We start from the raw sequence: 48,588 nt of genomic DNA, 5'->3' as shown, positions 1-48,588 counted from the left end.
TGAAAGGCATCTGCTAGCCGTTGTAATTCCTGCCGCAGGCGCAAGGCTAAGTTGTCTGTCTGATAAGTGAGTTGCGCAAAACTCAAATGAATCACCGGACTTGTGCGCTGCCAGTCAATTTGATCTTCAATCCAAAGTCCTCTGAATAATTCCTGATTGCCCAGAAATATCTCTTTCATCGTGCTGATCAGCAGCGACTTACCAAAGCGACGCGGACGGGATAGAAAGTAGTATTTCCCCTGATCTATCAAGCGGAAAATATGCGGCGTTTTGTCGATATACACATAACCGCCTCTGCGCAGTTCGCCAAAATCCTGTATGCCGATAGGATATTTCTGAATCATAGCTTAAAAATAAGGTTTTCGGCTGATTTGCCCCAAAAAATTGCGATTTGAGTGCCAAGCGGCTAATTTAACGCCGCAAAATTTATTCATTCTTTGTTATCAGTAGATATGAAGCAACTTCTCTATGCCTTTCTGCTCACGTTAGTGGCAGCTATGGGTACTCGTGTGCAAGCGCAGGAGCTATCCTATTACCTGCCCGATTCGGTCAAATACAATCCTGCCATACCAACACCTGAATCTGTTTTGGGATACAAATTTGGTGCATGGCATATGACCCACGATCAGATGGTTTATTATTTCCGTGCGCTGGCAGCAGCATCCGACCGCGTAAAAGTGGATGAGTTTGGGCACACCTATGAAGGTCGTCCGCAGTTGTTGGTCATTATTTCCTCTGCCAAAAATCAGAGTAACATGGAAAATCTGCGGCAGCAACACCTCCAACTCAGCGATCCTGCTAAATCGGCATCGCTGAATTTGGAAAGTATGCCTGTCGTGACATGGATGGCGGCGACTATTCACGGCAACGAGCAGAGCGGGGTAGGTGCGATGGTACTGACTGCTTACCACTTGGCGGCGGCGCAAAGCGCCCGTGTGGAAGAAATGTTGGACAAGATGATTGTAGTGATGGAACCCTGTCAAAATCCAGACGGTATGAACCGTTTTTCCACTTGGGTGAATATGCACAAAAGCATTGGTACAACATCATCAGACCCCGCTGCGCGTGAATTCAACGAAAACTGGCCGGGAGCACGTACCAATCACTATTGGTTTGATCTGAACCGTGACTGGTTGCCTGCGCAGCACGTAGAAAGCCGCAATCGTCTGGTAAAATATCATGAATGGAAGCCCAATGTGGTAGCCGATCAGCACGAGATGGGCACTAATGCAACTTACTTTTTCATGCCCGGCGAACCTTCGCGTACTAATCCACTAACTCCACCTGTTAATCAGGAGCTTACTGTAAAGTTTAGCCGCTATCATGCCTCTTTTTTAGATCGCATTCAGTCGGCTTATTATTCCAAGGAGGGATTTGACGACTTCTACTATGGCAAAGGCTCTACTTATCCCGATGGCAACGGTGCTGTAGGGATTCTGTTTGAGCAGGCAAGTTCACGCGGTCATGCACAGGAGAGTGAAAACGGCATTTTAACCTATCCTTTTACGATTCGCAACCAATTGGCTACCTGCCTTTCTACTTTGCAGGCATCCTACGACCTGCGTCTGGATCTACTGAAAATGCAGCGCGATTTCTATCAGTCTGCCGTGCGCGATGCCAATGCCTCGCCTGTAAAAGGCTATGTATTTGGCGATACTTTTGACAAAGGACGCAACTATCATTTTGTGGAATTGCTGCGCCGTCATCAGATAGAAGTTTACGAACTGAAAAACAGCACACAAGCCGGTGGATTGACCTTCCTGCCTGCGACGAGCTACGTAGTACCTACCTCGCAGCCACAATACCGCTTAGTGCGCTCTATTTTTGAAAAAACGCTGGGCGAATATTACAAAGACAGCCTTTTCTACGACGTTACTACGTGGACAATGCCGCTGGCTTTTGGTATGCCTTATGCCGAATTGCGCACTCCTATAGGCGCATTGCTGGGCAATAAAATTGAAGGAATGCCGCAAATGCCTAAAGGCGAAATCATTGGCGGGGTAAGCAGCTATGCCTATATTTTCGAGTACGATGAGTACTACGCCCCTAAAGCACTCTACGAAATTTTGAATAGAAATATTTCAGCGCGAGTGGCTGCCCGTCCTTTTGAAATCACACTGGCAGATGGCAGCAAGCGCAAGTTTAACAGTGGCGCAGTTACCGTGATGGCAGGTGCAAACCCGCAGATGACGCACGAAATGCTCAAAGCTATTGCCGAGCAGACAGGAGTAACTGTTTTTGCTGTGAAGACAGGTTTGGCAGAGGCAGGCCCAGATCTGGGTGGGCGCTACTTCCAAAAAGTGCGCAGACCTTCAGTATTAGTTTTTGCCGGACAAGGCACCAGCAGCTACGATGTAGGCGAAATCTGGCATCTGTTTGACAACCGCTTCCGCATCCCTATCAGTGTAGTAGATTTGCGCGATGCCGGACGTGCCAACTTAGACCGCTACAATACTATCATCATGGCAAACGGCAGCTACCCGGAAATAGGACAGGCGCTGCAAAACCGCCTGAAAAGTTGGGTACAAAACGGCGGAACACTCATTGCGATCGAAAATGCGGTTGCATGGGCAGCTCGCAACGGTTTGACAGATGCCTCTTTCAAACCTGAACGCAGAGACTCTGTTCAAATGAATGTGCTTTATGCAGACTTAGAAAGTCTGGCAGGCGCACAGCAAATCGGCGGCAGTATTTTTGAAACCCGCTTAGATCTGACGCATCCGCTGGCTTACGGCTATCGCAACAATTCGCTGAGCCTGTTCAAAAACAACAAACTATTTTTGAAACGCGGCAATAATTCGGCAGTTAGCCCGCTGAACTACACAGCTAACCCATTGCAAAGCGGTTATATTTCCAAACAGAATTACGATCAAATCAAAAATAGCGGTGCTGTTCATGTAAGCGCACAGGGCAGAGGCAGAGTTATCAGTATGACTGAAAGCCCTAACTTCCGCGGATTCTGGTACGGTGGAACCAAGTTGTTTATGAACAGCGTATTCTTCGGCAACCTGATTCGCACTTCGTTTGGTTCTTTTGGCGAAGAAGAAGAGTAAGTTTGTGGCAATCATTTCATTTTCCGATTTATGAAAACAGCAGAAATACACACCAAACATGGTGTAATGAAGATAGCATTCTTCGAGAAGGATGCCCCAGGTACAGTAGCCAACTTTGTCAAGCTCGCTACATCCGGCTTTTACGATGGTTTGATTTTCCACCGCGTCATACCCGGTTTTGTTGTGCAGGGCGGCTGCCCCAACGGCATCGGCAATGGCGGACCGGGCTACAAAATCCCGTGCGAATTAGACGGCGACAACCAGTACCACGATACCGGCGTACTTTCTATGGCACATGCAGGTCGTAATACAGGCGGCTCGCAGTTTTTTATTTGCTACAACCGCGAAAACACCAAGCACTTAGACCGCAAACATACCGTCTTCGGCAAAGTCGTAGAAGGGTTGGAAATTATCCCCAAAATCAAGCAGGGCGATAAGATGGACAAAGTTGTGATTAACGAAGAGGCATAATTTCAGGAACGCTGATAACACGGATACAGGCAGATAACACAGAAAAAAGCGGATTTAATTAATAAAAAAATCTGCGAAAAACTGCGTTGTCTGCATTTATCAGCATTCCAAAATTCGGAATAGGTTGATATTTTCCACCTTCATCCGCGTGCTATTTGCATTTTATATCATTTCTAATCCGGTATAACCGACCGTAAAACCGTAAATATGAAATACATTAAACTACTGCTTTCGCTTGCCATTACCGCTGCGCTGGTTTTGGGGCTGAATAATAAGTTTGGGCAGGTGCCGCCGCTGGGCAAATTCCTGAACCCTTTCGATGGCTTTTGGCAAAATGCACAGAATAAGGATCAGGTGCAGAGTGCGCCTGCTGATGTACGCCTCGACGGGCTGAAAGGCAAGGTGCAGGTAATTTATGACGACCGGTTAGTACCGCATATTTTTGCTGAAAATGATGAAGACCTGTATTTTATGCAGGGTTACATAACAGCGCAGCACCGCCTCTGGCAGATGGAATTTCAGACACATGCCGCTGCAGGGCGCGTATCCGAAATTGTAGGCAAAGCTGCTGTTGATTTTGACCGCACCAACCGCCGCAAAGGAATGATGTTCGGTGCTGAAAGAGCTATTCAGCAGATGGATACTATCCCGCTGGCAAAAATGATGTTAAATAGTTATGCCAACGGCGTAAATGCGTATATCAATAGCCTCAGCCTCAAAGACTTACCGGTAGAATATAAGTTGCTCGACTATCGTCCCGAAGAGTGGACACCTGTTAAAACAGCCCTGTTGCTCAAATACATGGCCAACACATTGGCTTCGGGTGACGATGCAATTGAGAACACCAACGCACTCAAACTGTTGGGGCGCGAAACATTTGACTTGTTGTTCCCCGAATACCATCCCGAGCAAGCGCCAATCGTACCGACCGATGGCAAATGGAACTTTGAGCCGCTAAAAGTCAATACGCCCAATGTTCAGTTTTCCGATAGATTTTACCATGTAATACCGATGCCTAAAACCGAACCCGGTGTAGGCAGCAACAACTGGGCAGTAGCAGGCAGCAAAACCGCATCCGGTAATCCCATCCTTTGCGACGATCCGCACCTGACGCTCAGCCTGCCTTCTATCTGGTACGAAATGCAACTCGTAGCACCCGGAGTAAACGTGTATGGCGTAACGCTGCCTGGCGCACCCAATATTATCATTGGCTTTAATAACGATGTAGCATGGGGCGTAACCAATGCCCAGCGCGATCTGGTGGATTTATATGCCATTCAGTACAAGGACGACTCGCGCAATGAGTATTTTCTGGACGGCAGGTGGGAAAAAACCAGCAAGCGCATTGAAGAAATCAAAGTGCGCGGGGATAAGCCCTACTACGACACGGTGGTTTACACCCACTGGGGGCCCGTTGCCTACGACGAAACATTCCATCAGGACAAACAGCACAGCGACCTCGCGATGCGCTGGATTGCACATGACCCCTCGCTGGAGCTACTGACCTTCTACTACCTCAACCGCGCCAAAAACTATCAGGAATATGTATATGCGCTGACTTTTTACGACTGTCCCGCGCAGAACTTTGCCTTTGCCGCTACCAACGGCGATATAGCCATGTACATTCAGGGCAAATACCCGATTAAGTGGCGCGAGCAGGGCAAATTTATTCTGGACGGAACAACCACAGCATCTGCTTGGCAGGGTTATATTCCTGACGAACAGAACGTACATGTACTAAATCCTAAGCGTGGTTATGTAAGTTCTGCTAATCAGCATCCAACTGATACGCTCTATCCTTACTACGTCCATGCAACCAACTTCGAATACTACCGCAACCGCCGCATCAATCAGTTATTGGATTCCATGACAGGGATTACCCCGCAGATGATGATGGAAATGCAGAACGATAATTACAATCTGAAAGCAGCGGAAAGTTTGCCGTATTTCCTCGCGCAGGTAGATGTAAATGCGCTCAACGCGCAGCAAAAGGCAGCCTATCAGTTACTGCAAAAGTGGGATTTCTATAACCATGCAGACATGGAAGCGCCAAGCTACTACGAAGCGTGGTGGGATAAGTTGTTCCCGCTGATTTGGGATGAGTTGCGCGGTAGTGGTATTCCTTATTCCCGTCCCGATGCTTTTACAACAATCAAGCTCCTGAAAACCAAGCCACAGCATCCATTATTTGATAATAAAGGTACTCCTGATTTAGAAACAGCAAAAGAAATTATTGCCAAAGCATTTTTGCAGGGCATAGACAGCGTGAATAGCTGGAAAAAAGCCAACGACAACAAAATGCCTTTGTGGGCAGACTACAAATCTACTTCGGTGCAGCATTTGGCGCGTTTGGAGCCTTTTAGTGTAAGTAAAGTTCGCAATGGGGGCAACCATAACATCATCAATGCAAGCAGTGAACGCAACGGCCCTTCGTGGCGCATGGTGGTAGAATTGGACAAAAAAGGCGTAAAAGGCTGGGGGGTTTATCCGGGCGGACAGTCAGGCAATCCGGGTAGTCCTTATTATATCAATATGATTGACACCTGGCGCGATGGCAAGCACTACGAACTCTTGTTTATGCAAAGCCCGACACAATCGGTAAAAAATATGCTGTTCCGGCAAACTTTTTCTAACTAAAAATTCGCTGTTACAACTATGTTTTTGATTCGGATAATTACCTTGGCAGTGGTTTGTGCTGTGTTCCACGTGCTCTTGCCCGGCAATGCAGTATATGTAGTGGCAGCAGTTTCGCTGATTTTTGGAGTTATTTTCGGCAAAAAACCCTTTCAGGCATTTTTGATGGGCTTGCTGGGGGTTGGCTTGCTGTGGGGTGGCTATGCGGCTTGGCTCGACCAGATGACTGATTCTATTTTGGGAGCAAAGGTCGCCGCCATATTTTCTCTACCCAATGCCCTAATTTTGGCGGTAGTTACCGGACTGATTGGTGGACTGTTGGGCGGATTTGCTGCCTTATCCGGTGCGCTGATGCGTAAGCTGGTATAAAACAATAAAAATATGCAGGCGCTCAAACAAACCAATTTTCAATTTCCCGTACAAACGGGCTTTTATCGCGGCAAAGTGCGCGATGTGTATTTTTTTGGCGATAGGCTGGCTATTGTGGCTTCCGATCGTATTTCAGCCTTTGATGTGGTGCTGCCGCGTGCTATTCCCTACAAGGGGCAGGTACTCAACCAGATTGCAGCGCACTTTCTGCAAGCCACTGCCGATATTGTGCCCAACTGGTTAGAAGCAATGCCGCATCCGCAGGTGAGCATTGGCAAGCGCTGTGAGCCTTTTCGGGTGGAAATGGTCGTTCGTGGCTATCTGGCCGGTCATGCGTGGCGCGAGTATAAAGCAGGCAGGCGCAGCATCTGCGGCGAACCAATGCCTGAAGGTATGCGCGAAAACGACGCATTCCCGCAGCCGATAGTTACGCCAACAACCAAAGCCGAAGCCGGACACGATCAGGATATTTCCGAAGCCGAAATTCTGGCGCAAGGAATTGTAAGCCCAGAAGATTACGCTATTCTAAAAAAATATACGCTGGCTCTCTACCAACGCGGCGTTAAAATGGCAGCGGCACGCGGGCTGATTCTGGTAGATACCAAGTACGAGTTCGGCAAGTGGAACGGACAGATTTATCTCATTGACGAGGTGCATACGCCCGACTCTTCGCGCTATTTCTATGCAGAGGGCTATGAAGAAAGGCAAGCCAAAGGCGAGCCGCAGCGGCAACTTTCCAAAGAGTTCGTTCGCGAGTGGCTCATGGCAAACGGTTTTCAGGGCAAAGAAGGGCAGCAAATCCCAACGATGGACGATGAGCGCGTTGCAGCCATTTCCGAGCGATACATAGAACTCTACACACAGATTACCGGCAAACCCTTCCAAAAACAGGAATATGCCAATATTCTACACGATATTGAGTCTGCCATTCAAACTTTTTTGGAAGACTGAGTATCTTTACGCAAATCATTGAATTATGCAGCATACCGTAGAAAAATATGATAGATACACACTGCTTGCAGTGCAAGAAGAAAAGTTAGCCACTACGATCTCCCCTTTGCTAAAGGCTGAAATTGTTAGGCTGTTTCAGGAAGACCATGCTACCAATCTGATCATTGATATGTCAGAAATCAAGTACGTGGACTCTTCGGGGCTTAGTGCAATACTGGTAGCTAACCGATTAGCTAACGAGGCAGAGGGAATACTGGTGCTGGTAGGTGTTAACGATCACGTAATGAAACTGATTACTATTTCAAAGTTGGATAATGTGCTAACCATTGTCCCGACTGTGGCCGAAGCCGTAGATGCTATTTTTCTAAGCCAGATAGAGCGCGATTTGGGTGCGGAGGGAGAATAAACAACAAAATTAAGCGTTCGGCGTTTTGCGCAGCTTTAAGTCTGTTGAATGTAGTTTTCAGCAGACTTTTCGTTTTTTTTTAGTTAAATTTTCAAATAGAAAAGGTTTGATTGATGAACTGGTTAGCTACTATAGCTGAAAATCCTTTTTATGAGTTCAGTCTCATCCTTTTACTCGCTGTATTGTTAGGCGCTTTAGGGCAGTTCTTACGACAGCCGTTGGTTGTGGTGTTTATTGTGCTTGGTATAATCGTAGGCCCTTCGGCACTTGATATTGTCAAGTCTAAGGCAAATATTCATTTACTGTCTGACATAGGTATTGCAATCTTGCTCTTTATCGTAGGGTTGAAGTTAGACTTGCGCATTATTAATTCAATCGGCAAAATAGCCCTGATGACAGGACTTGGGCAAGTGATTTTCACTTCCCTGATCGGCTATCTGATCGGCATATTATTAGGTTTTCCACCTTTGCATAGTTTTTACATAGCCGTTGCTCTTACTTTTTCAAGCACAATCATCATCGTCAAACTGCTGTCGGACAAAAAAGAAATAGACTCGCTACACGGACAAATTGCGATCGGTTTCCTGATTGTACAAGATATTGTTATCATTCTGGTAATGATTATTCTTTCTGCTATGCGTAAAGGTGGCGACGTATCCCTAGTGCAAGATCTGGCAGGGACGTTGTTGTCTGGCACTGTACTGGTGGGTATAATAGCACTAATGGCACGTTTTTTTATTCCGCCTTTGAGTTTGTGGGCTGCCAAATCACAAGAGCTTCTAAGTTTATTTGCCGTCGCATGGGCTGTTTCACTTGCTTCTGCAAGCGAAATGATGGGCTTTAGCCGTGAAGTTGGAGCTTTTTTGGCAGGTGTAAGTCTTGCTTCTTCCAAATTCAGAGATGTGATTGGTAGTCGGCTAACCAGTTTACGCGATTTTCTACTGCTCTTTTTCTTTGTTCACTTAGGCGCTACTCTGGATCTCAAACTTATTGGTAGTCAGGCAGATGCAGCATTTATTTTCTCCGTTTTTGTGTTGATAGGAAATCCTATCATTGTCCTTGTGATTATGGGGCTGATGGGCTACAAAAAACGCACATCCTTTCTGGCAGGGCTGACAGTGGCTCAGATTAGCGAGTTCTCGCTCATTTTTGCAGGGCTGGGATTGGCTGTAGGGCACATAAATGAGGAGATAGTAGGGCTAATCACTTTGGTAGGGCTAATTACTATTGGACTTTCTACATACATGATCCTGTATTCTCACAATTTATATAACCGGTTAGCTACTGTACTAACCATCTTCGAAAGAAAGATTCCTTACAGAGAAACAACAGAAATCATTGATGAGCAGGCAGAGTATGACCTGATCATTTTTGGTTACGGGCGCTTCGGCAGCAAACTTATTGATTTGCTTAAGGAGCATCCTTCTGTCCGTTATCTATGTGTGGACTTTGATCCGTTCGTTGTCCGAAGAGGGCAGGAAAGGGGGGATACGATTATCTACGGCGACATTGAAGACCCTGACCTGCTTGCACATATTCCGTTTAGAAGCAGTAAGTGCATTATTAATACTGTTCCGGACGCAGATATTGCACGCCATCTTATTAATACGCTCAGACATGAGAACTATAGTGGCAGCATATTTCAGGTAGCGGTCAATGATCAGCATCGGTCGAAGTTGGAAGGGTGTGGCGCAGATCGGATACTAATGCCTCATAGCATGGCTGCAGCCAATTTCTACAGTGATATTCTCATGGCATTAATCACAGAGGCATCGCAGAAAACCAGTAAAATGGCGTAGTTTGCAAACAACAAACTTGCACATATGTTTTATTAAGTGTTGCAACAGTTAAGAGCGCAGTTTAGAGTTATTCTAAATTAGCTTTTTGTGTGATACACTACGCAAAAAAGCCTCAAAATGAACTTTGTAAGCAACTATTTTTCTATCTGTAGGTGCTACTGAAGTTTGTTATCACTGATTCGGCAATTAACTTTGCAATACAAAAGCAAGCGTGTGAACGCGATTATACATTAATATACTATTCAACTATATAACGATGCTCAGGTTTAAGTTCTCATCTCTATTGGGGTTAGTTGTTTGGTGTGTCTTTGCTTTTTCCGCACCTGCGTTTGCACAGGCAGACGGTGATGGTGATGGAGACGGTGGAGCCGCCGACAGCGCTCCTGCTGCTCCTGCAGCGGGTGGTGTAGCAGGTCTATCTACAGACCAGGCTATTATTGATCAAGGGCAGGACCTCTTTAACGCCAACTGTAGGCAGTGTCATGCGGTACATGAAAAAGTTGTAGGACCGGCAATGGCTAATGTGTACGAACGGCGTACGGTGCCTTGGCTGATTAATTTCATTAAATATCCACAGCGTGTCATTGAAAGCGGCGATGCTTATGCGGTGGCACTCTACAAAGAGTACCAGCAATATATGCCTAACCACGACTTCCTGAAAGATGATGAGATTAAAGCTATTCTTTCATGGATACAGGCAGAAACAATTAAAGGCCCTACAGTTGCTGCAGCGGCTACTGCTGCTGGCGGCGCTGCAACTGGTGGCGCTGCAACTGGTGGTGGTGCCGATAACTCGGGTTTGCTGACCGCTATTATAGCAGGTTTGGCTTTCCTCTTAGTGGTTACCCTTGCAGTACTTGCCCTGATGGCTGCAACCCTGAGCAAATACCTCCGAAAAGAATCCAACCTTTCTGAGGAAGATAGAGAACTGCTCGAGCAACGTACAGATTGGGCAGGTGTCTTCAAGAGCCAAGCCTTTATTGGTATTACAGCATTTGTATTTGTGGCACTTGTACTCAAGGCAACTGTAGAAGGATTGATTACGATCGGTGTACAACAAGGTTATGCGCCTACGCAACCAATTCCATTCTCACACAAGTTACATGCCGGACAGTACGAAATTGACTGTAAGTATTGCCATACAGGTGTAGAGAAAGGTAAATCTGCTAATATTCCTTCGGCTAATATCTGTATGAATTGCCACAATGCAATTAAGACTACTTCGCCGATTATTCAGAAGATCTACGAACACATTGAGAAGGATGAGCCTATCCAGTGGGTACGTGTACACAACCTGCCCGACTTAGCCTACTTTAACCACCAGCAGCACGTAAAAGTTGCAGGATTAGAATGCGAAAACTGCCACGGAAATATCAAAGAAATGGAAGTAGTGCAGCAGGTTTCACTCTTGACAATGGGCTGGTGCATAGACTGTCATCGCAAAACAGAAGTAAATGCGAAAGACAATGCATACTACGACAACTTAGTACAGCTACACGCTAAGTCTTCTAAGACACCTATGCGCGTGGAAGATATTGGTGGTTTGGAGTGCGCAAAGTGTCACTATTAATAATGACGGACAATCTCAAGACGAGTAAAACCATTTTTTCGTAACCCTTGACGACTGAGTAATGGAAGAGACAAAAAAAATATATTGGAAAGGTATTGAAGAGCTTACAAACGATGCAGAGTTTGTAAAGTATGCAGAAAAAGAGTTTCCTCACTACCTGCCCATCAAAGACAGCTATGGCGATAACGAATCTGCAGCACCTAGCCGCCGCGACTTTCTGAAGCTGATGGGCTTCAGCGTAGCCGCTGTATCGCTGGCTGCCTGTGAAGCACCTGTAAAGAAGGCAATTCCATGGTTGAATAAGCCTGAATCTGTTGATCCGAGCATTGCAAACTACTATGCCTCTACATTCATAGATGGCAGCGATTATTGTTCGGTAGTAGTAAAAACCCGCGACGGACGCCCAATATTTATTGAAGGAAATACATTCTCTAACGTATCCAAAGGTGGTATAAGCGCAACTGCTACTGCCTCTATCATGTCTCTGTATGACATCGAGAAGGCAAAAGCACCTTCTAAAGGCGGAAAACAGACCGATTGGGCAACACTTGACAAGGAAGTTACAGATCAGTTGTCGAAAATAGCACAGGCAGGCGGACAGATTTGCATTGTGAGCAACACGATTATGAGTCCTTCTACGCAGAGTGTGATCAATGACTTCATTGCCAAATATCCAACAGCTAAGCATATATCTTATGATCAGGTTTCTGCGCATGGTATTCTGCAAGCTAACGCCCGCCAGTTTGGCAAGGCGATGATACCGTCTTATCACTTTGATAAAGCAGAAACTATCGTAACAATTGGAGCTGACTTTCTTGGTACATGGATTTCGCCTGTAGAATATTCCAAGCAGTTCAATACTACCCGCAAAATAGGCAAGGACAAAAAGGTAATGTCTCGTCTGTATGCTTTTGAGTCAATCATGAGCATTACCGGCGCTTCGGCTGATTATCGCACTCCCATCAAACCGTCGCAGGAAGGACTGGTAGTGGCTAAACTCTATAACCTGATTGCACAGAAGACAGGTAAAGCAACTGTACAGGTAACAGACATAAGGATACCCTATATAGAAGCTGCTGCCGATAAACTTTGGAATACTAAGGGTAAATCGCTGGTCGTAAGTTCATCTAATGATGTGAACGTTCAGTTGATGGTAAATGCTATCAATGAAATGCTGGAAAGCTACGGTGCTACCATTGATACTGCAATTCCTTCTTTCCAGAAAAGGGGTAATGATGCCGAAATGGCAGCCTTCGTAAAAGAGGTAGCAAGCGGCGGAGTACAGGCAGTGATTTTCCTGAACGCAAATCCTGTTTATGATCATCCAATGGGTGCTTCATTGGAAGCCGCATTAAAAGGCAGGAAAGTACAACTAACAGTAGGTATTTCAGATCGCATGAATGAGACTACCTCGCTGTGCGCATATCATGCTCCGGACAGTCATTTCCTTGAGTCGTGGAACGATGCTGAGCCTAAGAAAGGACATTTCAGCCTTTGCCAACCTACGATTGCTCGTATATTCAACACCCGTCAGGCACAGCAGTCGTTGCTTACTTGGGCAGGTTCTGAAACTGATTATTATGCCTATATCCGCAATTTCTGGAAGGCAAACCTATTCAAGTTGCAAAACAAAGAGAGTGAATTTGAGGCTTTTTGGAATCGCTCATTGCATAATGGCGTGTTTGAACTTGCCGAACTAGGTAGTTATACTTCTGTATTTGAGAAGTCAGGCAGCCCATCTTCAATAGATCTGAATGCTGTGGCTGCGCAAATAGCTGCCGACTATAAGGCCGGTAATGCAATCGAGTTGGTTCTTTATCAGAAAGTGGTTGTGGGAACTGGCTCACAGGCAAATAACCCCTACCTACACGAAACCCCTGATCCAATTTCGAAGGCTTGCTGGGGTAATTATATCTCTGTTCCGGTGTCAATGGCAACTCAATTGGGCTTTACACAAAAAGAAGGCAAGACACAGATAGGTAAATTAACTGTCGGTAAAATAGCAGTTGAACTTCCTGTGCTGATCCAGCCGGGGCAGGCAAAAGAAACAGTAGCTCTTGCAATTGGCTTTGGCCGCAAAGATGCAGGCAAGGTAGCTACTGAGGCGGGGGGGGCTAATGCCTATCCGCTGGCATCTATGCTGGGCGATGCTGTGCGTTTTGCCAATATCCAAGATATTAAATTAGAGAAGGTAGAACAGCGCACGCGCTTGCCACAAACCCAAACGCACGAAACTTTCATGGGGCGCCAAAGCATCATCCAAGAGAGCACTTTGGCCGAATATGTGAGAAATCCAAAGGCTGGTCGTTATGAGCCGATGATTGCTACATACAAAGGCATGGAGCGTCCGACGGATATTTCGATATGGGATATTCGCGGCGATGGCTACGGCAAAAAGTCTGCTGAATTGACCGACTACGAAAAAACACTCTGGGAGAACAGAAAAGAAGCAATGGGCGTTTCTTCCGGTGCTGCCGATATTCACGTGTACGCCAACCACCACTGGGGCATGGCGATTGATTTGAATTCTTGCACGGGATGCTCTGCTTGCGTGGTGGCATGTCATATAGAAAATAACGTTCCGATTGTTGGTAAGAAAGAAATTATCAATCGTCGCGAAATGCACTGGATTCGCATTGACCGTTACTACAGTTCAGATGGCGCACCGAAAGACTACGATGCGTTGGAGATTGTTTCCGAAAACCCGGAAGTAGTGTTCCAGCCGATGATGTGCCAGCACTGTAACAACGCACCATGCGAGACAGTATGTCCGGTTGCCGCTACTACACACAGTTCGGAAGGTCTCAACCAAATGACTTACAACCGTTGTGTAGGTACGAAGTATTGCGCTAACAACTGTCCGTATAAAGTACGTCGTTTCAACTGGTTTAAATACTATCAAAATGATGAGTTTGATTACCACATGAACAACGATTTGGGTCGTATGGTATTGAACCCAGATGTTACCGTTCGTTCACGTGGGGTAATGGAGAAATGCTCTCTATGTGTGCAGCGTATTCAGTCCGGTAAATTGAAGGCCCGTAGCGAACAGCGCCGTCCTGTTGATGGAGAAATCACAACAGCATGTGCCTCGGCTTGTCCCGCTGATGCAATCGTGTTCGGCGATTTGAACGATCCTTCATCTCGCATTTCTAAGTTGCTCGATAACGAGATAAGAGAGCGTGCTTACAACGTTCTACACGAGATCGGCACAAAACCAAACGTATATTACCTCACCAAAATCCGCAACAAGGACAAGGCGCAGGCATAATCAAGTTCAGGGAAATTAAAACTTACCGCATATGCAAATTATATCTGAAGTAAGGGAACCCTTGGTAACCGGTGGTAAAACTATTAAAGACGTTACCAATGACATCTCTCGCCACGTAGAAAACCAGCCTACAAATCTGTGGTTCATCTGCATGGCTGTCTCAATTATCTTATTGGGCGTAGGTGGCTATTTTGTCGGCGACTTAGCTTGGAATGGTATCGGTCGCTGGGGGCTGAACAAGACGGTTCAGTGGGCTTGGGATATCACCAACTTCGTATGGTGGGTTGGTATCGGTCACGCAGGTACATTGATTTCAGCAATTCTTTTGTTGTTCCGTCAGAAGTGGCGTACATCTATCAACAGGGCTGCTGAGGCGATGACTATTTTTGCTGTTATTTGTGCAGCATTTTGGCCAGTTATTCACATGGGTCGCCCTTGGGTAGGTGCTTATTGGGTGTTACCACTGCCAAATACCTTTGGTTCGTTGTGGGTAAACTTCAACTCGCCGTTGTTGTGGGATGTATTTGCAATCTCTACCTATTTCTCGGTATCTCTGGTATTCTGGTATGTAGGCCTAATCCCTGATTTTGCTACTATTCGCGATCGTGCTACCTCAGCCGTATCCCGTTTCTTTTACGGACTATTGAGCTTTGGCTGGACAGGTTCTGCTAGAGACTGGATGCACTATGAGGCAGTATCTTTGATTTTGGCAGGTCTTTCTACACCACTTGTACTTTCTGTACACACCATCGTAAGTTTTGACTTTGCAACTTCTGTAATTCCGGGTTGGCACACCACCATTTTCCCTCCTTACTTTGTTGCAGGAGCAATCTTCTCGGGTTTTGCGATGGTACTTACGCTTATGCTGGTTATTCGCAAGGTCTACCGTCTGGAAGACTATATTACATTAGAGCATATTGAAATGATGAACATCATTATCATCGTTACAGGTTCTATTGTAGGTATTGCTTACACCACTGAATTCTTCATAGCATGGTATTCTGGGGTCGAATACGAGCAATATGCATTTATTAACCGCGCAACAGGACCTTACTGGTGGGCATACTGGGCGATGATGACATGTAATGTAATCTCTCCTCAGTTATTCTGGATTAAGAAGATTCGCACCAGTATAGTTTGGACATTCTTCCTTTCCATTATCGTAAATATCGGTATGTGGTTCGAGCGTTTCGTAATTATCGTAACCTCGCTGCATCGCGATTACCTGCCTTCGAGCTGGGTTTACTTCACACCGACTATTCACGACATTATGTCTTACCTGTTTACTTTTGGCTTGTTCTTCTTCCTGTTTTTCTTGTTTGCCAAATTCTTCCCTGTGGTGAACATGGCAGAGGTGAAGTCTGTACTGAAAGAAAGCAATTCAAAAGTTTATCGTGCGCGTCGTACGATAGTAAACGAGCCGCTGCCGCAAGCAGAAGAAAATGTAGTTGAGGCCAAATAAACTTCCGTATCAATCATGGCAATGGAGAAAGATAAACATTATTTAATAGGCGTATTCGCTGATCATGACGATTTGTTGCATGGCATTGAAGATATGCGCGCCAAAGGTGTGAAAATACATGAGGTGTATTCACCATATCCTGTACACGGACTGGAGCACGCGCTTGGTTACAAGCGCTCTTGGATGCCGAAAGCCGCTTTTGGCTTCGGTGCATTGGGCACAACGCTTGCAATCACAATGCAGGTTTATATGATGGCTGTAGACTGGCCCATGATCATTGGTGGTAAAACATATCTTGCAGTACCTGATTTTGTGCCTGTTACCTTCGAAATGACCGTACTGTTAGCTGCTTTTGGTATGGTGGGTACTTTCTTAGTAAGCAGAGACCTTAAACCTTACAAGGTGCCCCGCATATTTGATATTCGCGCAACGGACGATAAGCATATTGTAGCTGTAGATTTGGCTGCAAACTCTCTTTCAGAAGAACAAATCTCAGGCTTGTTCAAAGAAGCGCATGCTGAAGAGGTTTATCGCCGCGATTTTCCTGATGAGGAGAAGTCAACTTCTTTCGTTAGCTATGCAGTGGACTTGTTTACTAACGGTGTAACCCGTTCAAGCCGAATTTCAACCCATCGTTAATTTTAAGCTCGTTTAGAACCATGTTTAAGATTTCACATATTACATTGTTTGCGGCTGTCAGTGCCGTCCTTCTTGGCTGCACAGGTGCAAGCGGTGATGACCCGGGCGTGGAGTATGCACCGCAAATGTATCATTCGGTTGCTTATGAACCGTTGTCCCAGGTAGTAGATGAGAATAGTCCTTATTACAATTCCGCACCTTTCAACGACTATCAGGGCAAGAAGAAAATCAATCTGATGACCCCTGTAGAAGGTGTTGTAGCGCGTCAGAACTATTCAAGCGTAACCAAGTCAGCGATGGCATCACCTGATCAGCAACTCTTAATTTATGAGTTGCACAAGGATAGTATTGATTTGGCGGCACGTATCCTGAAAAATCCGGTGCCATTAGATGATGCCGGCAAAGTAATAGAAGAAGGCAAGCATTTGTATCTCGGCTTTTGCGCGGCCTGCCATGGAATCAATGGCGCAGGCGACGGCAAGGTGGCTGAACAATACAAAGGTATTCCTAACTACGCGGTTGGCCGTTACAAGACTTTGTCAGAGGGACACATTTTTCATGTAATTACACATGGAAAAGGTCGGATGTGGTCGCATAAGAGTCAGCTTTCACCTGAAGAACGCTGGAAAGTAGTTCATTACGTACAAAAATTGCAAAAGGGCGAATCTTAACAGAGCGCTGATGGTTGGACTTTAATTATGATCAATGCAATGAAAGCTGAAACACATCATCATAACATAGAAGAACAATTTGTTTTTTCCGACACAGCCAAGAAGTCTATCTTCACTGTGCTTGGCATAGGTCTTATTATGTTCGTTATAGGGGTAGCGTTGCTGGCTTTTGGCGGAGACTCGCATAGCCACGAGGGTCATGCCTTGGCAAATAGTGGAGAGTTTGTTACAGTAGCTGAAGGGCACGACCATGGACACGCCTACCATTGGACTAATCGTCTGAAAGTAACTTTTTGGCATAATAGTGTATTCTTTATCGGTCTAGCAATTGTTGGTATATTCTTTACTGCGATTCAGTATGCTGCTCATGCAGGCTGGTCTGCTATATTGAAGCGTGTGCCTGAGGCATTTGGAAGTTTCCTGCCTTACGCTGCCGTACTCTTGGTCGCAACATTTGCATGGGGCTATCACGAGATTTTCCACTGGACAGATAAGTCGTTGATGGATCCTAATAGTCCTAATTTCGATTATATCATCGCAGGTAAGGGTGCATATTTGAATATGCCTTTTTTTATCAGCCGTATGCTTATTTTTATCTTGGGCTGGTATATATTTTATCACTTTCTGCGTAAAAATTCGTTAGCCGAAGACATAGAAGGAGGAACACATCGCTTTTGGAAGATGAAAGTGATCTCTACGCTGTTCATCATTTTCTTTGCGATAACTACCTCCATGGCTGCATGGGACTGGGTAATGTCTATTGACACACACTGGTTCAGTACTATGTTTGGCTGGTACACTTTTGCAAGTTGGTTCGTTGCAGGATTAGCAGCTATTACGCTGGCGGTACTTTACCTGAAAGATGCCGGTTATCTGAAAGCAGTTAACGAAAGCCATTTACATGATTTGGGTAAGTTCGTATTTGCATTTAGCGTATTTTGGACGTATATTTGGTTCAGTCAATTCCTGCTCATTTATTATGCAAACATTCCTGAAGAGACGATTTATTTCGTCGAGCGTCTGCGTAGTGAGCAATATGCTAAGTTTATTTTCATCAACCTATTCCTGAATTTCTTCTTTCCGTTTCTCGCATTAATGACTCGAGATGCGAAACGCAAGGCAGTAATTCTGAAAATCGTTTGCTACGCGGTAATCATTGGACACTGGTTAGATTTTTATCTAATGGTTACCCCAGGTACATTGAAGGAGAATGGCGGACTTGGCCCGCTTGAGATTGGTTTGGCACTGATTTACTGCTCAATGTTTGCTTACGTAATTGCTCAGGCACTTACTAAGGCTCCATTAGTAGCAAAGAATCACCCAATGCTACAGGAGAGTTTACATCATAATATTTAAAAAATGTGTGCAGTCGAAAAACTTTTTGTCTGCACACATTGTAGATAGAATAGTATTTAATTTTATTCGATAAAGCAACATGACAGGTCTTATTCTTTTGACAGGAAGTATTCTGGTAGTTGCAGTGTTTATTTTGATCTATCGCATCCTTTCTCTGATAGAAATTGCGAAAGGGATTCAGGCTAAGCGTGCAGGTACTAGTAATACGGTAAACAGCTTATTATTTGTGCTGTTTTTCTTTGTAGGGTTTGGGCTTATTTTCTGGTACTCCGGAAAAGCTAGTGAAAGTTTCCTACCTGAAGCTGCGTCTGAACATGGTAAGGTCACCGACCAACTGTTCTGGATCACAACAGGAATAACATTTGTTGTGTTCTTCCTGACACACGTTATCTTATTTATTTCCCCTTACTTCTTCCGTTATCGCAAAGATCGCAAAGCCTATTGGTGGCCCGATAATACGAAGTTAGAAGTAGCTTGGACAGTAGTTCCTGCTATCGTGCTGACAGTACTTGTATTGACCGGGTGGTCAGCATGGCGCGATATTACTTCACCTGCTCCTGATGATAGTGTGCAAGTAGAGATTGTAGGAAAGCAATTTAACTGGATGGTGCGATACGGCGGCAAAGATGGTAAGATTGGTAAGCACGACTTCCGTAAGATAGATGCTACTAACCAACTCGGCATGGACTTCGCAGCAGATAAGTCTAATTTTGATGACTTTATTCCACGCGAAATTCACATTCCTAAAGGAAAGAGCGTTTTACTAAAAATTCGTGCGCGCGATGTATTGCACAGCGTATTCATGCCACATTTCCGTGTTAAAATGGATGCAGTTCCAGGTATGCCTACCAGTTTCTGGTTTACGCCTACAAAAACGACCGAAGAGATGCGTCGTGAGTTGAACAATCCAAACTTTAATTACGAGTTGGCTTGTACAGAAATTTGTGGTCAAGGTCATTTTGCTATGCGAATGGTCATCGTTGTTTCAGAACCTGAAGAGTTTGAAAAATGGTATGCTGAACAAGAACCTTGGGCTAAGCAAAATGCTGATTATATTGCTACGCTTAACTTGGAAGATACCAAGGAGTTAGCACAACTTCTCAACCAGAAATAATTTTCTACTATTTAATACTTATCTCTTATGGCAACAGTAGATATTGATTTACACAAGCCGGTCGGTGAGAATATACATGATGACCATCATCATGACGATCACCATCATGAGGAGTCGTTTATCACCAAGTATATCTTCACTGAAGATCATAAAATGATTGCCAAGCAATTCCTGCTTACAGGTATTTTCTGGGCAATCATTGGTGGTATTCTCTCTGTTCTTTTCCGTTTGCAATTAGGTTTCCCTGATGCAAACTTGGAGTTCTTGCGCCCTCTACTGGGAGACTGGATTACTACGCAGGGCAAGTTGGATCAAAACTTTTACCTTGCGCTTGTTACCATGCACGGTACGATCATGGTATTCTTTGTGCTGACTGCGGGCTTGAGTGGTACATTTAGCAACTTCCTCATCCCATTGCAGATCGGAGCGCGAGACATGGCTTCAGGATTTATGAACATGCTTTCTTATTGGTTTTTCTTCCTATCAAGCGTGGTCATGTTCATTTCTCTGTTTATTGAAACAGGTCCTGCGAGTGGTGGCTGGGTAGTTTATCCTCCGTTGAGTGCTTTGCCTCAATCAATGCCTGGTTCGGGTTTAGGTATGACCCTCTGGTTGGTAAGTATGAGTTTGTTTATTGTGTCTTCTTTGCTTGGTGGTATTAACTACATTGCTACTGTGATCAATCTGCGTACAGACGGCATGTCTTTCTCTAAGTTGCCTTTGACTATTTGGGCATTCTTCCTGACAGCTGTACTGGGTCTCCTATCATTCCCTGTTCTGTTTGCAGCGGCTTTGTTGCTAATTTTTGATCGCAGTTTTGGAACAAGTTTTTATTTGTCTGAGATCTACATCAATGGTGAGCCTTTACACAATATGGGTGGTAGTCCGGTATTGTACCAGCACTTGTTCTGGTTTCTTGGACATCCTGAGGTGTATATCGTAATGTTGCCCGGATTGGGCATTACGTCTGAGATCATTGCTACAAACTCTCGCAAGCCCATTTTCGGATACCGTGCGATGATCGGATCTTTGTTAGCGATTACCTTCCTAGCATTTATCGTATGGGCGCACCACATGTTCGTTTCAGGTATGAATCCTTTCTTAGGTACTGTATTTATGTTCCTCACATTGATCATTGCAGTTCCGTCTGCTGTGAAAGTATTCAATTATCTGGCTACTTTGTGGCGTGGTAATATTGTATTTACACCTGCAATGTTGTTCTCTATTGGTCTGGTATCCTTCTTTATTTCCGGTGGTGTAACAGGTATTGCTTTGGGTAATAGTGCTATTGATATTCAGTTGCATGACACTTATTTTGTAGTAGCTCACTTCCACCTCGTGATGGGTTCTGCATCATTCTTTGGCATGTTGGCAGGTATCTATCATTGGTTCCCTAAGATGTTTGGACGTATGATGAATGAGAAACTCGGTTATGTACACTTCTGGATCACTTTCATAGGTGTGTATATGGTGTTCTTCCCAATGCACTATCTTGGCATTACCGGTTTTCCTCGTCGCTACTATTCATGGACTAATTTTGATGCTTTCAACACATTCTCTGATCTGAATGCATTCATCAGCACAGCAGCTATTATTACATTGGCTGCTCAGTTGATCTTCTTGTTCAACTTCTTCTACTCGATGTATAAAGGTCGTCTTGCACCTGAGAATCCTTGGAAATCCAATACATTGGAATGGACTACGCCTCGTTTTCCTCAACATGGAAACTGGCCTGGCAAAATTCCAACAGTGTATCGTTGGCCTTACGACTACAGCAAGCCTGGTGCTAAAGAGGACTTCATCCCTCAAACTGTACCATTCTCTGCTACTCCTGAGTCAAACTTACCTCATGAGAATGAAAGCATTGAATTAGAGAAAGAATTTGCAAAGTAAGTTTATTTGCGAAATAAATAAGAACCACTCCGCACACATGGAGTGGTTTTTTATTGTACAGATCACAAGACTTGTAGCCAGGTTTAATTTAGTATTTGCATGATTATCAGCGGAATAGATCATATCTCACTGCATGTCGCGGATGTGAATGTTAGTAGCGGTTTTTACAAAGAGATTATTGGATTGGCAGAGATTGAACGGCCGTCTTTTGATTTTCAAGGGGCTTGGTTTGACCTGGGAAAGGGGCAAACCCTACATCTGATAGAGGGCAGGCAAGAAAATCCATTGTGGGGCAGCAGAGCCACGCATATTGCATTTGCTGTATCAGATATTATCCAAACTGCCGATTATATGAAAGCGCAGCATATTAGCCACACGCCTGTAAAGCCACGACCGGATGGAGTGCTTCAGTTTTTTGTTACAGATCCGGATGGTTATTGGCTTGAGTTCTGCGAAATACCTAAAAAGGGATAATCAGAGATAAAATTTTGAATATTAGCGCAATATATCTAAATTTGCGCTTGTTTTCAAAACTCGGAGTCGGAAGCATTCCATTGTTCATAAAGTCATGAAAAAAGACATCCACCCAAACTATCGCGAGGTTGTGTTTTTGGATACCCAAAGCAACTTCAAATTCCTTACCCGTTCTACTGTTGAAACAAAAGACACGATTGAGTGGGAAGACGGTAAAATTTATCCTTTGGTAAAGATTGAGGTTAGTTCATATTCTCATCCATTTTATACAGGCAGTGCAAAATCATACATTGGCACTGCAGGGCGTGTTGAGAAGTTCCTCAAAAAGTACAACAAAAAGTAGTGCTGTTTTGCGTACAGCACCAAGTCCTTTCGGGAAATTTTTCTGAAAGGACTTTTTTGTTTTATATGAATTGGATGATGGGTCAATCATCTCAGAGGGGTTTAATATCGGTAGTGCAATCATTGCCCTCTTCTTCCATTACTCCAATGAGAGCTTCGTAAATTACCTGCACAGCCCCTACGGAGCAGAAAGAGGAGGGCAGAGTTGGTTTCAATAGGCAATCCTTACGGGATAAAAACTGCATAGTATATGATTCATTTTAGTATTAACTCGAAGCTATACGAGATGGCAGCTGTTGAGCGCAGCATAGCAGCTACCGAACAGTATTTATTAACCGATAAACTAATTGCGCGCGCTACCTTTTCGTCAGGAATATCTCCTGTCAGGATGAAGTGTATATGAATTTCGGTAAACACCGCAGGCGTGCAATTTTCAGCTCGTTTAGCATTGATTATCAGACGAATATCTTGTAAGTTATATCCTTGTTTTTTCAAAATATTAATCACGTCTATTGAAGAGCAACCGCCCAGTGCTGCTAATACCATTTGCATAGGACGCATACCTGCATCGTGGCCACCAATAGAGGGGGCAGCGTCTATTTCTACTATTTTCCCTGACTCATTCGTAGCCTGCATATGGAAGGCATTATCTATGCGCTGAATTTCAATAATCATTTGTTGTTTCGTGTTTGATTTCACAAATTACGCGAAAATAATAGGATGGCCATGCAAAGAATTCCGATTTACCAGATAGATGCATTTACTAATAAGATATTTGGAGGTAATCCTGCGGCGGTTTGTCCATTAGAACAATGGCTGCCTGAGTCCGTAATGCAATCGATTGCTGCGGAGAATAATTTGGCGGAAACCGCTTTTTTTGTCCCACGTGGGCGAGAGTTCGAGATTCGCTGGTTTACCCCCGAAGTAGAAGTGGACCTGTGTGGGCATGCTACGCTGGCTGCCGCTCATGTGATCCTTTATGAGTTAGAATGCCCTAATAATTATGTGCACTTTCATTCACAAAGTGGTTTGCTAAAGGTATATCGGAAGTCTAATTATTTAGAATTGGATTTTCCAAGTCGTCTGCCGCAGCCTGCTGAGTATCCTCCCGGGCTGATTGCGGGTTTGGGCGCTGCCCCGCAACATATCCTACGCTCCCGCGACTACTTATGTGTCTATGATACTGAGGAAGAGGTTGCTGCGCTGACACCACAATTCAATGAGTTGGCCAAATTAGATGTGTTGGGTATTATTGTTACTGCGCCCGGTAAAAACGTGGACTTTGTTTCGCGTTTCTTTGCGCCGCGCACAGGGGTCAGTGAAGATGCTGTGACAGGTTCGTCGCATAGCACGCTGATTCCATATTGGGCGGAACGACTGGGAAAGAGTAAAATGTTTGCGCGTCAGATTTCTAAACGGGGCGGAGAGTTATTCTGCGAGTTGCATGGCGATCGCGTGCGCATCGGCGGACACGCAGTATGCTACTTGAAGGGGGAAATTACAGTGCCTGTATAGCAGCCTGCATCTGACAACTCTCGATTTTCGTAACAATAGCAAAACTCAAAAAGAAGACATCCATGAAAAGCAAAAATATCTATGCAGCAATTGCAGCATTGTTGCTGCTGATTGCGGCCTGTAGTAGCCCGATGAAGGTGTATGTACGCAAAGACGACACAGTTGATTTTGCGAGTTATAAGACTTTTGCATTTTTACAGCGGCCGCCCGGCGAGCGGGTGTATGGAAGTTTACTTGCTGAAAATGAAATGATTTACGGCATTCAGGAAGAGTTGGAAGCACGCGGACTGAAAGCGGATACAACTGCGCCTGACTTGCTGGTATCTTTTAAGTCTAATGCGCAGGTTTCGCAGAAACAAGTAAGTACAATGCCGCCCGCATGGGGGATGATGCCTATGTGGGGTTTTTACGATCCCTTTTTCTGGGGGCCGGGCATAATGAATCCATGGAATCAACGACAGACGCAAATAATTACCGAGTCGAAAGGTACGATAGAGTTATTCCTATTTGAACGCACGTCTAAGAAGCCTGTATGGCAGGGGGCTGCCGTTGGCAATGCGGACAATCCGTATGAAAACGTGCGGCTGTCCCTGCAAAAACTATTTAGAAACTTTCCGCTCAAACGACAACGGCCCTATCCGAGATACGACCTGTAGCCAAACTATTAATTTTGAGGAAAAGTGTCGCAAAAGACCACTTTTTTATTTTTTTATGCTGAAATTTGAATGCAATTTCTTAAAATCGCATATTGATTTTCGCAAATCAAGTAAAAATCTGTACCTGTTAACAAAACCCAACAATGTCTAGACTAAGATTTATTGCTTTGGAGCAAGCCACTTCACGTACCATTGCAGACGTAGCCGCTCCTTCTAAAAAGGTATCCGATTACTACGGATTCAACGTATTTGGTGATGACGCGATGAAGACCTATCTTTCATTGGATATGTACAAAAAGCTGAAGGCATATACACAAAGAGGTGAAAGCTTAGATGAGGTGCTTGCCGATGCGGTTGCGGCAGCCATGAAAACGTGGGCTTTGGAGCGCGGAGCTACTCACTATACCCACTGGTTTCAACCATTGACAGGTGCTACAGCAGAAAAACACGATGCTTTTTTTGAACCTACCGAAGGCGGCAAAGCGCTGGAGAAATTCAAGGGTAGTGCGCTTATCCGTCAGGAGCCGGATGCCTCTTCCTTCCCCAGCGGCGGTATTCGCAATACTTTCGAGGCTCGCGGATATACTGCATGGGATCCTTCGTCGCCTGCCTTCATCATTGAAAATGGCAGCAGCAAAACACTTTGTATTCCAACCATTTTTGTTTCCTACACAGGTGAGGCGCTCGACTACAAAGCACCCTTACTGAAGTCTTTGGCCCTGATTGATAAGGCAGCTACTGCCGTTTGCGAATATTTTGATAAAGACGTTACGCATGTTCATGCTACGCTCGGCGTAGAGCAGGAATATTTTCTGATTGACCGCGCCTTGTATTTTGCCCGTCCTGATTTAGTAATGGCTGGTCGCACGCTTTTCGGGCATACGCCTGCCAAGGGGCAGCAATTGGAAGATCATTATTTTGGCTCTATTCCCTCGCGCGTACGTGCCTACATGCAGGATCTGGAAATTGAGGCCTACAAACTCGGTATTCCCCTGCGCACGCGCCACAACGAGGTTGCACCAAGCCAATTCGAGTGTGCACCTACATTCGAAGAGATCAACCTCGCAAACGACCATAACCAACTGTTGATGGATATTATGGAAAAGGTGGCAGAGCGCCACAATTTCAAGGTGCTTTTCCATGAGAAGCCTTTTGCAGGCATCAACGGCAGCGGTAAGCACAATAACTGGTCGCTTGCTACAAATACAGGTGTAAACTTATTGCAGCCTACTTCCAAAGCCAAAGAAAACCTTCAGTTCTTAACCTTCTTTGTCAATATCATCAAGGCGGTATATGAAAACGCCGATTTGCTCAGGGCTTCTATTGCCTCTGCGGGCAATGATTTCCGACTGGGTGCTAACGAAGCCCCCCCCGCCATTATGTCTGTATTTATTGGCGAACAACTGACCGAAGTGCTGGACGAATTGGAACACAACGGCAATATTAAAATTGACAAAGGCGATAATATGTACATGAAACTCGGTATTGACAAAATCCCGCCAATCCTGTTGGATAATACCGACCGCAATCGTACATCTCCATTTGCTTTTACAGGCAATAAATTTGAGTTCCGCGCTGTTGGCGCTTCTGCCAATTGTGCAACGGCATTAGTCATACTCAATACTATTGTAGCTGATCAGTTGAAAAAATTCAAAGTTGAGGTAGATGCGCAAATTGAGTCAGGCAAGAAAAAAGAAGTAGCAATTGTTGACGTATTGCGCGAGTACATCAAGCAATCTAAAAACATCCGATTCGAAGGCAACGGCTACAGCGATGAGTGGGTTGAAGAAGCAGCTAAACGCGGTTTATCTAATATCAAAACTACTCCTCACGCACTAGAGTCATATCTGAGTAAAAAATCGCGTCAAGTGCTTGTAGGTAACGGTATCTTCAGCGAGATAGAACTGGAAGCCCGTGTAGATGTGATGTTACACAACTACGCTCAAAAAGTACAGATCGAGTCTCGCGCATTGGGTACATTTGCCATGAATCAGATTATTCCTGCTGCGCTGGAATTCCAGAATAAGATTATTGCCAACGTTAAAGGTTTGCATGAGCTTGGGCTGAAGGATGAAGCTACCTACATGATAGACCTCATCAAAGATATTTCCAGACATGTCAACGCAATTAAAACAAATGTTGATGCGATGATTGAGGCAAGAAAGGCAGCTAACAATCTGGATACACACCACCGAGCAATTGATTACTGCGATAAGGTAAAACCATTTTTTGATGTAATTCGCTACCATGTGGATAAACTGGAGCTTGCTATCCCAGATGACATGTGGCCGTTTCCAAAGTATCGCGAACTGTTGTTCATCCGGTAGTCTTCGACGCACGAGTACATGATAATAAAAACAGCCTGATGGATCGGATCTGTCAGGCTGTTTTTATGTATGCTCTTCAGGGTATGCTTAGTACATAACTACTTAACCGATCATCGGCTTACAAGGTCTCAAACTGACGCAAAAAGCGCGTATCGTTTTCGGTAAACAAGCGCAGATCGCGGATTTGGTATTTGAGCATCGTAATGCGTTCAATGCCCATACCGAAAGCAAAACCTGTAAACTCTTCGGGGTCTATGCCGCAATTTTCCAGCACATTGGGATGTACCATGCCCGAACCGCCGATTTCCACCCAGCCCGTACCCTTGCAGATGTTTTTGCTGCCGCCACAGAGCGCACAAGTGCCGGGGCGATTCATACCGCAGGAAATATCAATTTCCGCGCTTGGTTCGGTAAACGGAAAATACGAAGGGCGGAAACGCACCTGCGTATCTTTTCCGAATAATTCTTTGGCAAAATGATACAGCGTTTGTTTCAGGTCGGCAAAACTGACGTTTTTATCTACATACAAGCCCTCTACCTGATGGAAAATACAGTGCGCGCGCGCTGAAATCGCCTCGTTGCGGTACACGCGCCCGGGCATGATGCTGCGAATCGGCGGCTGTTGTTTGTTCATTAAGCGAATTTGCACATTGGACGTATGGGTGCGCAGTAAAATTTCTTTGCCCTCAATAAAGAACGTGTCCTGCATTTCGCGGGCAGGGTGATTTTCAGGAAAGTTCAGCGCGGTGAAGTTGTTCCAGTCGGTTTCAATTTCGGGCCCGTCCTCTATGTTGAAACCGATGCGCCCGAAAATTTCCACGATGCGTTCCCAAACCTGGGTAAGCGGGTGAATCGTTCCCAACTCATTGGGAATGTTGGGCAGCGTCAAATCCAGCGGTTTGGCGGCAGCAGCCATCGCGGTTGCTTCCAACTCAGCAGTTTTAGATTTGAGTTTTTCCATCGCTGCGTCTTTAAGTTGATTGAGCAACTGCCCTGCGCTGCGTTTTTCTTCGGCGGGAACGTTTTTCAGTTCGTCAAACAGCGCCGTTACTACGCCCTTTTTGGCGATATAACGCAAACGGAACTGTTCCAGTTCTTCTTTATTGCTGATGGCGAAGGCTTCAATTTCGCCCAAAAGTTCTTTAATCCGGTCTTGCATGAGGGTAAAGAGCAAAGTATGAAGTGCAAAAATAGGATGATTACCCTTACTTGCGAATCATTTCCAGTAATTCGCGCTCGATTTGCCAGTCCTGAGCAAGTTTGAGCATGGCAATGGCTTCCATTTCGCTAATGTAGCCCTTTCGATTATTGGCGTTCCAAACTGAATTGAGATAATACAGTCGCTTACTTTTATCTAACTGCGACATGATTGGGTGCAGGAAAACGCGCGCACGATCGAAGGCATTGTAGTAGTCTTCTTCGATAAACTGCGTGGCCCATTTGAGTTCTGCCTCTGCTGCTAAAGAGGCAGCAGTATCTTCCAATATCCGTTTTTCTTCTTCGTCCAAACCGTGATAGTGGAAGATAACTGCCTTCAACAATAAAAATGCTTTTTTTTCGTCAGAGGTCATTCGTCTGAAATAATGACTTCTCAAAAATAGCATTTTTCGGAATAAAACCGGATAACAGGCTAAACATTGACTGTAGTCTTTTTCCCGCTTTTGACTGCTTTTGCAGATGTAATGGTAGTTGGCTGTGCTTCTTTGTAGCGACGTACAACGGCTATCCCAAAACCAATTGACATGATGATTGTTCCTGTCCAAAGGATATTAATCAGTGGCATCTCTACGGCTTTGAGAATGATCCAATCTTTTTGTGTAGTAGAAGCCTGAATGACGAAAGTGTTATCCTGTGGGCGAATCTCTTCAATACTCAACTTCACTCCCATATCTACGTTCACATAGGGAATCTTACGAACCATCTGCCCTTTAATCAGGTAGGCAGGTTTGGCTTCGTATTCGCGGTCGCGATCCAAAATGCGAATGCGGGCAAATACGTTGAGATCTTCGTCGTCAATTTGCTGCCCGCGTCGTACATCGTCGAAAATAGCAATGAAATCATTGACTACGAAAGTATCGCCAACGGCCAGGGTGAAGTTTTCCGGATTGCTCCACTTGCGCTCCTGCTCAGGATCGGGAATGTTGGTGATGTGGGTGTAGAGGTCGCGGTCTAAGTTGCGGCTAATATCGGGGCTGGGTACAAGTCCGCCCGTTCCCATTTGCTCATTGAACTGAATGCGAGGGTAAAGTGTGAAAGTTCTGCCTTCAACTGTACTGTATTCGATTTCGTAGTAAACATTTTCGTTGTACACGTTCAGTGTATCGCCTTTGGTAAAATAGGTTTTGCCCTTATAGGTCAAATCTTCTTTGGCGACCATTAGCCATGGTGTGTTGGTTGTTTGCAGCGCCGCCTGATCTATGTACCCGGGAAATTGGCGGGAGGTCAGGCGCGTACCTTTATAGACCAGTGTATAGTCCTTCATGCGCTGCGGCTGATTGCGGAAGAGCAGCAGGTTTTCCTTGTTCATTTCTTCGCTAAACTGGCGATTGTAGAGCAAGCCCGTATTGTTGAGCGAAATTACCTTAGAATAGCCCGAAGAGGCGAGTATGCCGAGCAGCATCATCGCAACGCCGATATGTGCCATTGCGCCGCCTGAAAGTTTGAAAGTTTTGGTTTTGAGCAGTCGCGCCAAAATGAAGCTATTGGCAACAATAGAGTAAATGCCCGCTGTCAGTAGCAGTACGTATTTCCAGTTGTCAATTTTTGCTACCACCAGTACAATAGCAGAGAGAAGCATCGTAATTGTTAGTGGCATCATTAGTGCCTCGCGCAGTTGCTTTGCATCCATGCGATTCCAGAAGAAAAATTGTCCCGTTCCTGAAAGCAGCGCAATGGCGATGCCGAACCATAGCTGAAATTTGGTATAAAACGCTACCTGATCGGCAGGAGGAGCCATGTTGGAGCTAACGCCGAACAGTTCCATGAACTTGTTATACACGGGAATGGAGGTAGGTACGATTACCTGAAAACCTGCTAAGCAGAGCGTAGTTGCTCCCATGAAAATCCAGAATTCGCGCGAGTAGGTAGAAACCTCTTCCTGAGAGGTTGGAATATGTTTCCATGCACTTACCAGATAGAACAGCGCCACAGCAAGGAAAGCCAGCAGATAGATTAGTAACTGTCCGGAAAGCCCCAAATCAGTAAATGAATGTACCGAAGCGTTACCCAGAATGCCGCTGCGAGTCAGGAAGGTAGCATACAGAATACTGATAAAGGTAGCAATCACGAGGATGAAGGAGGCTTTCAGTGCGGTATTGCTACGCTGGAATACGATCATTACGTGAATAGCGCCGACCAAAATCAGCCAAGGAACATACACGGCGTTTTCTACCGGATCCCAGTTCCAATAGCCACCGAAGTTAAGCGTTTCATAAGCCCAGTAAGCGCCCATCATAATGCCTAAGCCAAGTACAAGGGCAGTAGCATGTGCCCAAGGCAATGCAGGTTTTATCCACTCCCGGTAGCGTCCCGAACGCAAACCTGCAATCGCATAAGCAAAAGGAACAAGCGTGCCGGCAAAGCCAAGGAACAGGGTAGGCGGGTGAATAACCATCCAGTAGTTCTGCAACAGCGGGTTCAATCCGCCGCCATCTGTCGGGATGAAGTCGGGATTGATTTGGAAAATAGGATCGTTGGGGCGGGCTTCGCGTAGCAACATAAACGGCGAACTGCCTATTTTGATTTCATCGAAGAACACCACGCCCAAAATCATCGAGGTTAGGAACGCCTGTACCAATGCGAATACGAGCATCACATCAGGCTCCCATTGTTTGGAAGTGCGCATCAGCACCAGCCCGAGCAGCACGTGCCAGAAAATCCACAACAGGAAACTGCCCTCCTGCCCTTCCCAGAAACAGGAAATCATAAAATGAACGGGCAGGTTGTTAGACGAGTGATCCCATGCGTAGTGGTATTCGTAGTAATGATTGTAAATGATATGAAAAAGGCTGTAAATAATACCAACAACGGCGGCGCTGTGGACATAGAAAGCACCACGAGCAAACCTGAGCCATGCCGCGCGGTTGATTTCCGGTTGGCGGCTCCCCTGAATATAACCGTAAACAGCCACCAATGCTGCAACAAAAGCCGTGCAGACGCTGAGGTGGCCAATTATTCCGATGGTGTAGTGGATCATAATTTTAATGAAGTGTGCGCAACACTAAGAACGATTTGCGCTATGGAATGGTTTACCTTACAAAGGTAAGCCATAAATTGCTAATATTGCGGTGTGAACACCTCTACGGTTACTCAGGAAAAAACAGGTCAGGGCGGTATTATCCTCGCCAAAGCAGATGAGTTGCTCAACTGGGCGCGGCTGTCGTCTATGTGGCCGCTCGGTTTTGGGCTTGCCTGCTGTGCCATCGAGATGATGGGCGGCTATGCTTCGGGCTACGATCTGGACAGGTTCGGAATTATTCCCCGTGCTTCGCCCCGTCAGGCAGATGTAATGATTGTCGCCGGAACAGTAACTTTTAAGATGGCAGACCGCCTGCGCCGCCTGTACGACCAAATGGCAGAACCCCGCTATGTGATTTCTATGGGTAGCTGTTCGAACTGCGGCGGGCCTTACTGGCAGTACGGCTATCACGTAGTAAAGGGCGTGGACAGGATTGTACCCGTAGATGTTTACGTACCCGGTTGTCCGCCTCGTCCGGAGGCGCTCATCGGTGGTTTTTTGAAACTACAGGAGAAAATGCGCAGGGAACAACCGCTTCCTCCAATGTTGGCAAAAGTGCTGGGGCGCGCTCCCCAATCCTAAGCGTCGGGGCACTTTTTGCAACGCTTGCCCTTTTTATACTTCTTACAACATTTATCTTTTCCTTGACAAATGCTTTCGTGACAGGAAAACTGACAAAATACTTCGGAGGGAAGCGTCTGAGGCGTGATCTGTTGCGGCTTAAACATTGTTTTAGTCTCATTGGTGTACAAAGATAAATCAATTAAGACTTAATCTAAATAAGCACAAGAAAAAATTTGTTGGCTCTTGTACTAATCTTTGGCTACCTGCTGATAAACGGATTGCTGAATCGTCTGTCCTGAATAAAGGTGCTGTCGGTGAGCATGTTCAGAAATGCCAGAATGGCGCGTTTTTCCTGTTCGGTCAGGTGCAGTTTAACGGGTGCATCATTATCGAAACGGATTTCGTTGCTGGCTTCAATAATGAGCGGATCTAATGTACGGCTCATTTGGACGTGTTGGTCGTAGTGATCCAGTACTTCTTCTAAGGTGCGGAATCTACCGTCGTGCATGTAGGGTGCGGTCAGGGCGATGTTGCGCAGCGAAACTGCTCGAAATTTACCACGATCGTTTGGATTATTGGTTACAGCCTGCAAACCCGGAGCAAGGTTGGCATCTGTATCCAGACCATTATTGTGGAAACCTCTGAAAGCTGATTGATCGCCCTGAACGAGCGGGCCTATGTGGCAGTCGCCGCAGTTGCCGCCGCGCAGCCCGATTTCAGGTATCGGGTGGGTAAAGAACAACTGAATGCCTTGCAGTTCGAGCGAAGTCGGGCGGTACTCGCCGCGCAGGTAGCGGTCGTAGCGCGAGTCGGCGCTGATGAGTGTACGCTGAAACTGCGCCAGTGCTTTGGCGATATGTTCGGGTCTGATCTGTTCGGTGCCAAATACCTGCTTGAAGCGCGGCGGATATTCGGCAATGCCCTGTAATTTAGCCGCTGCTTGTTCGGGAGGCAGGTTCATCTCGTTCGGATCGCGAAGCGGGTGCAGCGCTTGCTCTTCTATTGAGGCAACGCGTCCATCCCAAAACAGGCGATTAACCCACATCAGATTGGCAAGCGACATACTGTTGCGCGTGCCTGTGCGCCCTTGCACGCCTATGCTGAATCGGTTAGGATCTGAAAAAGCCGTATTTTGCCGATGGCAAGAGGCGCAGGAAATACTGTTGTCTGAGGAAAGGCGCGTATCGTAGAACAGCATCCTGCCCAGTTCTACGCCCTGTTCGGTCAGCGGATTGTCGTTGGGCAGCCTGATATTGCGGCTGAAGTATTCGGGAACAGACAGGTTGTAAGGGCGCAGCGCCGCATTAAAATCAGGTTGCGGATCTTCCGTTTTCACGCGATCGGCACATGCGGCAGTGATCAATCCTGCAAGCAGCATCAGAAGCCATTTGTTTCTCATCGGCAAGCCATTTTCATATAAGACAGCCTGTAGCGAAAAAGAGTTTAAAAGCACGTGTTAAAATTTGATAACGGGATTGGCTGTTGCAACATAATTGCGCATCGGGAAGTTATTCCAAAAAATCTTTCTACATGCAACGTTACACGCTATTATTTGCTTGTCTGTTGGTTTTTTGGACACAGGCAGTCCGTGCGCAAACGGAAACTGACCCGCTGCTGGAGCTGTTGGAACAAGATCAGGATACTGTTGCGACGCTGCTTCCCGATCGGATGCTGTTGACACATCGCGTACTCTGGGGCAAAAAAGGAATGCTGCGTGTAACGGGCATTGCACCGCTGAACGAGGAAGCCCGCACCCGCGAGTTGAAAAATGGAGTTTGTGATGTAAACATTCCACCCATCGAACTTTATGCCGACACCCTGTCAGCGGTTACGGCAACGGTCAAAGCAAAGTTGCAATCAATAGCTGTTACAAATACCCCGAAAAGCGTATTACACGGGCTTTTACCACACCCAGCTTAGGCTCAGACCGCCGAAAAAGTTGCGGGGTGCGCCCGGATAATAGTATCGCGGTACAGCACCTACTGCATTGACCAAAATCATACTGGCGTAGCGCTCGTCGGTAATGTTCAGACAGCCGCCGTACGCGTGTATCGCCAAATGCTTAAAAAAGATGCGCCTGTAACCCACGCGGCTGTTCAGCACGCGATAGGCTTCCGATTGTACTGTGTTGTCGTCGCGCATAGGCATTGCTCCTACTGCTTGCAGGTTCAGCGAAGCATAGAAGCCCTTGTTGATTTGCAGATCTAAGCCCGTAGCCAGTACGTGGCGCGGCACACCTGTCAAAGGGTTGCCCGAATAGTCTGCATCTAAATCCCTGAAATCCAGAAAGCGGTAAGGCGAGTAGCTATAATTGGCGAAGGCTTGCAGTACAGGCTGTTGCTGCCTGTTTTTGAGCAGCGCGTATTGCAGGGCGGCTTCCGCGCCCGCGTGCAGGGTTCTGCCTGCATTGATGCCTACGAAAGCATCGTCGCCTGTGCGGCGGGCAACCAGCAAATTACGGATGTCCATTGCATAGACCGATACATCGTATTGCAGATTTTGCCACTGTCCGCGCCAGCCAATTTCGTAGTTCATGCCTGTTTCCGGGCGAATATCGGGGTTAATCTGTCCGCTTGGCGTGAGCGTTTCTGCCAGTGTCGGCGGCGAGAAGCCGTGGCTGATGCTTACAAAAGCGGCTTGTTCTTCGCCAAATGCATGATTGAGCGCCAGTCGAGGGGAGAAGACTGCGCCAAAGTTGCGCCTGCCCGAAAGATCGCGGTTGTTGGCGCGGAACAGGTCGGTGTAGTCGTAGGTCGTTTGGTTAAAATTCAGCCCTGCAACCAGCGTTGTGCGTTCGTTCCATGCAAGTTCTGCCTGCGTAAAAAGGTTGATATAGCTGCGCCGCTCTTCGTTGTCGCTCAGGATAGCGCCCTGCCTGCCGCCCGCGTTGCGATAAGTCTGCCACTTGTAAAATTCGCTGTAAATCTCCGTTCCCAGCAGCGCTTTGAAAACCAATCCTGCCCCGTTATCAGCTTTGTATTGCAGTTTGCCTCTGCCGCCTGTTGCCTGCGCCGATTCGCGCAGGAAGTTGAAGGGGCGCGGCTCGTCGTTGGTGCGCTGTTGCATAAAGAGGCTACCTGTCAGTTCCCAGCGCGTATCGAGCCGATGCTCTACCGAAGTACCTGCCAGCGTTTTCTTGTAAGCCTCGTAGCCGCGCAGCGCGAGCCAGTTAGCCGCTGCGGCGCGTGGATTGTTGCGAAAAGTAGCCTCGTCTATCGAGCTTGGGATGTAGGCTTTTACGTTGATGCGGTTAGCCAGCAGGCTGATCGTCGTGTTTTCGCCTGCATAAAACTGCCCGTGCAGCGAAAGCAGGTTTCGGAAGTAGGCGCTGTTTTCGCGGAAGCCGTCGGCTTGCTGGTAACTGTGGACAAACCGGATGTTGGCGCGCTCATTGCCCGACTGCGCGTGGCTAACCATGCGTTGCAGCCCGAAACTGCCCGTCATATACTCCGTCCCGACCTGCGATTGTTTGAAAGCCGCGCGCGAAGCTCCAAGCAGCAGCGTGCCGCCCAGCCCCGCACCGTAGATAGAAGAAGACGGCCCTTTGATAACTTCTACGCGGTCTATGAGGCTCAGATCTATATCCTCCAGCGTAGTTTCGCCGTCGCCCGTCGTTAGTGGAATATCGTTGAAATAGGCGCGGATTTTATTGGTAGAAAACAGCGAGCGCGAGCCAATTCCCCTGATCGTCAGTCTGTTGGTATTCAGTGTGCCGATCTGCATCAATACGCCCGGAATGCGGTTCAGCGCCGGCGCAATAATGACGTTGTTATCGCGCTGCAAATCCCGAAGGCTAAGCACGGCTACTGCTGCAGGCACGCGCAGCAGTGGCGCATCTGACTCCATCCCTGTTACTAACACCTCGTTCAGCATGGTGTAGGTTGCCTGCAATCCAATAGTAAAACCACCTGCCTGTGATGGTACGCGCCAGCGTAGCGTTTCGTAACCTACATGCGAAAATTGCAAAGTATCTCCCGGCTGTACATCATCTAACAGAAAGATACCGTTATTATCTGTGGCGACTTGTTGTGTCTGATACTGCACAGATGCGCGCCCAAGGGGAAGTCCGGTAGAAAGATCTACTACCCGACCCTTAGTTTGTGAAAACAGATGCTGTGCGAAAGCGGCTGTGAGTAGTACCGCAAGCATGTATTTGTATCTGTCGTTAAACATTTTTGAAGATTTAAGGGTTTACAAATTATTTAGTGCAGCAAAATACAACATACTCTTTAAGTGGTGCAAGTGATTGACAGTCAGCAAGTCATCAATGATCACCCCGAAGCGTACGATATATTATGGTGCGACTAAGTTTCTACAGCAGACAGTTTTTGAATCATACTGCGAACTTTTTGTTTAATTTTTATTTGAGCCAATCACACAAAAATCCTTGCTCTTACTCATTTGAAAGTGCCTTTAGACGCAGATTTGCAGATTTTTAACAAGATAATGGTTGCAACAATAGTTAATGTCCTTAATCATTCATAACTTTTCACTGCTCTTAAATCTTTTTACCTAATTGTAATCAGCAATGAAAAAACTTTTCACCCTTCTTCTGACGTGGAGCGCGCTGTTCGCTTCTCACACCCTTATGGCGCAACGCGGTGTCATACAAGGCGTTGTTAAAGACGAAACCGGCGAACCGACGCCCGGCATTAATGTGCTTGTTATAGGTACAAGTACGGGTACGGTTGTAAAAGCGGACGGCGCTTATTCGCTATCCGTTCTGGCAGGCAATCTGCAATTGCAGTTTTCGGGCATAGGCTACAAAACAGTCGTGCAAACTGTCAGCGTGAAGGACGGCGAAACCGTAACCTTAGACGTTACCATCAACACGGGAACCAGCGTATTGAATGATGTGGTCGTTTCCGCAACCCGCCAACCTGTCCGTAAAATTGAGGCGACAACGGCGGTAAGTGTTCTTAATGCCGAGGAGTTGCTCAAACAGGTTGCGCCTACCATCGGCGATGCCTTGCGCTTTACACCGGGCGTATTTGTAGCTTCTCAACGAGGGCGTGTGCGCGCCAATATTATTATGCGCGGTTTCCCCGAAAACCTCGGCACGGAGGACAAATACACCACTATGCTCATTGATGGCTTGCCTGCCTACGCCGGCAGCGGCAACCCTTATGACATATATTTCCAACAAGATTTGAACATCGAGCGCATAGAGGTAGTGCGCGGTGCGGCAGCAACGTTGTTCGGACGTTCGGCGGCGGCAGGCGTTTACAATATCGTCAGTAAAACAGGCGGCGAAAAAACGCACGGCACAATTGAGCAAATTCTATCGCCTTCGCCCTCTGCCAAAGGCGGCATGATGACCCAAACAGGTGTAAACGTAAACGGTGCGATTACTCAAAAACTGCGCTACAACGTGGGCGGCTTCTACCTGAACGATCCCGGATTCCGCACACAAGCAGGGCCAGATAAAGGCTATCAATTCCGTGGCAACTTTGACTATTTGTTCGATAAAGGCAGCATCCGCATTTACGGCACTTTGCGCAGCGTAGATTTGTTTAATAATGTAGCCGCACCAACACGCGTAAGCGATTTAAAGATAGACAGCCGCTTCACTAACCGCTTTACCGATTGGGACGATGTATGGAAGAGCGTAAACTTCACTCGACCAACAGGCATTACCGCCGCAACCGTACCGCTGTTTCAAGGCAGCACAGAAACCATTAGCGGCAACCCTAATAATATCGAACAGGTAAATGTCGGCAAAGCCAACGAGCGCGGCAACTACGGCGACGTGCGCTCTATCGGTATGCGTTTCAACTACAATTTTGGCAGCGGGTTTTCTGTTCAGAACAACCTGCGCTATCAGCGCGCCGATTTGGGTACGAAGTTTATCACAGCTACCGCTTATGTCGTTCCGGCAGCCAATCCTAACCAACTGTTTGCCAACGTATTTAACTCGACGGGCGAACGCAAGATGTTTGATATTATCGATGAGTTGATTTTGAAAAAAGAAGCGACCATTGGCAACAGCAAGCATGTGCTTACCGCCGGCGGTTACTTGGGCTACTACGAGCAACGCGCATTGGCAAGCGGCGTATTCCTGGCATCAGACCTAAGCGACGGCACGGTTAGATTGCGCACGCCGTTCCCCGGCGCGATTCCGGGCATCCTGACAACCAACCTGTTGCGCGGTTCGGATACCTATTCTCGTGTGATGAACACTTCTGTTTTTGTGGGTGATGAGGCATCGTTTGTTAACGACAAACTGAAAATAAATCTCGGATTGCGTTTCGACAACACCAACATCAATATTCTGCACTTCTTGCCTAAGTCTGCTAATGGACAAATTGCAGGGCCTCTGTTTGTGTCGAACTTCACCGACCGCCGCGAGATAAGCCTTGGCGCATTTAGCGCAACGCTAGGCATGAACTACCTGATAGGCAAAAACACTGCGATTTATGGCAATTTTGTACGCGCCTTCCGCGCCCCCGATGAGCAAGTGTTCGTCAATATGCTGCGCGGCGTTCCCGGACAGCAGCCTCCGCCCGAGCAGTTAGGTCCCGGTTTGATTAATTACCGCCCGATTGATACCAACAACCGCCCATTTTTAACGCAGATAGACAAACCTGAAACAATCTACAATGCGGAAATTGGCTTCCGCACATCGGCGCTAAACGAAGATTTGAGCTTTGACGTAGCGGGTTACTATACTCAAATCAATGACCGCATTATTTCAGGTTTTCGCGATGTAGCGCCCGGCTTCCCGCCGCAATCTACCTCTATCAGCGAGGGTTCTGTGGCTATCCAAGGCTTCGAAGGAACAGTTACTTATACGCCTTCATGGGCGAAGGGGCTGTTGCTGCGCACTTCGCTCACCTTGCAAAGCAGTGAGTTTCTATCCATTCCGAACGGCTTGCGCCTAACTTCGGTGTTTACCCTTCCAGAATCCGAATTGAAAGGCAAAAAAATCAAAAACGTGCCGGGTACTATTTGGAACTTCAACGCGCAGTATGAACGCAAGTTTAGCAAGTCATTTGCCGCAGGTTTGGGCATTGATGGCAACTACATGGCCAACCGCTACGGCGACGAGCTGAATCGCTTTAAACTGGCCGATGTGATGCTGCTCAACGGCAACATGTTTGCCAAAACAACGCTGAAAAACGGCAATGATATCCGCTTTTCGGTGCGCGTAAGCAACCTGACCGATACGCAAGAAATTTTGTGGCTTTTGGACATAACCAACCCCGTCGTGGCTACTTCCGCGCCTACCAATGCGACGGTAATTCCGGGCATTCCGTTCCTGCCGCGCCGTACATTCTTTACGGTGGCGTACAGTTTCTAAAGAATCATAGCGCTGAGGTTGCACAGCAAATCTTTTGCGCTCGTTGCGGTAAATTCTTACTGCAACGAGCGCAAACTTTTTGAATTGTGTACTATCTTATGCTAAAATGAATCATCTACCATGCAGTTTCAAAGGCAAATACCTGCTGATCAATTAGGTTTTCTACAAGGGTGCGCAAAAGTACGGAATGGAATATTTCACTGGTCTGCAAGCGTTGATTGCTTAGATACCGTTTGCGCTCTGGGGTAGCCGCGAGGCAACCATCGAAATCGCTACAATTTTCTGTATTTGAGGCTATACCTCAACTATATGCGTTTGCCGCCGCGGTTCTTTGCGCACATAATCCTTGGGCAGATGCCTGCGTAGCCGTTCCGAAAAGCGATGAAAGTCCACCGTAATCGTGTGGCGCGGTGTATTGATCTGCCTGAAATCGGGGTTCTTCAATTCCTTGTCAATCAGTGCCTGTATGTTGGACGGACGCTGCCATTTGCCTGCCAGTTCTCTGGCTGCAATTTTTGCCTGCAACTCTGCCGCCGGCCAGATACAGCCCAGTGGCTGGAACAGCCCAATAAAGTACAGATTTTGGATTGTCGGGTGCATCATGCGCAGGTAGAGCGGCACTTTGCCCTGCGAGTAGTCTATGAAAGATTTGTCAAAAAACGGGTGGGCGATCACATAGCCCGTACAGGCAACCACAGTATCGTAGTCCGCCTGCGAGCCGTCGGTAAAATAGACCGTCTGCCCTTCCAAGCGGGCTATTTCGGGTCGCGGGTGAATTTTGCCGTGCCGCATGAAATAGTACAACTCATCGTTGATCGTCGGGTGTGTTTGTCCAAAACTGTGGTCGGGTGCAGGTAGCCCGTAGTGCTTATGTGTACCAAATTTGAGGCGAATGCCAATTTCTGAGATCCGCGACCAGAGCCAGCGCGGCAGCATCTTCATGCGCTCGCCTACCACATCGGCAGGTTCACCAAAAAGGAACTTGGGTGTGATCCAGTAGCCGCGCCGCCAACTGATGTCGGTGCGGGCAGAAACGCGGCTACTCTCTACCGCTACATCGCAGGCAGAATTACCACCGCCGATCACCAGCACGCGTTTGTCTTTGAACCGCGAAAATCGCTTGACATGATGCGAGTGAATATATTCGCCTGTAAAATGACCGGGATAGGCGGGCCAGCGCGGTTGCCAATGATGCCCATTGCAAACCACTAAGGCATCGAAAGTTGCTGTTGAGATTTGCCCTTGCTGCTCGATCGTAATCTGCCACTTGCCCTCTTGTGTAAGTTCAGCTTTTTTGACTTCTGTTTGAAAATGAATCATCGGATACAAGCCGAAATGACGCGCATAAGCCTGAAAATAGGCAGCCAGTTGCCTGTGGGAAGGATAATCGGGATAGTCGGCAGGCATCGGGAAGTCTGCATATTGCGAGAGTGTCTTAGAACTGATGATGTGCGTTGTTTCAAATACACTGGAGTGTGATTCCTCCTCGCTGAATACCCAGTTGCCGCCTACCTCTTTGCCATAGTCGTAAACTGTAACATCTAAACCTTCATCCAGCAAGTTTTTGGCAGCCGTAATACCAGAGGGGCCTGCACCGATCACACATACTTTTTTCATTCTCATTCGAAGTTAGTTGTTTGAAAATAGCAGGATTTGGCGACATTTACAAGTACAAACCCTACTTGCTAATGCCAATAAAAATATGCTTGTCAACATTCACGCTCATCCTTACAAGTTGGCTGCTGCCGTTCGAAGGTCGTTCACAGCAGGTTTTTGACAGCCTGTTGCAGGTATTAAAAACTCGCGAGCCAAAAAAGGATACGCTATACACCCGCACCCTATTCAACATTGCCGATGTTATGCTTTACAACAATACTGACACGGCTATTTTCTTCGCCAAAAAAGGATTGGAATTAGCAAAAACGCAGGGTTGGTTGCGCGGGCAGGCAGACTTGGCGCTGCTGCTGGGGCAAGGCTACGACGTGCAAGGCAAAGCCCCACAGGCAATAGAGGCGATCTTGTTGTCAATCCAATCTTTCGAGCGCCTGCGCGATTCTTTGGGTATGTCCGATGCCTACAACGCCATCGGGATTGTATATGGCCGAAATCTGCGCCAGCCTAAGGTAGCCTTATCCTACTATGAGCGCTCGTTGGCCATTGCCGAGCGATTATCTAAGGGCAAAGAAAACACCCGAACGCTGTACATTCTGACTAACATAGGCATTGAGCAAAAGCGGCTCGGACAATGGAATGCCGCCCTGCAAACGCAGCAACGTGCGCTACAGTTTGCCCAAAAACTGGGGGATACCTACAGCATCGGCGTGATCTACCATAATATCGGCAGCATCTATATTGCGATTGAAGACGTGGCTCGTGCATTGGAATATCTCAATCTTTCCACTCAAACAGCCGTCAATCAGTCTAATCCTTATCTGGCTGCTGCCAACAACAACGCATTAGGCAAAGTTAAGTTGATGATGGGCGAATGGCAGCAAGCGATTGCTTCAGCAGATGCGGCCATGGCGGCCGGACAGCAAATAGGTTCGATGGACTACATGCGCGAAGCCGCCGAAACGCTTTACAAATCTTACAAAGCGCTGCGCCAACCCGAAAAGGCGCTCTATTACCACGAGCAACTCCTCAGTCTTAAAGACAGCCTTATCAATCAGGAAAATACGCGGCAGGTAGAACGCCTGCAAGCACAGGTTGAAATTGATAAGAAGCAGCAGGAAATCGTTATTCTGGAAAAGGAAAATACCAATAAGCGGCTGCAACTCTTTGTGCTGGCAGCGGTTGCAGCCTTGTTTCTGGTAGGAGGCGCTATTCTGATATGGGCTTATCGCAGCCAACAGCAGGCAAACAGTTTGCTGCAAAAGCAAAAGGCAGAGATCAGAGAGAAAAACAAAGAACTCAATCAGGCAAATGAAGAACTTTCTTCTGCACTGGAGATAGTGGGACAGCAAAAACGCGATATTCAAACGATCAATGAAGAACTGACCTCCAGCATCTACTACGCGCAGCATATCCAACGTGCGCTCCTGCCTTCGGCGCAGCAGTTGCAGCGGGCTTTTGAGGAGCATTTTGTGTTCTACCGCCCGCGTGATATTGTCAGTGGCGATTTTTATTGGGTACATCAGTCGGATAATACTACTGTGCTTGCCGTAGCTGATTGTACCGGACACGGTGTGCCGGGTGCTCTGCTCAGCATGGTTGGTATCACGCTGCTGCAAAGGATTGTTGTAGAAAAGCAGATTTTCAGACCCGATCAGATTCTTTCGGAATTGCACACAGGTATCTACCAGTCTTTGCGGCACAATGCAGAGGCAATTTCGCAAGACGGCATGGACATTAGCATTATTTGCATCGAAACGGTTGGCAATAGCCATGCGGTGCACTTTGCCGGAGCTATGAATCCCGTTTATAGTATCATCGGTGCAGATTTTTACGAACTCAAACCAACTAAAAAGTCTATTGGGGGCAGTAGCGAGGCTATTATTTTCCACAATCAAAGCATACAAGTAGGGCAGCCTGCCATGTTTTATTTGTTTTCTGACGGTTTTCAAGATCAGTTTGGTGGAAAGAAAGGGAAGAAGTTTATGGTGCGGCGCTTCAGAGAAACCCTCGCTACTTTGGCAGAAAAACCCGTAGCCGTACAGGGGGAGCAGTTGGCGGCGGTATTTGACGACTGGAAACAGTCCCATCCGCAAGTGGACGACGTATTAGTTGTCGGGGTGCGACTTTAACTACGGGCTTTGGGAGCTATAATTGCCATGCTGAATGCCAGTACTGCAACGAGGATCAGAGCAGTGCGCAAATCGAAAAAGTCTGCTACCCAGCCAATAACAGGCGGGCCGATGAGAAAGCCCGTGTAGCCAACAGTAGACACTGCGGCAATGGCAACTCCTGCCGGCATCGTTTGCGAGCGCCCTGCTGCGCCATAGACCATCGGTACGACGGTCGCCAACCCCAAGCCGACAAGTCCAAAACCTGCCACTACCCAAAAGGGCGTAGCCGCGAGCAAGGCCAGCGACATTCCGCTGCCTGCGAGCAAGCCACTCAAGCGGATGAGACGCACCTGACCCAGTTGCTGCGCAAGCCGATCGCCGAAGAAGCGCCCAACCATCATTGCCATGGTGAAAGCTGTATAGCCAAGTGTAGAAAGTCCCGCCGTAGTGCCGCTTACCTCTGCCAGAAATACCGAACTCCAGTCTGCCATTGCGCCTTCGCCCAGCATACAGAAAAAGGCAATCAGCCCCAGCCACCACAGCACCGCGTCGGGTTTGGCAAAAAGTGGTTTGCTTTTATCTACAGGCGCATCGTTGGGCAAAAGAAAACGAAAAAAGCCAAGCAGCAGCGCAATACCTACTGCGCCGCCGACCAGAAAGTGCGGCAGCGGCGCAAAACCTGTCTCTGCCATGATGCCGCCAAAAGCAGCGCCAAGCATTCCGCCTGCGCTGTACAGCCCGTGGAAAGAGGACATAATCGGTTTGCCCCAACGGTCTTCTACCACAACAGCCTGCGCATTCATACCGATGTTGAGAATATCGCCCGCGCTGCCAAACATAAACAGCGCCGCGGCCAGCAACCACGCCGAGGAAGCCAGCGCTATCAGCGGGAGCATGCAACAGCTTACAAAGGCGGCAATAATGGTTACGTACTTGCTGCCGAAACGCGCCGTCAGCCAGCCTGCAACCGGCAGGGACAGCAGCGAACCAATAGGCAGCCCCAGCAGTACTGTTCCTAATTCACCTGCGCTGAGTTGGAGGTTTTGCTGGACGACTGGAATCCGCGAAGCCCAAGTAGCAAAGGCAAAGCCATTGATCAGGAACATGGCAGCAACAGCGGCTCGAGGCATGTGTTTTTCTGCCCTTGTGCTACTCATTGTTCTGTGCGGTTTGTTGCCGCAATATAGCCGATGTTAGCTATTTGCATAGAACGGTCGGGCTTATGGCGGACATATGCAGTGATTAAAAGCAAAGCTATCGCTGCGCCGAGCGTTGCAGATACGCCTTTACGCGTTCCTGTGCGTTCTGGCGGACATTGAAGTAGAACAGGTTATAGTCGGCCCGATGCCAGTTTTTGATGTTGGCTAAGGCGGCCCCTGCAACTTTCGGGCGGCTGATCCAGAGCATGCCCTGTTGCGCTGCCGCATCGTGCAGCCCGGGTTTCATCGGCTTGAATTTCTGACCTACTCCTCCCAGATGCAGGCTTGCGGGTGCTGCCTGTCCGTTGGTTGTCCAATTGAGCGGGTTGGTCGCCGCTGCTTTGCATAGCTCCTTGCCATGATTGGGGGGAGTATAGCCCTTGGCGTAGGTATTCCACGTTACAAAGCAACCTGTTTCATCTGCATTTTGGCAAACGGGAATATTGGTAAAAAAGTCAGCAGGAGTAGGCATGCCCACAAGGTAGGCGATAATCAGTTGCCTTTGTAGCGGCTGCCCGTCAATCAGTTCGCGGATCAGTTGCTTGCCGTGCTGTGTACCTTGACTGTGTGCAGCTATGATGAAAGGTCTGCCTTGATTGAAATGCTGTAAATAGTATTTAAACGCTGCTTTTACGTCGGCATAAGCTGTGTCAAATGCGGCTTTGGCATCGGCTTGGTTAGGTGTAAAGTAAGCGTAGAGATGTGCCTGCCGATAGCGCGGGGCAAATACGCGCCCTGCCGCATTAAAAATGCTCGCCTGATGGAGAATCGTAGAACTGTCCACCCGTTGGTTCAGGTCTGCATCGTTCAGGTCGCCGTTCCATTCGTAGCCCTTAGTAGGTTTATAGGTGTAAATCGTTGGGTGGATGAAAAATACATCTGCCGGCGCTTGCGCCTGATTATCGCGCAGACTGTCCACTTTTGGCAGGCGATCCGCCGCATCTCGTTTGTCGGGGTGCGCAGCCCAGTGTTCCATACGGCTGTAGTCGGGGCGAGCGGGAACACTACCCGGTTCAAATCGAGCTTGCAAAACTACTCGCTTGGGCGTACAGCCTGCAAAACTCAGTGTTAAAGTTGCTACAAGCAGTAATTTATTGAACAAAGAAAAACGGCGCATATTAATTTTCTTTCGTTAATTTGTTGAAATTGAGGATAAAGCTATATGAAAGTTCATCGGATTTCAAACGCGTTTGGGCAGCTAAGTGTTTGCAGGTTTTTGGCATTATGGTGCATGGGCCTGATGGCTTGCGGTTCGCAGCCTTCGCAGCAAGAAGTTAAAAGTGAGCCGAGTACAGCCGTGCTAAAGCCGTTGGTCGAAATTCGCAACGAGGCCTTGCTAAGATTTGTGCAGCAGTTTCCCCTAAAATCACTGCCCTACGATACTCGCAGCGACTCCATTGCTCCGGCAGCCAGCCCCTTGCGGGATGCTGAGCTGAAAACCTTTCTGCGCAAAGGAAGTATTTTTGAAGATGCGTATCAGTGCTATCCGATGTATCGTCTGCCCGACTATGGCAATTTTGTGTCGCTCATTTTGGCAACTTTGGGACAGGAAGACAATGGTTTGCGACTGCTACTGGCAACTTACACGCCCGATGGTCGCCCGATAGACGAGCTTCTTATCAAAGACAGCTACAGTACAGGCGACGAATACGCGACTACCGACACGCAAATAGCCCCGAATTTTGCGCTCGAACAAAGTCTTGTAAAAGTTACTTACGAGCCGACAGGCGCAGAGGAGGCCATAGTAGAGAAAGACCGCAGCGAACAAATCCGCCGTTACACGATCAATCCTGAAGGAAAAATTACCCGGCAGCTATGAGCAACGTCTTTTATGGCTGGTACATCTTGGCAGCTATTTTCATTGTTTACATGTTGAGTAGTATCGGCGTAAGTACTTTGCCGCTGCTCAATGCACAATTAAAAGCCTTGCACGGCTGGACACACGAACAAGTTGCCGGGCCGCCTTCGCTACTGTACTTTTTTATCAGTTTTGTTGCACTTGCGCTGGGCCTCATATTGGATAAAACTACCCCGAAAATTGTAATGACTATTGGTGCAATCTGTATGATTGTTTGCCTCGGCGCTTATTACTTCATCACCGAATTATGGCAGTTGTACGCAATCTATGTGCTCTACAGCATTGCACTAACCTTTACCGGCATCCTACCGGGTATGGTATTGCTCAACCGCTGGTTTTTCGCATATCGAGGGATAGCCGTAGGTATTTTTTTGATGGGCTCGAGTTTGGGCGGTGCGATTTTTCCTAAGTGGGCAGCATGGATGATTGAGCAATACGGCTGGCAAACTGCTGCACTCGGCTTATTGATTGCCTGCATCGTCCTGATCTTGCCGCCGCTATTTTGGATCAAAGATTCGCCGCTCGAACTTGGGCTACTACCCGACGGCAAGGCAGCGACAAGGGATCGGATGGCAAATAACACATCAAAAACAACAGTTATTATTAGCCGCTTCACACAAGCCATGCGCGAACCGCTGTTTTACCTGTTGCTGTTCGTTACGGCGGTCATGTGGTTTTGCATCACCGCCCTGATTCAGCATTTGGCTTATTACATGAAGGATTTGCAGGTAGCGCTTTCTACAAGCGGTACATTGCTGAGTTTGTTCTTTGTTTGCAGTATTCTCGGCAAAGTCATTTTTGGCTTTCTGAGCGATCGTTTTTCGCCCAAATATATCTTGCTGCTGGCGAGTGCCTGCATGGCTTTGGGTTCGTTGGCGTGGCAATTAGCCGCTGCAACGGGCATAGAAATGCTTTATACTGCTGCAGTAGTCTATGGCATTGGCTACAGCGGCACGTTTACCATGATCCAGATTGTATTGGCAGCTTACTACGAGGGCCCTGCATATGGCAAACTGCTTGGCTTTTTTACCATGGCAGACACGCTGGCAGGCAGTTTGGGTATCTATTGGCTTGGCTATCTTCGCACCGCTTCGGGTAGCTATGTTTCCGGCATACAAATCATGGTTGTGCTGTCTGTGCTTTCTATGCTTTGTGTATTACTGATGCGTAAACCTACGGCTACACTCTTGAAGCATACCTGAACGATAAAATCTCTTAGCTTATGTCTTTCCAACTTTTTCCCTACACCGAAGTGGTTTTTAGCGTTGGCAATATTGAAAAAGCCGCCGCTGTTTACCGCGACTACATGGGCTGGCAGCCTGTTCACGAAACTGTGGGCGACCGCCATCAGCCCGCGTTCTGGCAACTGCCCGAAGCCTGTACCGCAGACGAAATGCTGCTCAGGCTGCCCGGCACAGACAAAGGACAAATCCGGCTGCTGAAATTCAACGGCATAGCGCAGGACTACATCCGCCCCGGTGCGCAGACTTGGGATACAGGCGGCTATTTAGATATTGACCTACGCGCAGATAACCTGCAAAAAGTGCACAACGACCTGCGCGAAATGGGCTGGCACGGCATAAGCAATCCCGTACAGATGCAGATGGGGCCCTTTTTGCTCGAAGAACTGCTCATGAAAGGGCATGACGAGATCATGATCGCCTTTGTACATCGGATAGATCCGCCACAACCTGTGATGGAGGGCGGACGCAACATTGTGAGCAACGTCTATCTTTCGGCAATGATTGTACAGGACTTGGAACGCGCTAAACACTTCTTCGTTAATCAGTTAGGCTTTCAGTTGCTCAATGAACTGACGATTTGTCGCGATACACCCGGCCCTACGATTTTTGGTTTTCCCTATAACATAGCCCCTCATGCGCCCGCGCATCTGGCGATTGTTTCGCCCGATGGTTCACGCGACCACATGCTGGACATCATTAAAATTGACAACGTAACAGGTGAAGATTTTTCCGACAGAGCTGTGCCGCCCAATCGCGGCGTGCTGATGTTCCGCTTTCCGGTGCGGGGGCTGCGTGCCTACGCCGACTTTGTGCAAAAAAACGGCGCAGCCTTGCAAATTCCGGTTACACGCACAAACATAGCGCCCTATGGCAAAGTAGAAGCCTTCGCCGTGCGCTCGCCCGATGGCTGCTGGTTAGAGTTTTTTGAGGAGGTAACTGAGGCGTAAGACAAATTAGCATGTATCGTACCTTTTAGGTGCGCTTCATTTTAATTGAGGTTGTCCGAAAAGTAATACAGACTTCAGCCTGATATTTATTAATAACTTGATAATCAAGTATTTACACATTAAATTCTGTGCTACATGCGTCCTTTTTGGACAGCCTCTCAATATCGCTAGCATAATCATTACTCTCCTTCCATTACAGAGTAGAAAAGGGGTAGAGATGATTTTAATGCTACCAATAACGATCCTTACGGGATAAAATCTACTTTGTATATGATTTATTTTAGTGTGAGACGAGTTGTAATACGCCTGTTCTGATGTTGATTTTTTGATTAACCATAATGTTTGAAAGGTTGAATGGAAATAAGTTGATTGAAATTATTATTTTCGTTCAATATTACCGCAACTATTGTTGCGTAATTTAAACGAATGCGAAAAGAATTTTCAAGGGGTAAAGATAATACAAAACTTAAAAAACTGCGTATGTTGCCTGCGTGAGTAACGACAGCAATTTTTTGCAAATTTGTTTTTAAAACTTCCTTGA

At 47.0% G+C, this 48,588-nt stretch carries 39 protein-coding genes; 27 read left to right on the top strand and 12 right to left on the bottom strand.

Features of this window, described 5'->3' with window-relative positions:
• Window positions 1-344 (bottom strand): AAA family ATPase (locus tag ACWIP2_RS00820; protein ID WP_448517987.1); only part of this gene is annotated, 344 nt, incomplete at its 3' end.
• A 108-nt stretch (window positions 345-452) separates the two neighbouring features.
• Between ACWIP2_RS00820 and ACWIP2_RS00815 the strand changes: the two genes are divergently transcribed.
• The 17 genes from ACWIP2_RS00815 (at window position 453) to ACWIP2_RS00735 (ending at window position 22,476) form a co-directional block, all read left to right on the top strand.
• On the top strand, window positions 453-3,053 hold the full coding sequence (locus ACWIP2_RS00815; protein WP_448517986.1) for a M14 family zinc carboxypeptidase: 2,601 nt from the start codon (window positions 453-455) through the stop codon (window positions 3,051-3,053).
• Window positions 3,054-3,083: 30 nt separating this feature from the next.
• Window positions 3,084-3,524 (top strand): peptidylprolyl isomerase, encoded by a 441-nt coding sequence (locus ACWIP2_RS00810; protein WP_448517985.1) that lies wholly within the window; start codon window positions 3,084-3,086, stop codon window positions 3,522-3,524.
• A 207-nt stretch (window positions 3,525-3,731) separates the two neighbouring features.
• Window positions 3,732-6,161 (top strand): penicillin acylase family protein, encoded by a 2,430-nt coding sequence (locus ACWIP2_RS00805; protein WP_448517984.1) that lies wholly within the window; start codon window positions 3,732-3,734, stop codon window positions 6,159-6,161.
• Between the two features lie 24 nt (window positions 6,162-6,185).
• Window positions 6,186-6,527: a hypothetical protein gene (locus ACWIP2_RS00800; protein ID WP_448517983.1), complete on the top strand. Its 342-nt coding sequence runs from the start codon at window positions 6,186-6,188 to the stop codon at window positions 6,525-6,527.
• Window positions 6,528-6,539: 12 nt separating this feature from the next.
• A complete protein-coding gene (locus ACWIP2_RS00795) occupies window positions 6,540-7,478 on the top strand; it encodes a phosphoribosylaminoimidazolesuccinocarboxamide synthase (protein ID WP_448517982.1) in 939 nt (312 codons plus the stop codon).
• A 25-nt stretch (window positions 7,479-7,503) separates the two neighbouring features.
• On the top strand, window positions 7,504-7,884 hold the full coding sequence (locus tag ACWIP2_RS00790) for an STAS domain-containing protein (RefSeq protein WP_448517981.1): 381 nt from the start codon (window positions 7,504-7,506) through the stop codon (window positions 7,882-7,884).
• 113 nt (window positions 7,885-7,997) lie between these two features.
• Entirely contained in the window at window positions 7,998-9,683 is a 1,686-nt protein-coding gene (locus tag ACWIP2_RS00785) for a cation:proton antiporter (protein ID WP_448517980.1), read from the top strand.
• A 256-nt stretch (window positions 9,684-9,939) separates the two neighbouring features.
• Entirely contained in the window at window positions 9,940-11,253 is a 1,314-nt protein-coding gene (locus tag ACWIP2_RS00780; RefSeq protein ID WP_448517979.1) for a cytochrome c3 family protein, read from the top strand.
• 61 nt (window positions 11,254-11,314) lie between these two features.
• Complete coding sequence (locus tag ACWIP2_RS00775) at window positions 11,315-14,524, top strand: TAT-variant-translocated molybdopterin oxidoreductase (protein ID WP_448517978.1); 3,210 nt, start codon at window positions 11,315-11,317, stop codon at window positions 14,522-14,524.
• 31 nt (window positions 14,525-14,555) lie between these two features.
• Window positions 14,556-15,986, top strand: coding sequence for an NrfD/PsrC family molybdoenzyme membrane anchor subunit (nrfD, locus tag ACWIP2_RS00770; RefSeq protein ID WP_448517977.1), 1,431 nt, complete (start codon window positions 14,556-14,558; stop codon window positions 15,984-15,986).
• A 21-nt stretch (window positions 15,987-16,007) separates the two neighbouring features.
• Window positions 16,008-16,625 (top strand): DUF3341 domain-containing protein, encoded by a 618-nt coding sequence (locus ACWIP2_RS00765; protein ID WP_448517988.1) that lies wholly within the window; start codon window positions 16,008-16,010, stop codon window positions 16,623-16,625.
• Window positions 16,626-16,645: 20 nt separating this feature from the next.
• Window positions 16,646-17,296 carry a c-type cytochrome gene (locus ACWIP2_RS00760; RefSeq protein ID WP_448517976.1) on the top strand — a complete coding sequence of 217 codons (651 nt, stop codon included), beginning with the start codon at window positions 16,646-16,648 and terminating at the stop codon, window positions 17,294-17,296.
• A 39-nt stretch (window positions 17,297-17,335) separates the two neighbouring features.
• The gene (locus ACWIP2_RS00755; RefSeq protein ID WP_448517975.1) at window positions 17,336-18,652 is read left to right on the top strand and encodes a quinol:cytochrome C oxidoreductase; all 1,317 of its coding nucleotides are present in this window, start codon (window positions 17,336-17,338) and stop codon (window positions 18,650-18,652) included.
• A 79-nt stretch (window positions 18,653-18,731) separates the two neighbouring features.
• Entirely contained in the window at window positions 18,732-19,766 is a 1,035-nt protein-coding gene (locus ACWIP2_RS00750; RefSeq protein WP_448517974.1) for a cytochrome c oxidase subunit II, read from the top strand.
• Between the two features lie 27 nt (window positions 19,767-19,793).
• Window positions 19,794-21,659 (top strand): cytochrome c oxidase subunit I, encoded by a 1,866-nt coding sequence (locus ACWIP2_RS00745; protein ID WP_448517973.1) that lies wholly within the window; start codon window positions 19,794-19,796, stop codon window positions 21,657-21,659.
• A gap of 99 nt (window positions 21,660-21,758) precedes the next feature.
• Window positions 21,759-22,133, top strand: a complete 375-nt coding sequence (locus ACWIP2_RS00740) for a VOC family protein (RefSeq protein ID WP_448517972.1) — start codon at window positions 21,759-21,761, stop codon at window positions 22,131-22,133.
• 94 nt (window positions 22,134-22,227) lie between these two features.
• A complete protein-coding gene (locus ACWIP2_RS00735) occupies window positions 22,228-22,476 on the top strand; it encodes a type B 50S ribosomal protein L31 (RefSeq protein WP_448517971.1) in 249 nt (82 codons plus the stop codon).
• A 91-nt stretch (window positions 22,477-22,567) separates the two neighbouring features.
• Here the strand turns inward: ACWIP2_RS00735 and ACWIP2_RS00730 are convergent, their stop codons facing one another.
• Window positions 22,568-22,690 carry a hypothetical protein gene (locus ACWIP2_RS00730; RefSeq protein WP_448517970.1) on the bottom strand — a complete coding sequence of 41 codons (123 nt, stop codon included), beginning with the start codon at window positions 22,688-22,690 and terminating at the stop codon, window positions 22,568-22,570.
• 40 nt (window positions 22,691-22,730) lie between these two features.
• Window positions 22,731-23,150, bottom strand: coding sequence for an OsmC family protein (locus ACWIP2_RS00725; protein ID WP_448517969.1), 420 nt, complete (start codon window positions 23,148-23,150; stop codon window positions 22,731-22,733).
• Between the two features lie 51 nt (window positions 23,151-23,201).
• Here ACWIP2_RS00725 and ACWIP2_RS00720 point away from each other — a divergent pair, with 51 nt between their 5' ends.
• The 3 genes from ACWIP2_RS00720 to ACWIP2_RS00710 all read left to right on the top strand — a co-directional run bounded on the left by ACWIP2_RS00720 (window position 23,202) and on the right by ACWIP2_RS00710 (window position 26,973).
• On the top strand, window positions 23,202-23,990 hold the full coding sequence (locus tag ACWIP2_RS00720; RefSeq protein WP_448517968.1) for a PhzF family phenazine biosynthesis protein: 789 nt from the start codon (window positions 23,202-23,204) through the stop codon (window positions 23,988-23,990).
• Window positions 23,991-24,052: 62 nt separating this feature from the next.
• Window positions 24,053-24,646, top strand: coding sequence for a DUF4136 domain-containing protein (locus ACWIP2_RS00715; protein WP_448517967.1), 594 nt, complete (start codon window positions 24,053-24,055; stop codon window positions 24,644-24,646).
• A 143-nt stretch (window positions 24,647-24,789) separates the two neighbouring features.
• Complete coding sequence (locus ACWIP2_RS00710; protein WP_448517966.1) at window positions 24,790-26,973, top strand: glutamine synthetase III family protein; 2,184 nt, start codon at window positions 24,790-24,792, stop codon at window positions 26,971-26,973.
• 118 nt (window positions 26,974-27,091) lie between these two features.
• Here ACWIP2_RS00710 and pheS read toward each other — a convergent pair whose 3' ends face one another.
• The 3 genes from pheS to ccsA are packed head-to-tail and all read right to left on the bottom strand — an operon-like array spanning window position 27,092 to window position 31,168.
• Complete coding sequence (gene pheS / locus ACWIP2_RS00705; protein WP_448517965.1) at window positions 27,092-28,132, bottom strand: phenylalanine--tRNA ligase subunit alpha; 1,041 nt, start codon at window positions 28,130-28,132, stop codon at window positions 27,092-27,094.
• 46 nt (window positions 28,133-28,178) lie between these two features.
• Window positions 28,179-28,544 (bottom strand): hypothetical protein, encoded by a 366-nt coding sequence (locus ACWIP2_RS00700; RefSeq protein WP_448517964.1) that lies wholly within the window; start codon window positions 28,542-28,544, stop codon window positions 28,179-28,181.
• Between the two features lie 59 nt (window positions 28,545-28,603).
• Window positions 28,604-31,168 carry a cytochrome c biogenesis protein CcsA gene (gene ccsA / locus ACWIP2_RS00695; RefSeq protein ID WP_448517963.1) on the bottom strand — a complete coding sequence of 855 codons (2,565 nt, stop codon included), beginning with the start codon at window positions 31,166-31,168 and terminating at the stop codon, window positions 28,604-28,606.
• A gap of 93 nt (window positions 31,169-31,261) precedes the next feature.
• Here ccsA and ACWIP2_RS00690 point away from each other — a divergent pair, with 93 nt between their 5' ends.
• Window positions 31,262-31,792, top strand: coding sequence for an NADH-quinone oxidoreductase subunit B (locus ACWIP2_RS00690; RefSeq protein WP_448517962.1), 531 nt, complete (start codon window positions 31,262-31,264; stop codon window positions 31,790-31,792).
• A 241-nt stretch (window positions 31,793-32,033) separates the two neighbouring features.
• Here ACWIP2_RS00690 and ACWIP2_RS00685 read toward each other — a convergent pair whose 3' ends face one another.
• Window positions 32,034-33,173: a cytochrome-c peroxidase gene (locus ACWIP2_RS00685; protein ID WP_448517961.1), complete on the bottom strand. Its 1,140-nt coding sequence runs from the start codon at window positions 33,171-33,173 to the stop codon at window positions 32,034-32,036.
• Between the two features lie 131 nt (window positions 33,174-33,304).
• Here ACWIP2_RS00685 and ACWIP2_RS00680 point away from each other — a divergent pair, with 131 nt between their 5' ends.
• A complete protein-coding gene (locus tag ACWIP2_RS00680; RefSeq protein WP_448517960.1) occupies window positions 33,305-33,694 on the top strand; it encodes a hypothetical protein in 390 nt (129 codons plus the stop codon).
• On the opposite strand, the gene ACWIP2_RS00675 is transcribed toward ACWIP2_RS00680, so the two are convergent.
• Entirely contained in the window at window positions 33,677-35,947 is a 2,271-nt protein-coding gene (locus ACWIP2_RS00675) for a TonB-dependent receptor domain-containing protein (protein ID WP_448517959.1), read from the bottom strand. The genes ACWIP2_RS00680 and ACWIP2_RS00675 overlap by 18 nt on opposite strands.
• Window positions 35,948-36,302: 355 nt before the next feature.
• Here ACWIP2_RS00675 and ACWIP2_RS00670 point away from each other — a divergent pair, with 355 nt between their 5' ends.
• Entirely contained in the window at window positions 36,303-39,074 is a 2,772-nt protein-coding gene (locus ACWIP2_RS00670; RefSeq protein ID WP_448517958.1) for a TonB-dependent receptor, read from the top strand.
• A 294-nt stretch (window positions 39,075-39,368) separates the two neighbouring features.
• Here the strand turns inward: ACWIP2_RS00670 and ACWIP2_RS00665 are convergent, their stop codons facing one another.
• Complete coding sequence (locus ACWIP2_RS00665; RefSeq protein ID WP_448517957.1) at window positions 39,369-40,691, bottom strand: flavin-containing monooxygenase; 1,323 nt, start codon at window positions 40,689-40,691, stop codon at window positions 39,369-39,371.
• Between the two features lie 89 nt (window positions 40,692-40,780).
• On the opposite strand from ACWIP2_RS00665, the gene ACWIP2_RS00660 reads away from it, so the two are divergent.
• Window positions 40,781-42,817: a tetratricopeptide repeat protein gene (locus ACWIP2_RS00660; protein ID WP_448517956.1), complete on the top strand. Its 2,037-nt coding sequence runs from the start codon at window positions 40,781-40,783 to the stop codon at window positions 42,815-42,817.
• Here the strand turns inward: ACWIP2_RS00660 and ACWIP2_RS00655 are convergent.
• On the bottom strand, window positions 42,814-43,956 hold the full coding sequence (locus tag ACWIP2_RS00655) for an MFS transporter (protein ID WP_448517955.1): 1,143 nt from the start codon (window positions 43,954-43,956) through the stop codon (window positions 42,814-42,816). The genes ACWIP2_RS00660 and ACWIP2_RS00655 overlap by 4 nt on opposite strands.
• 97 nt (window positions 43,957-44,053) lie before the next feature.
• The gene (locus ACWIP2_RS00650) at window positions 44,054-45,115 is read right to left on the bottom strand and encodes a DUF3089 domain-containing protein (RefSeq protein WP_448517954.1); all 1,062 of its coding nucleotides are present in this window, start codon (window positions 45,113-45,115) and stop codon (window positions 44,054-44,056) included.
• A 99-nt stretch (window positions 45,116-45,214) separates the two neighbouring features.
• Here ACWIP2_RS00650 and ACWIP2_RS00645 point away from each other — a divergent pair, with 99 nt between their 5' ends.
• From ACWIP2_RS00645 to ACWIP2_RS00635, 3 genes are read left to right on the top strand one after another with little or no spacing between them, the layout of a single operon-like run.
• The gene (locus ACWIP2_RS00645; protein ID WP_448517953.1) at window positions 45,215-45,817 is read left to right on the top strand and encodes a hypothetical protein; all 603 of its coding nucleotides are present in this window, start codon (window positions 45,215-45,217) and stop codon (window positions 45,815-45,817) included.
• Window positions 45,814-47,058 (top strand): MFS transporter, encoded by a 1,245-nt coding sequence (locus tag ACWIP2_RS00640; RefSeq protein ID WP_448517952.1) that lies wholly within the window; start codon window positions 45,814-45,816, stop codon window positions 47,056-47,058. The genes ACWIP2_RS00645 and ACWIP2_RS00640 overlap by 4 nt, the downstream gene beginning before the upstream one ends.
• A gap of 20 nt (window positions 47,059-47,078) precedes the next feature.
• Complete coding sequence (locus ACWIP2_RS00635; RefSeq protein WP_448517951.1) at window positions 47,079-48,047, top strand: VOC family protein; 969 nt, start codon at window positions 47,079-47,081, stop codon at window positions 48,045-48,047.
• A 329-nt stretch (window positions 48,048-48,376) separates the two neighbouring features.
• Here ACWIP2_RS00635 and ACWIP2_RS00630 read toward each other — a convergent pair.
• Window positions 48,377-48,588: histidine phosphatase family protein (locus ACWIP2_RS00630; protein ID WP_448517950.1), on the bottom strand; the 212-nt coding region annotated here is incomplete at its 5' end.

Source organism: Rhodoflexus sp., assembly GCF_053489755.1.
The sequence above is the reverse complement of the archived record's forward strand: the minus strand, read 5'-3'. Positions and strand labels throughout refer to the sequence as shown.

Coding starts and splice junctions, on each gene's coding strand:
- ACWIP2_RS00815 (WP_448517986.1), top strand. CDS start 453: ATGAAGCAACTTCTCTATGCCTTTCTGCTCACGTTAGTGGCAGCTATG.
- ACWIP2_RS00810 (WP_448517985.1), top strand. CDS start 3,084: ATGAAAACAGCAGAAATACACACCAAACATGGTGTAATGAAGATAGCA.
- ACWIP2_RS00805 (WP_448517984.1), top strand. CDS start 3,732: ATGAAATACATTAAACTACTGCTTTCGCTTGCCATTACCGCTGCGCTG.
- ACWIP2_RS00795 (WP_448517982.1), top strand. CDS start 6,540: ATGCAGGCGCTCAAACAAACCAATTTTCAATTTCCCGTACAAACGGGC.
- ACWIP2_RS00790 (WP_448517981.1), top strand. CDS start 7,504: ATGCAGCATACCGTAGAAAAATATGATAGATACACACTGCTTGCAGTG.
- ACWIP2_RS00785 (WP_448517980.1), top strand. CDS start 7,998: ATGAACTGGTTAGCTACTATAGCTGAAAATCCTTTTTATGAGTTCAGT.
- ACWIP2_RS00780 (WP_448517979.1), top strand. CDS start 9,940: ATGCTCAGGTTTAAGTTCTCATCTCTATTGGGGTTAGTTGTTTGGTGT.
- ACWIP2_RS00775 (WP_448517978.1), top strand. CDS start 11,315: ATGGAAGAGACAAAAAAAATATATTGGAAAGGTATTGAAGAGCTTACA.
- nrfD (WP_448517977.1), top strand. CDS start 14,556: ATGCAAATTATATCTGAAGTAAGGGAACCCTTGGTAACCGGTGGTAAA.
- ACWIP2_RS00765 (WP_448517988.1), top strand. CDS start 16,008: ATGGAGAAAGATAAACATTATTTAATAGGCGTATTCGCTGATCATGAC.
- ACWIP2_RS00760 (WP_448517976.1), top strand. CDS start 16,646: ATGTTTAAGATTTCACATATTACATTGTTTGCGGCTGTCAGTGCCGTC.
- ACWIP2_RS00755 (WP_448517975.1), top strand. CDS start 17,336: ATGAAAGCTGAAACACATCATCATAACATAGAAGAACAATTTGTTTTT.
- ACWIP2_RS00750 (WP_448517974.1), top strand. CDS start 18,732: ATGACAGGTCTTATTCTTTTGACAGGAAGTATTCTGGTAGTTGCAGTG.
- ACWIP2_RS00745 (WP_448517973.1), top strand. CDS start 19,794: ATGGCAACAGTAGATATTGATTTACACAAGCCGGTCGGTGAGAATATA.
- ACWIP2_RS00740 (WP_448517972.1), top strand. CDS start 21,759: ATGATTATCAGCGGAATAGATCATATCTCACTGCATGTCGCGGATGTG.
- ACWIP2_RS00735 (WP_448517971.1), top strand. CDS start 22,228: ATGAAAAAAGACATCCACCCAAACTATCGCGAGGTTGTGTTTTTGGAT.
- ACWIP2_RS00725 (WP_448517969.1), bottom strand. CDS start 23,150: ATGATTATTGAAATTCAGCGCATAGATAATGCCTTCCATATGCAGGCT.
- ACWIP2_RS00720 (WP_448517968.1), top strand. CDS start 23,202: ATGCAAAGAATTCCGATTTACCAGATAGATGCATTTACTAATAAGATA.
- ACWIP2_RS00715 (WP_448517967.1), top strand. CDS start 24,053: ATGAAAAGCAAAAATATCTATGCAGCAATTGCAGCATTGTTGCTGCTG.
- ACWIP2_RS00710 (WP_448517966.1), top strand. CDS start 24,790: ATGTCTAGACTAAGATTTATTGCTTTGGAGCAAGCCACTTCACGTACC.
- pheS (WP_448517965.1), bottom strand. CDS start 28,132: ATGCAAGACCGGATTAAAGAACTTTTGGGCGAAATTGAAGCCTTCGCC.
- ACWIP2_RS00700 (WP_448517964.1), bottom strand. CDS start 28,544: ATGACCTCTGACGAAAAAAAAGCATTTTTATTGTTGAAGGCAGTTATC.
- ccsA (WP_448517963.1), bottom strand. CDS start 31,168: ATGATCCACTACACCATCGGAATAATTGGCCACCTCAGCGTCTGCACG.
- ACWIP2_RS00685 (WP_448517961.1), bottom strand. CDS start 33,173: ATGAGAAACAAATGGCTTCTGATGCTGCTTGCAGGATTGATCACTGCC.
- ACWIP2_RS00680 (WP_448517960.1), top strand. CDS start 33,305: ATGCAACGTTACACGCTATTATTTGCTTGTCTGTTGGTTTTTTGGACA.
- ACWIP2_RS00675 (WP_448517959.1), bottom strand. CDS start 35,947: ATGTTTAACGACAGATACAAATACATGCTTGCGGTACTACTCACAGCC.
- ACWIP2_RS00670 (WP_448517958.1), top strand. CDS start 36,303: ATGAAAAAACTTTTCACCCTTCTTCTGACGTGGAGCGCGCTGTTCGCT.
- ACWIP2_RS00665 (WP_448517957.1), bottom strand. CDS start 40,691: ATGAAAAAAGTATGTGTGATCGGTGCAGGCCCCTCTGGTATTACGGCT.
- ACWIP2_RS00655 (WP_448517955.1), bottom strand. CDS start 43,956: ATGAGTAGCACAAGGGCAGAAAAACACATGCCTCGAGCCGCTGTTGCT.
- ACWIP2_RS00650 (WP_448517954.1), bottom strand. CDS start 45,115: ATGCGCCGTTTTTCTTTGTTCAATAAATTACTGCTTGTAGCAACTTTA.
- ACWIP2_RS00640 (WP_448517952.1), top strand. CDS start 45,814: ATGAGCAACGTCTTTTATGGCTGGTACATCTTGGCAGCTATTTTCATT.
- ACWIP2_RS00635 (WP_448517951.1), top strand. CDS start 47,079: ATGTCTTTCCAACTTTTTCCCTACACCGAAGTGGTTTTTAGCGTTGGC.